Origin of the sequence: Sphingomonas sp. IC-11, from assembly GCF_021043365.1 — a bacterium.
Taxonomy (GTDB): Bacteria; Pseudomonadota; Alphaproteobacteria; order Sphingomonadales; family Sphingomonadaceae; genus Sphingomonas.
The window spans coordinates 567,404-623,254 of the sequence record NZ_JAJNDU010000001.1 but is presented as its reverse complement, the minus strand read 5'-3'; the positions used below and the strand labels follow the sequence as shown (position 1 = coordinate 623,254).

The following is a 55,851-nucleotide window of genomic DNA, read 5'->3' as shown; positions in this document are numbered from 1 at the left end:
TCTCCAGCGCTGGGCGATCGAGCCGCAGCCAGCGCGGGTTGCATCCGCGGGGAAGGCGGCGATCGCTGACAACGATATCCGCTGCACGACAAGCGGCGATCATGTCGGCAATCGGCACCAGATAAGCGCTTCGGGTCGCCAGGACGCGCCATGACCGATCGCCATTGGACAAGGTGGCACGGCACAGATCCCGGGTGCAGCTGGCGTGCGCTTGTTCGGACAGCGGCACCAGCTCTTCCTCCGCGCCTCCCGCTTCGGCGAGCATATCGCGCGCATAGTCACCGGCCCGTTCCCGCAACAGCGCGGTCTGTCCGTCCGTCATGCGTAAAGCCACGTGCCTGCCATCGCCGGTGACGAGCACATCCGGTGGCGGAGTGAGCAAGGTCCACACCGTTCCGACCGCAATCGGAAGGAGACCGAACGGCCGCCAGCTGGTGCGCCACAGGGCGAGCCAGAGGCCGCCCGCAACGATGAGACCAAAAGCGACGCCCGGCATGACCGGTATCGCCGTTGTCGCACCGGGCGCGGCTGCCGTGACATGGGCGATCCAGAGCAGGACGGCGAGCGCCTGCCCCGTCAGCCACCAGATCGGCGCACCGAGTGAAACCGCGTCGACCAGCAGGGCAAGCGCCTCCAGCGGCATGATGACGAACGTCGTCAGCGGGATCGCCACGATGTTAGCCAGCGCGCCGTAAACCCCGGCCTTGTGGAAATGGAATATGGCGATCGGCATCAGCGCCACCTCGACCGCCACACCGGTGAGAAGAAGCGAGCCGCCGCCGCGCAGGAGCCGCCTGGGCCACCCCTCGTCCCGCGGCCCGAACCATTCGCGGACTCGGTGATGCTCCGCCAAGGCAATGATGGCGGTGACCGCGGCAAAGGAGAGCTGAAAGCTGGCCCCTGCCAGCGCCTCCGGCCACATCAGCAGGACGACCAGCGCACCGGTTGCAACCAGACGCAGGGTGAGCGCTTCCCGCCCCAGCGCCATGGCCGCGAGCACCAACAGGGCAGCGATGCAGCTGCGGATTGTGGGCACCTCGCCGCCGGTCAGCCAAGTATAGCCGAGGGCAGCAGCCGCTCCGAGCGCGGCGGCCAGGAGCGGCACCCGGCCAGTGAGCGCCAGCCGCAGGTTGAGGGCCAACAACCGCGTGGCGAGCAGCATGGTCAAACCGACCGCAGCGGTGATGTGGAGCCCACTGACGGACAGAAGGTGCGCCAAACCGGACGCCCGCATCGCCTCCTGATCGGCCTCGTCGATACCGCCGGTGTCGCCCGTCGCCAGCGCAGCCGCGATGCCGCCGGCACTGCCGCTCAGCCGCGCCTGGATGTGCCGGGACAATCGGGTTCGCACGGGTTCATTCGAGCTACCCCCTGACAGGATCCTTACAGGTCCGAGCGCGCGCCCAGTGGCGCCAATGCCGTCAAACCAGGCGACACGCGCGAAATCATAGGCTCCCGGCACGGCAGGTGGCGGAGGAGGCATCAAGCGCGCGCGCAACGCCACCGTTGCGTGCGGTACCAGCCCTGCCGGCACGTCACGGTCCAGAATATTCACGCGGATTCGGATCGGCCGGTTGGCGGGCGCAGGATCGGTCCATTGAAGGTCTGTTAGACGAAGCCGCACCAAGCTGCGGGCGGGCAACTGATCGACCTTCTCCACGCGGGCGGTGAGGTGAGCGACGATGGGGCGCTGCAACACCGGCGCAGCGGCGCGATCAGCCTTGGTCCAGATCAGCCCTACGCCGAGCGAAAAGGCAGCCGCGCTGATGGCAACCACGCGGCCGGTTCGCCCGCCACGCCCCAGGGCAATAGCAAACAGCATGACAGCAAGCCCCGCCAGCAGCACGCCTCGCCAACCGATGCTGTCCGGAAGAACGAACCACGCTGAAATCCCCGCCCCCAGCATGACCGGCAGCCACAGGGGTAACTGATCCCGTTCCGCATCCAGCCGGCTTTCCAGCCATGCCCGTGCGGTTTGAAGCGCCGAGAGGTGCGTGCTAGGGGGCTGCGCGGCAGTTGTCGCCATGATCGTTTTCCAGCCTGGGAGCTAGCGCGCTTGAGCGCAACCACAGATACCGGCACGCCTGCTGTCGTAACCCGCTTTGCCCCGTCGCCGACGGGCTTCCTTCATCTGGGCGGCGCCCGTACCGCCCTGTTCAACCTGCTGTACGCCCGCCACTACGGCGGCCGCTTTCTCCTGCGCATCGAAGATACCGATCGCGCCCGCTCCACCCAGCCGGCGATCGAGGCGATCCTGTCCGGGATGCGCTGGCTCGGCCTCGATTGGGACGGCGAGGAAGTCTATCAATCTAGCCGCGCGGCACGCCACGTGGAAGTGGCCGAGGCCATGATTGCCGCTGGTGCCGCCTATCGCTGCTACATGACGTCCGAGCAAATCGAGACGATGCGAGCAGAGGCTCAAGCGAAAAAGCAGCCGCTGCGCATTCGCTCACCCTGGCGCGACCGAACCAATGACGATGCGAACGCTCCGTTCGTCGTTCGCCTGAAGGCGCCGACGGAGGGCGCAACTACGATCGAAGATCGGGTTCAGGGCGCCGTCACCGTGCAGAACGCCGAACTGGACGATCTGGTGCTGCTGCGCTCGGACGGCACGCCGACCTATATGCTGGCGGTTGTGGTCGACGACCACGACATGGGCGTGACCCATATCATCCGCGGCGACGATCACCTCAACAACGCGTTTCGCCAGTTGCCCATCATCAAGGCGATGGGATGGCCCGAGCCCGTTTATGCCCACATCCCCCTCATCCATGGCAGCGACGGTGCCAAGCTGTCGAAGCGGCATGGCGCGGTTGGCATTGAGGCGTATCGCGATGAGCTCGGCATCCTGCCCGAAGCGCTCGACAATTATCTTCTCCGGCTGGGCTGGGGCCACGGCGACAACGAGATAATCAGCCGCGAACAGGCGATCGAGTGGTTCGACCTGAGCAGCGTCGGCAAGTCGCCGTCGCGCTTTGATCTGAAAAAGCTCGAGAACCTGAACGGCCACTATATCCGAAGCGCCGATGACACCCGGCTGGGCGAACTCGTGTCGGACCGGCTTGGTCTCGCACAAGGTGATGCTCGGCGGCCGCTGATGGTTGCGGCCATGCCTGCGCTGAAGCCACGTGCCGCCAATTTGAACGAACTGGCCGATGGCGCACGCTTCCTTCTGGTTACTCGCCCGCTCGACATCGCTGCCGATGCGGAGCCGCTTCTTGCCGGGGACGCGCGGGTCACGCTTGCAAAGGTTCATGCCGCGCTTGACGCTGTAGCCAAGTGGGATACGGAGGCGCTCGAAGAAGCGGTGCGGCAGGTTGCCGAAGCGCAGGGCTTGAAGCTCGGCCAGGTGGCCCAGCCGCTCCGTGCCGCACTCACCGGCCGCCGGACCTCGCCCGGAATCTTCGACGTGCTCGCACTGTTAGGCCGGGACGAAAGTCTCGCCCGCATCGCCGATCATGCCGCGGATCAAACGGCCGCCCAGGGGAAGGACGAAAAGAATGACTGACGCCAAGCTGTCCCTCGCGGATAAGAACTTCGGCTATCCCGTGCTGTCCGGCACGGTCGGCCCCGACGTGGTCGACATCCGCAAGCTGTACGGCCAGACGGGCGCCTTCACCTATGACCCCGGCTTCACCTCCACGGCATCGTGCCAGTCGAAGCTGACGTACATCGACGGTGACGAGGGCGTTCTGCTCCATCGCGGCTATCCGATCGGTGAGCTGGCCGAAAAGTCGAGCTTCATGGAGGTCGCCTACCTCCTGCTGAACGGCGAGTTGCCCAAGGGCGACGAGCTGAACAAGTTCGAGAACACCATCACCCGCCACACCATGCTGCACGAGCAGCTGGCGACCTTCTATCGCGGGTTCCGCCGCGACGCGCATCCGATGGCGATCATGTGCGGCGTCGTCGGCGCGCTTTCCGCTTTTTACCACGATTCGACCGACATCCACGATCCGCAGCAGCGCATGATCGCGTCGCATCGCCTGATCGCCAAGATGCCGACAATCGCGGCGATGGCGTACAAGTACAGCGTCGGGCAGCCGTTCCAGTATCCGGACAATTCGCTGAGCTACACCGGCAACTTCCTGAAGATGACCTTCGGCGTGCCGGCCGAGCCCTATGAGGTGAACCCGGCGGTCGAAAAGGCGATGGACCGGATCTTCATCCTCCACGCCGATCACGAGCAGAATGCGTCGACCTCGACCGTGCGTCTCGCCGGTTCGTCGGGCGCCAATCCGTTCGCGTGCATCGCGGCCGGCATCGCCTGCCTGTGGGGCCCGGCGCATGGCGGCGCCAACGAGGCAGCGCTCAACATGCTGCAGGAAATCGGCACGCCGGATCGCATCCCAGAGTTCATCAACCGGGCGAAGGACAAGAACGATCCGTTCCGCCTGATGGGCTTCGGTCACCGCGTGTACAAGAACTACGATCCGCGCGCGACGGTGATGCAGAAGACCGTGCGTGAGGTGTTCGAGGCACTCAACGTCAACGACCCGCTGTTCGAGACCGCGCTGCGGCTGGAAGAGCTGGCGCTCAGCGACGATTACTTCATCGAGAAGAAGCTGTTCCCGAACGTCGACTTCTATTCGGGCGTGATCCTGTCCGCGATCGGCTTCCCGACGTCGATGTTCACCGTGCTGTTCGCCCTTGCCCGCACCGTCGGCTGGGTCGCGCAGTGGAACGAGATGATCACTGATCCGGATCAGAAGATCGGTCGTCCGCGTCAGCTCTACACCGGGCCGACTGCACGTTCGTACGTGCCGCTGAACGAGCGCTGAGATGCGGCGCTGGCGCCCGGTGCTGTTCGCGCTGGGCGCCGTGCTTGCCCTGGTCGGCCTGCTGTGGGTCGGTCAGGGCCTTGGCTATGTGAATTGGCCATCGTCCAGCTTCATGCTGGACCAGCGGGTTTGGGCGGATCGCGGCGCCGGAGTCGCCGTAGTGGGGCTCCTCCTTATATTGGTCGCTCGCCGCCTGCGCTGACCAGCGAGCCACGCACCAACCTGTCAGCGCTTGAACATATAGCTGACGCTTAGCGTCGCTTGGGCGCCCTCATAGTCGAACAGATCGTTGTTGCTGGCGCGCCGCTGATAAGATCCGCGCACGCTCATGCGCACCTGTCGACGCGCATAGTCGAGGCGCAGGGTGGCGGCATCGACCCGGTCCCTGGTGATCGATAATCCGGTCGGTGCCGCGACCAGCCGAAAGTTGCGTTCCGCACGCGAGAGCGCCGCACCAACCTGCACCAACGGGGTCAACGCATAGGTAAACGAGCCAACATAGTTGGTCTGCCGAACGAAATCGGAGGAGAAGCCGGGTGAGACGGCAAGTGCTCGATCGGTCTCAGCGGCCAGGAGGACCCTGCCCCCAAGCCGAAGCGTGGCCGAGAGATCCCAGTTCAGGCCGTCATAGCGCTCGGCACCCCTGAGGCTTACTGGCGAGCCCAGATCGGAATAGCTGATCGAGCCCACCAGCTGAAGGGGCGCGCCCAGGCGGCGATCGAAACGCACACCGGCACTGGTGATCCGGAAGGTCGGCACCTGCGTCGCGGCAAGTCTTCGCCGCTGGTCATAGGAGAAATCACGCCGTTGCACGAAGATCGTGACGATGCCGATCGATGGCTGGGCATAGTTCAGCTCGCTGCCGTAACGGACTTCCTCGACGTCCTGCCCTCGCCGCAGTCGCGCGCTGTTTGCGGTCTCCGCGTAGCGAACGTGTGCGCTAGGGCGAATGCCGATGTCGGGGCCGCATATGAGTGTCGCCCCGACTTCCTTGAGCGTTTGCACATTTTCTGCCGACCCGGCGGACACGTCCGGGATGACCGACAGGTCGATAAGGTCGCTTTGGCGGCGCGCATAAGCAACATTCGGGGCGACAGTGCAGAAAGCCACCGGCAGTTTCGCCTGAGCGCCCAAGGTTATGCGTTCGCGATTCAGGCGGCTGTTTCGCGCATAGGAATCATAACCGATGCTGCCGCGCGTGGTGATTGACGCTCGCCCTCTCGGCAGGGTCATGTCCAGCGATGCGGTGGGAAGGACACGCAGGTCCTCGTTCTCGAGTCCGCGCAGCCGGGCTGCAGCATCGCCGCCCCGCGCGATATTGGTATCGTAGAGAAGGTCGTTTGAGACTGTCAGGGTGACCGATCGCGCAGGTACGGAGAATGTTCGGCCGAGCGGTTGCGCCACCTGCCCCCAAGCCGCGCTCGGAAGCAGGGCTGCGCTGCCCGACAGCAACAAGACGATCGGAGCCCTCATGCCGGCTGTCCCCGTCCGCCGGCAGTGATGCGCCACTTTCGCCAGCGCCGGAGCAGCACGCGGCGCATGGTTCCCAGAAAGTTGTGCGTGATGTCGTATGGATCGCCCTGCCGCGCAGCGGCGCCGACCTCCAGGTCTCGCATGATCGGTACTGGCTGGAGCGAAGCACGAACGGCGGCGGTGCGCGCCGCGATCATCCGTTTGCGCTGCGCTTGAGCTGGCTGCATCCGCTCGATCTCTTCGATTGGCAGCGGCGCTGTTTCGATTGCGGCGGCCGCTTGGGCAGAATGCAGGAATGCCTCGCCTGCCGCCGTACGACTCATGATCAGACTGCGCCCGTCCTTTTCCTCAAAGCTTGGGTAACCCGCGGCGTCGCCGTACCAGGCGTCCGCGCAGGCGATATCCGCCACCCCACCCACTGCGTCTGGACAGATCTTGCAGCGGAATTGCACCTGCCGGCTGAGGTGCCTGCCCCAGCTTTCGGCGTAGGACATCTCGCCAGACCTGCCATCAGCCGTGCGAGCGACTGTCAGGCCGGGCCAACCCTGCCCGCGATAACGAAACTCGACGACGTCGCCCTGCTCGAGCCCCATGGCGCGCAAAATATCGGCTGCCCCGGCACTGCTCGGAAGCCCGCCGCAGAAGAAGGAAAGCACCAACGGCACGTGCTTTGCCACGCGGGTGTCATATCGGCCGAGTTGCCGAAGCGCAGAGACATCGCAGGGCTTACCGACAAAGGCGAAGCGCCCGCCTTGTGCGAGAGCCTCTTCGATCGCCGCCAGCGGAGACGACGAGGCGTAGCGGGATCCGGCTCCGGCAAGCACCTCTTCGCGAGTGGAGGACCATCGAACTCGGTTACCCGTTGGGTGCTTCGGGTCCGGCTCAATGTGCAGCACTCGGTCAACCGTTCCTTGCTCAAGAGCATGGATTAGCAGCGCCGATAGAGCTCCGCCTGAAGCGCCATGGAAGCGGACCTCGGGATCGGACGCGGCGCCGGTAAGCGTCTGTCGCCAGGGTCCCCATAAAGGGTGTTGGTGCCGCTCCTCCTTTGACCAGGGCGCAATGACACTGCCGGGGCAGGAGCCGGCGATCCGTGCCTCGGCGGCCTCCGTGACGGGGCAGAACTGCCTGGGTCGTGCAAAGCCCGCCGCGTCCGTCGCCATCCCGATCGTGCCAGAGGATACTCCGGCGCATAGTCCGCACCCAGTACACAGATCGGCAGCGAGGACACGCGTAACGGTTGGTGATGCCGCAATCATGCCGATGCGCTCACGGCAAGAAAGGTCGAACGAAGGGTGTCGCGATAACCGGCAAGCAGGCTCTGCACCCGCCTCATTCCTGCTGCCTCCTGATCTGCCAATGCAGCTCGGTTAGCCAGCGCTTGCAGGATCAGATTGGTCGCTTGCTCCTCATTCATGCCGGTGACGGGCACCATTGTTTCGTAATCCAGCAAACCGAAGAGCCCGCCGAACTTGCGACTATACGCAACCGGAACGACAGGAACCCCTGCGGAGAAGGCAGCAATACAAGCATGCATCCGAGCGCCGACGAGCAGGTCGAGCCCCGAAATGTAGCTCTTCGCATCGGAGGGCGTGGCGAAGTTTGGCACCCGGACCACACCGGGGAACTCGGCGGCTAAGCGATCACACAAGGCGCCATCATCGTCCCGCGGATCCCGATTGCTGGTCGCATGCGGCACCAGATGGACCTCTATGTCCTCCCTCAAGCACAGCCTTGTCAGCAGTCCGCGAGTAAAGCGGGCATAGTCATAAGAGAGGCCGAAGCGGTTGCTTCCCCGTTCTGCCTCATCAAACAGCAGTCCGGAGGGGTTCACCCCGATCCGCAGGAGAGGTCCCCCGCGTAGATGCGAGCGATCCTCGAACGGAAGCTCAAACGCGACATCTACCGCGAGCGTCACCGCTGCCGAGGGTGCCATCCGTCGTGCTACATCGCGAGAGAGCTCGTCGCGTACGAACAAGGCCCGGCTGCGTCCCATGACGAACGCGGCGACGGCCATATAGGGGCGCCTGGTGAATGGCCCGATCGTCTGGGGTGAAAAGATCAGCGGCTTGTGCCGGGCGAGCGCAAGCAGCTTGCTGATAACGAGGAAGGAGAAGCGGCGCGGACCATAGATGTCGGCAAAACTGTCGCCGGCTCCGATGTCGAGCACGCAGTCCACCTCCGCCATCGCCCGCCAGATCGTGCCCCCCGGACGCAGCGCTCGCCAATCGATCGGCACCGGGCGAGTGCCTGGTAATGGGATGACCGGCTGTTGCCTGTCTCGTGCCCCCATGACCACGAAACGAGGCTCAAGGCCGATCTCCTCGGCGACCTGACGAGCGATCGTCAGATTGGCCACAGTGAGCGCCCCGACGCCGAGATTGCCGGAGTTCAGCGAGTGCCACAAAAGACCGATGGTGATCGGCTGGCCCTTGCGCGCCGACTCCTGCCGGTTCTCGCCAACTGCCGCTCGGCCATGCATGCTGTGCGCCCCCGTCACCTGACGCGGGCAGCGGCCGATGCCGCGGCTAGGTCGCGCCGTGCCGACGTATTTGCCGCAACTTTGGCGCGGATGTGCGGATTAGCACCGTTTTCGATTAATCTCGGGGGAGCGCCCGCCGGGCGCGCACTCCCTGTTGGTGCCAGCTGGTCGTACTCAGTCGGGGTCGCTCAATCGACCTTGGATGTCAGACACATCACTCCCACTCGATCGTGCCCGGTGGCTTTGACGTATAGTCATAGGTGACGCGGTTGATGCCCTTCACCTCATTCACGATGCGAGTGGCTACTCGGGGCAGGAAGCCCCCAGGGAACTCAAATGCCTGGGCAGTCATCCCGTCGGTGGAAGTAACGGCGCGCAATGCCAGCACGCTGTCGTACGTGCGTCCATCCCCCATCACCCCAACGGATCGCACTGGGAGAAGCACGGCAAACGCCTGCCAAATCGCATCGTACAGGCCAGCGTTGCGGATCTCCTCCAGGTAGATGGCGTCAGCCTTGCGCAGGATATCGCAACGCTCCCGCGTCACCTCGCCTGGTATGCGGATCGCCAGACCCGGTCCCGGGAAAGGATGGCGCCCGACGAACATGTCCGGCAGTCCCAGCTCGCGGCCGAGTTCGCGAACCTCATCCTTGAACAGCTCGCGGAGTGGCTCGACGAGCTTCATGTTCATTCGCTCGGGCAGGCCCCCGACATTGTGGTGGCTCTTGATCGTCACCGACGGGCCCCCAGTGAAGCTCACGCTCTCGATCACGTCCGGGTACAGCGTTCCTTGAGCGAGGAACTCGGCACCGCCAATCTTCCGTGCTTCGTCCTCGAACACCTCGATGAACGTCTTGCCGATGAACTTCCGCTTCGCTTCCGGATCCGTCACGCCGGCCAGACCGCTCAGGAACAACGTCTCCGCATTCACGTGGACCAGCGGGATATTGTAATGTCCGCGGAACAGGCTGACGACCTGCTCGGCCTCGCCGCTCCGCATCAGGCCGTGGTCGACGAAGACGCAGGTGAGCTGATCGCCGATGGCTTCATGGATAAGCACCGCGGCAACGGCAGAGTCTACGCCGCCGGACAGACCGCAGATGACGCGTTTGTCGCCAACCTGGGCCCTGATCTCTGCGATTTTGGTCTCGCGGAACTCGGCCATGGTCCAATCGCCGGTGAGGCCGCACACGTGCCGGGCGAAGTTCTTGATCAGTTTGCCACCGTCCGGCGTATGAACGACCTCCGGGTGAAACTGCATGCCATAGTAGCGGCGGGTCTCGTCCGCAGTGATGGCGAACGGCGCGCCCGAAGATGACGCCACTGGTGCAAACCCAGGTGCAAGCTCCGCCACATGGTCTCCGTGGCTCATCCACACCTGATGGCGATCACCCTCCTGCCAGAGGCCATCGAACAGCCCACAAGCGGAGTCGACCTGAACGAACGCCTCCCCGAACTCGCCGGAATATCCCTTTTCGACACGCCCGCCGAGCTGCGTGTTCATCACCTGCTGCCCGTAGCAGATGCCAAGCAGCGGCACCCCGCTGTCGAACACTGCCTGCGGCGCCCGTGGACTGCCCTCGTCAACCACCGAGGCCGGACCACCGGACAGAATGACCCCTTTTGGCTTCATCCGCTGAAATGCATCTTCGGCTGACTGAAACGGCGCAATCTCGCTGTACACACCGGCCTCCCGGACGCGGCGCGCAATGAGCTGCGTGACCTGGCTGCCGAAATCGATGATGAGGATGCTGTCGGGGTGTTCCATGGCGGGCCTGTAGCCGCGCGGGACGAATGACGGAAGAGGCCGTGTGCGCCGCCTCGCCTACGCTGGGCGGGCCGACCGCCGGACAAAGAAAAAGGGCCGTTCCGATTCCGGAACGGCCCTTCATTATCCGCTTATGCGAAGCTCAGGCCGCTTCGTCGAACTCCTCGTCGTTCAGCACCGGGCCAGAGTCCTGACCCTTGGCCGACACGTCACGATCGACGAACTCGATGATCGCCATCGGCGACGCGTCAGAGGCCCGGATGCCGGCCTTGATCACTCGGGTGTAACCACCGTTGCGATCGGCGTAGCGCGGAGCCAACACGTCGAACAGCTTCACCAGCTGCGCATCGTCAAGAAGACGAGCGTGCGCGAGACGGCGGTTCGACAGGCCGCCCTTCTTGCCCAGCGTGATCAACTTCTCGATGTACGGGCGCAGTTCCTTCGCCTTGGCGAGGGTCGTGGTGATCTGCTCGTGCTTGATCAGCGCGGCCGACATGTTGCGGAACAGCGCGGCGCGATGTGCCGAGGTACGCTGCAGCTTACGACCACCTACACGATGACGCATGGTATTTCCTTCTCTCGTTCGTCAGGGGGCCGTTTCACGGAACCCCGGGACAGGTGGGACGGGGGCCACCCGGTGTACGTCGCCCCGGCGTTCTGCCGGGGCCCCGGTAACTTTCTGGCCGGAGCGGCGTGACCCTGCCACACCGTCGGTCAGGATCGGCTTTGCCGACCCGCCGACCGGGTCGGTCCTGTCTCCGGCGCAACCACGCTGCGCCGGTGCAGGATCAGCCCATGATCTCCTGCTCGAGCTTCTTGGCCATCTCTTCGATGTTCTCAGGCGGCCAGCCCGGGATTTCCATGCCCAGACGCAGGCCCATCGACGACAGCACTTCCTTGATCTCGTTCAAGGACTTGCGACCGAAGTTCGGGGTGCGAAGCATTTCTGCCTCGGTCTTGCCGACGAGATCACCGATGTAGATGATATTGTCATTCTTGAGGCAGTTGGCCGAACGAACCGACAGTTCGAGCTCGTCGACCTTCTTGAGCAGATAACGGTTGATCTGCTGCGTGTCGCTGGCGGGCTCCGCCCCGGCGGCAGGAGCAGCAACGCCCACAGGCGCCGCACGGGTGACCGCAGAATCGTCGAAGTGAACGAAGAGCGAAAGCTGGTCCTGAAGAATCCGACCGGCATAGCCAAGCGCGTCTTCCGGCGTGACCGTGCCGTCCGTCTCAACCGTCAGCGTGAGCTTGTCATAGTCAAGATCCTGACCAACGCGGGTCGGATCGACCTTGTAGCTAACCTGGCGGACCGGCGAGTACAGCGCATCGACCGGAATAAGGCCGATCGGCGCATCCGCCGGACGGTTCACCGTTGCCGGAACATAGCCCTTACCGGTGTCGGCGGTCAGCTCCATGTTGAACGTGGCGCCGTCGTCGAGGTGGCAGATGACCAGATCCGGGTTCATCACCTCGATATCGCCAGACACGGCGATATCGCCGGCCTTCACCTCTGCCGGACCAGTCGCCGACAGCTGCAGACGCTTCGGACCCTCGCCTTGCATCTTCAGCGCGATCTGCTTCACGTTGAGGACGATATCGGTAACGTCCTCGCGAACCCCGGCCAAGCTAGAGAATTCGTGGAGCACGTTCTCGATCTTGATCGAGGTGACCGCCGCGCCCTGGAGGCTCGACAGCAGCACGCGCCGCAGCGCGTTGCCAAGCGTCAGGCCGAAGCCACGCTCCAGCGGCTCGGCAACGAAGGTCGCCTTGCGCTTGCCATCGCCGCCCTTCTTTTCGAGCGCGTTGGGCTTCTTGAGTTCCTGCCAGTTCTTTGCGTTGACGGACAAGGCTTGTGTCCCCTGATGTTGGGCCGGACAGGGGCGCGTCCGGCCGAGTGTAAAAGGGCACCCCGACTCGTCAGCCGGGGGCCAGAAGTCATCAGACGCGGCGGCGCTTCGACGGACGCACACCATTGTGCGGGATCGAGGTCACGTCTCGAATGGACGTGATCTGAAAGCCAACCGCCTGCAGCGCGCGAAGCGCCGACTCACGGCCGGAACCCGGACCCTTCACCTCAACCTCAAGGGTACGCACGCCATGCTCAGCGGCCTTCTTGCCAGCGTCTTCTGCAGCAACCTGAGCAGCATAAGGAGTCGACTTACGCGAACCCTTGAAGCCCATCATGCCAGCGGACGACCAGCTGATGGCGTTGCCCTGCGCGTCGGTGATGGTGATCATGGTGTTGTTGAAGCTGGCGTTGACGTGCGCCACGCCGGCGGTGATGTTCTTGCGCTCGCGACGGCGAATACGCTGCGGTGCCTGTGCCATTTGGTAATCCTGACCCTATCTTGCAATACGGCGGTCGGGAGGCGCTCTGCCTCAAACCTGCCGCCCGCGGAGAAGAAGACGAAACAGTCCCCTGGACTGCTTCCTTACTTCTTCTTGCCCGCGATCGGCTTCGCCTTGCCCTTGCGGGTGCGAGCGTTGGTATGCGTGCGCTGGCCGCGAACAGGCAGGCCCTTGCGGTGACGCAGACCACGATAGCAAGCGAGGTCCATCAGGCGCTTGATGTTCATCGCGGTTTCGCGACGCAGGTCGCCTTCCACGGTGTAGCCAGCGTCGATAGCTTCACGGATCTGCAGAACCTCCTGGTCCGTCAGATCCTGCACGCGGCGCTCCGGTGCGATCTCAAGCTTTTCGGTCAGTTCCTTGGCCTTGGCCGGACCGATGCCGTGAATGTACTGCAGCGCGATCAGGACGCGCTTGTTGGTCGGGATGTTGACACCCGCGATACGTGCCATGAAACTTTTCTCCTCGTGCTCCACGGAGTGCGGCATGGTTCACGCACCCCATCTCCTCGCATGACTTCCACCACGCAGGAAAGCGGCAAGCGCGGCGCGCGCTGCCGGTAACCGGATTGGTCGAAGGGGATGCCCTTACCCCTCGCCCTTGATCATGTCAACACGACCGACATCGCGCTACCTAGCACGGGCAGCGACCATCCTTGTTGATGACCTTAACTCGTGTTCGTCGGACGTCGATAACGACAGCCCTAAGCGGCGCCCGAGGAACGTAACGCTCCTCGGCCCGCCCCCTTCAACGCCCGTCTAGGATCGCCTCGATCGAGCGGGTCACTTCGGCGATATCCGCCATGCCATCGACACGATGGACCAGGCCCCGCGCCTCATAGATCGGCAGGATCGGAGCCGTCTTCGCGCGATATTCCGCCATCCGAGTCCGAACCGTTTCTTCATTGTCATCGGGCCGGCGCTTGAACTCATGCGCACCGCAAACGTCGCAAGTGTCCGCGATCTTGGGCTGCTTGAAGCGGTCGTGATAGCCCGCCCCGCAGTTCGCGCAGGTAAACCGTCCGACGATCCGCTCAACCAGCGCGTCTTCGTCGACAGCCAACTCGATCACATGATCCAGCGCACGAGACCGCTCCTCCAAGAGCAGATCAAGCGCCTCCGCCTGCGCGGCGGTTCGAGGATAGCCGTCAAAGATGGCGCCCTGGCCATCCACGAGTCGATCAAGGTTCTCCCCGATCAAAGCCGACACGATCGCGTCAGAAACGAGTTCCCCCGCATCCATCACTGCCTTCGCCTGAAGCCCGACCGGCGATTCGGCCTTCACAGCGGCCCGCAGCATGTCACCGGTGGACAACTGAACCATGCCACGTTCGGCGACCAGCCGTTCGGACTGCGTGCCCTTGCCGGCACCCGGCGGCCCCAGAAGAATGATGTTCACGCGAAAACGCCTCCCCTGTGTGTATCGCTAGCCGCCTCAGCGCAGCCGGCCACCCTTCAGCTTCGCCTTCTTGATCAGATCGCCGTATTGGTGCGCCAACAGATGCGACTGGATCTGCGTCACCGTATCCATGGTGACGTTGACGACGATCAGCAGGCTCGTACCGCCCAGATAGAACGGGATCGAAAGCGCCGACACCAGATATTCCGGCAGCAGACAGATCACCGCGAGATAGGCTGCGCCGATCACCGTGATCCTGGTCAGAACGTAGTCGAAATACTGCTCGGTATTCTTGCCCGGACGAATCCCCGGGATGAAGCCACCATAACGCTTCAGATTCTCGGCGGTCTCCTCCGGGTTGAAGACAACCGCCGTGTAGAAGAACGAGAAGAAGATGATGCCGGCGCCATAAAGCAGCATGTAGATCGGGCTGCCGTGCTGCAGGTACTGATTCAGCGAAATGATCAAATCGCCCCACCAGCTTTCACCCGACACACGATTGCCAGCGAACTGCGTGATCGTCAGCGGCAGCAGCAGAAGCGACGATGCGAAGATCGGCGGAATAACACCCGCGGTGTTGATCTTCAGCGGCAGGTGGCTGCGGTCCGCCTGCACGCCACGCGCCGTTTGACGCTTCGGATACTGGATCAGGATGCGGCGCTGAGCGCGCTCCATGAAGCAGATGAACAGCACGAGACCGACCACCGCCAGGATGATCGCGATCACGACCGCCGGGCTCATCGAGCCGGTACGGCCACCTTCAAGAAGGTTGACGAGTGTGGTCGGCAGGTGCGCGACGATGCCAGCCATGATGATCAGCGAGATACCGTTGCCAATCCCGCGGCTGGTGATCTGCTCACCGATCCACATCAGGAACATCGTACCGCCGATCAGCGAGATCACGGCCGCGACGCGGAACAGCATGCCCGGCTCGACCACCGCGCCGCCAGCTTCAAGGCCGGTCGCGATCACATAGCCCTGGATCGCTGTGAGCAGCACCGTGCCATAGCGCGTATACTGATTAAGCTTCTTGCGCCCGCTCTCGCCTTCCTTCTTGATCGCGGCAAGCTGCGGCGACAGCGAAGTGGCGAGCTGCACGACGATCGAAGCCGTGATGTACGGCATCACGCCCAGCGCGATCAGCGACGCACGCTCCAGCGCACCGCCGGAGAAGGTGTTGAAGAAATCGAGCACACCGCCCTTGGTCTGCTGCGCGAGCGCAGCAAGACCAGTCGGGTCAATGCCCGGCAGCGGAACATAGCTGAGCAGACGGAATACGATCAGCGCACCGATCGTGAACCAAAGCCTCTTTTTGAGATCGGTGGCCTGCGCGAACTTCGCGAGGCTGATGTTTTGCGCCATCTGGTCGGCTGCGGATGCCATAATAGCCTTTGGCCTTGGTCTAAATCAGAAACGGCGGAGAAGGTGCTGATGCCCCCGCCCCGCCGCTCATATAGTCGCGCTCGGAGGCTTGTCTAACCCACCGAACATTTTCCGCTCCGGCGAGGGCCGAAGCCGGACCGCGAGCGGCTGGCGAGTGCCCCCGGATCACCGGAGGCACCGGCCCTTACTTGCTGGCTGCGGCCTTCTTGGCGAGCCGCGCCTCGCGCGTCTTGCCCTTCTTAGCAGCGGCCTTCTCGGCAGCAGGAACGACCTCGATCACCGAAACCGAGCCACCAGCCTTCTCGATCGCCTCACGTGCGCTGGCCGACACGCCAGCCACGGTGAAGTTCAGCTTGGCGGTCAGCTCGCCCTTACCGAGCACGCGCACGCCGTCCTTACCGCCACGTGCCAGGCCAGCAGCCTTGAGAGCGACGTGATCGACATCCGTCGCGGTCAGCTTGCCTGCATCAACTGCCTTCTGGATCGCGACGAGGTTCACCTCGGCATAGTCCTTAGCGAAGATGTTGTTGAAGCCACGCTTCGGCAGACGCATGTGGAGCGGCATCTGACCGCCCTCAAAACCCGCGATGGACACGCCCTCACGGCTCTTCTGGCCCTTCTGGCCGCGACCGCCGGTCTTGCCCTTGCCCGAGCCGATACCGCGACCAACGCGGATCTTACGATGGCGGGCGCCTTCGTTGTCCCGCAGTTCGTTCAGTTTCATGTATGCACTCGCTTTCGCTGTTTTCGCGCTGAATAAAGGAAGGGGGGCCGATAGCCCCCCTTCCGCAATTTGTCACTAGTCAGGTGAGGACAATCAGTCCTGGACCTCGACCATGTGCTGCACCTTGCGGATCATGCCGCGGACCTCGGGGGAATCCTCGAGCTCCGAGACACGGTGCATCTTGTTGAGGCCCAAGCCGACCAGCGTCGCGCGCTGGTCCTTAGTGCGGCGGATCGGCGAGCCGATCTGCTTGACCTTGATGGTTGCCATGTCCGCTTACTCCGTGACGGCCGCAGCTTCGGCAGCGGCGGTCTGCGCATCAGCGCCATGTCCGCGGCCGAGCAGGTCGGCGATCTTCTTCCCGCGCCGCTGCGCAACCGACTTCGGCGAAGTCTGGCTGTTCAGCGCCTCAAAGGTGGCGCGGATCATGTTGTACGGGTTCGATGTGCCCACCGACTTCGTCACCACGTCAGCGACGCCGAGCGACTCGAAGATCGCGCGCATCGGACCACCAGCGATGATGCCGGTGCCCTGCGGCGCCGAACGAACGGTGACGCGGCCTGCGCCGAAGTGACCGTTTCCGTCGTGGTGCAGCGTGCGGCCTTCCTTGAGCGGCACACGAACCATCGCCTTCTTGGCAGCCGCGGTGGCCTTGGAAATCGCTTCCGGCACTTCGCGAGCCTTACCGTGGCCGAAGCCGACGCGGCCCTTGCCGTCACCAACGACGACCAGTGCAGCGAAGCCGAAGCGCTTACCGCCCTTCACCGTCTTCGACACGCGGTTGATGTGAACGAGCTTCTCGATCAGCTCCTCACCACCTTCGTCGCGATTGCGATCGTCACGACGGCCGCGGCCGCCATCACGCCCGCCGCGACCACCACGATCGCCGCCACGGCCACGACCGCCGCGACCGCGGGGAGCCTCACCGGCTCCGGCATTCGCCTCAGGCGCTGCGGCCTGCACCTCGGTGTTGTTCTCGTCAGCCATGTCTTAGAACTCCAGTCCGGCTTCGCGCGCGGCTTCCGCCAGCGCCTTCACTCGGCCGTGAAAGAGGAAGCCGCCGCGATCGAACACGACCTGCGTGACGCCGGCAGCCTTCGCCGCCTCGGCAATGCGCTTGCCAACGGCGCTCGCAGCATCGACGTTCGACGTTGCACCCTCGTGGCCCTGGAGCGTCGAGGCAGCAGCGACCGTGCGGCCCTGCGCGTCGTCGATTACCTGGGCATAGATGTGCTTGCCCGAACGATGCACGGACAGGCGCGGACGGCCACCGCTGCGCGCACGAAGCGCCGTACGGTTGCGGCGACGCCGCTTCTCGAAAAGCGAAAGGCCCTTGGTCACTTCTTCTTTCCTTCCTTACGGAAGATGAACTCGCCGTCGTACTTGATGCCCTTGCCCTTGTACGGCTCAGGCTTGCGCCAGCGGCGGATCTCGGCGGCCAGCTGGCCAACCTTCTGCTTGTCGGCGCCCGAAATCTCGACCGTGGTCTGATCCGGGGTCTTCACCTCAATGCCTTCCGGCACGTCGATGTCGACATCATGGCTGTAGCCGAGCTGCAGCTTCAGCTTCTTGCCCTGCGCCGCAGCGCGGTAGCCGACGCCAGTGATCAGGAGCTTCTTGGTGAAGCCCTCGGTCACGCCCGTGACGAGGTTCTGCACCATGGTCCGCTGCATGCCCCAGAAGGCGCGAGCCTGCTTGGAGTCATTCGCCGGCTGCACCGAAATGCCGTCCGACTGGATGTCGTACGTGATCAGGTCCGACATTGTCAGCGAGAGGGTGCCCTTGGGCCCCTTCACCGACAGCTGGTTACCCGTGACGGTGGCAGTGACGCCAGCCGGAACGGGGACCGCCTTCTTACCGATGCGGCTCATCAGAACACCTCCGCCAGCACTTCGCCACCGACGTTCTGCTCACGCGCCTCGGCATCCGAGAGCACGCCACGCGGCGTCGAGACGATCGTGATGCCAAGGCCGTTCATCACGCGCGGCAGGCTCTGCGAGCCGCTGTAGATACGACGACCAGGCTTCGAGACGCGGGCGACATGCTTGATCGCCGGCTGGCCCTCGAAATACTTGAGCTCGATGCGGACGCCCTTCACGGGGCCCAGATCTTCCTCGCTATAGCCACGGATGTAGCCTTCGCGCTGAAGCACGTCGAGCACGCGGGTCCGCAGCTTCGACGCCGGCGACACGACGCTGTCCTTGCGTGCGCGCTGGCCGTTGCGGATGCGGGTGAGCAGGTCACCCAGGGGATCGGTCACTGCCATCTTGGTGTCCTTACCAGCTCGACTTCGTCAGACCGGGGATCAGGCCCTTATTGGCCAGATCGCGCAGCATCACGCGGGCAAGACGGAACTTGCGATAGTAAGCGCGCGGCCGGCCGGTGATCTCGCAGCGATTGCGGACGCGGGTCGGGTTCGAATTGCGCGGAAGTTCGGCCATCTTGAGACGCGCGATGAGACGCTCGGTCTCGTCGAGCGACTTGTCGTTCGCCGTTGCCTTCAGCTTCGCCCACTTCGGGGCGTATTGCTTCACGAGCTTCTTGCGACGCTCGTTCTTGTTCACGGAACTCAGTTTCGCCATGGACTTAAGCTCTCTCGTTCAGTTCGTTGCCAAGGGGCTCACGCCGCCTTCTTCTCTTCAGCCGCCTCATCCCGCGGGAACGGGAAGCCGAACAGGCGAAGCAGCTCGCGCGCCTCGTCGTCGGTCTTGGCGGTCGTGGTGACGATCACGTCCATGCCGCGCACCTTGTCGATGCGGTCATAGTTGATTTCCGGGAACACGATCTGCTCCTTCAGGCCGCAGGCATAGTTGCCGCGTCCATCGAAGCTCTTCGGGTTCAGGCCGCGGAAGTCGCGAACACGCGGAAGCGCGATGGTGATGAAGCGATCGAGGAATTCGTACATGCGCTCGCGACGCAGCGTGACCTTCACGCCGATCGGCATGCCTTCACGCAGCTTGAACTGCGCGATCGACTTCTTCGCCTTGGTGATCACCGGCTTCTGGCCCGCGATCAGCTCCATCTCGGAAGCGGCCTGCTCGACACGCTTCTTGTCCTGGGTCGCCTCACCGACGCCCATGTTGAGCACGATCTTCTCGATCCGCGGGATTTCGAGCGCGTTCTTGTAGCCGAACTTCTCGATCATCGCCTTTACGATGGTCTCGTCATACAGCTTGCGCAGGCGGGGCGTGTAGCCATCAGCCATCGATCTTCTCCCCGGTCTTGACCGCAACACGGACCTTCTTGCCGTCCTGCATTTCGAAACGGACGCGCGTCGGCTTGCCATCGGCGGTCACGTGCGCGACCTTCGAAACGTGCAGCGGCGCTTCAAAGCGGTTCAGGCCGCCCTGCGGGTTCATCTGCGACGGCTTCGTGTGGCGGGTCGCCACGTTCACGCCGGCCACAACGACCTTGCCGTCCTTCGGCATGGCAGCAGTCACGGTACCCGTCTTGCCCTTGTCCTTGCCGGACAGAACGATGACCTGGTCACCCTTCTTGATCTTTGCGGCAGCCATTACAGCACCTCCGGAGCCAGCGAGATGATCTTCATGTGCTTCTTGCCACGAAGTTCACGCACCACCGGGCCAAAGATACGGGTGCCGATCGGCTCCTCGTTCTTGTTGACCAGCACGGCGGCGTTGCCGTCGAAACGGATGGTCGAGCCGTCCGCACGGTGAATGTCCTTGGCGGTGCGCACGATGACGGCGCGATGCACGTCACCCTTCTTCACCTTGCCCCGCGGCTGCGCTTCCTTGATCGACACGACAATGATGTCGCCGACGCTGGCCGTGCGGCGCTTGGAACCACCAAGCACCTTGATGCACTGCACCCGCTTCGCGCCGCTGTTGTCAGCGACGTCGAGATTGGACTGCATCTGGATCATCGATCCGCTTCCTTCTCGCTATGGGGTGGATACCGACCCAACCCCGCCTTAAAAAAATGACCCTGGGCGCGACAATCGCGTCCAGGGGGAGCGGCCCGTTAGCCGCTCCACAGACAAAAGGCAATGCCCCGTGGGGCCCCATCCTTGCCTGCTCTCGATCGCCCCCGCCCCTCGACTGGTCTCCGGACAATCCGGACCCTGGCCGATACTGACAAGAGCGCCCTGGTCTTCGACCCGGACCTGCGGCTTACGCCGAGGCCGGCTCGTCGATCTCGACCCGCTCAGGCGTCGCGTGGGTGTTCACCCGATCGACAACCTTCCAGGTCTTCAGCTTGGAGATCGGCGCGGTTTCTTCGATCCGCACGGTCTCGCCCTGCTTGTACTCGTTCGCCTCGTCATGGGCGTGATACTTCTTCGAACGGCGGATGATCTTGCCGTAGAGCGGGTGCTTCACCTTGCGCTCAACGTTCACGACCACCGTCTTGTCGCCCTTGTCGGAGACGATCAGCCCGGTCAGCACGCGCTTCGGCATGGCTGTGGTCCTCTTACTTGCCGGCGGCAGCGGTGCGCTGCGCCTGCAGGGTCTTGATGCGGGCGATGTCCTTGCGGACCTCGCGCACGCGGCTCGGCTTCTCGAGCTGGTTGGTCGCGGCCTGGAAGCGCAGGTTGAACTGCTCCCGCTTCAGGTTGCCCAACGCCTCGACGAGCTGGTCGTCGCTCTGGCCGTTGTAGTCAGTCTTCGCCATCTTACTCGCCTCCGAGGTGCGACGTGTCGCCGAGGCGCGCCACGACCTTGGTCTTGATCGGCAGCTTCATTGCCGCGCGCTCGAACGCCTCGGCAGCGAGCGGCCCGGGAACGCCGTCCAGCTCGAACAGGATACGGCCCGGCTTGACGCGAGCCGCCCAGAACTCCGGCGAGCCCTTACCCGAGCCCATGCGGACTTCGGCCGGCTTGCCCGACACGGGCACGTCCGGGAACACGCGGATCCAGAGACGGCCCTGGCGCTTGATGTGACGCGTGATCGCACGGCGAGCCGCCTCGATCTGACGCGCGGTGATGCGCTCCGGCTCCATCGCCTTCAGGCCGTAGGACCCGAAGTTGAGCGCGGTACCGCCCTTGGCGTCGCCGCTGATGCGGCCCTTGAACGCCTTGCGGAACTTGGTGCGCCTTGGTTGCAGCACTTCTTCTACTCCTTAGCGGCGGTCATCGCGCGCAGGGCGCACGCCGGAGGTCTGGGCCTCCATCATCAGGCGATCGGTCGCCGTCGGATCATGGCCCAGGATCTCACCCTTGAAGATCCAGACCTTGACGCCGCACACACCATAAGCGGTGTGGGCCTGCGCCTCGGCATAGTCCATGTTCGCACGCAGCGTGTGGAGCGGAACGCGGCCTTCGCGATAGCTCTCCGAACGCGCGATCTCGGCGCCGCCAAGGCGACCGCCGCACGCAACGCGGATGCCGTCGGCACCCAGGCGCATTGCCGACTGCACCGCGCGCTTCATGGCGCGGCGGAAGGCGATACGGCGCTCGAGCTGATCAGCAATGCCCTGGGCGACGAGCTTCGCGTCGACTTCCGGCTTGCGGATCTCGACAATGTTCAGCGAAACGTCGGAGCTGGTCATCGCGCCGAGCGTCTTGCGCAGCTTCTCGATGTCCGAGCCCTTCTTGCCAATGATCACGCCGGGGCGCGCAGCGAAGATGGAGATGCGGCACAGCTTGGCCGGACGCTCAATCACCACCTTGGAGATCGCCGCCTGCGGCAGCGTCTTCAGGATGTACTGACGGATCTTCAGATCCTCCAGCAGCAAGCGACCATAGTCAGCGCCGTCGGCGTACCAGCGGCTGTCCCAGGTGCGGTTGATCTGCAGGCGCAGACCGATCGGGTTGCTCTTATGACCCATTAGGCTTCTTCCTGCTCGCGCACGACGATCCGCAGCCGCGAGAACGGCTTCAGGATGCGGGTGGACTTGCCGCGGCCGCGCGTCGCGAACCGCTTCATGGTGATCGACTTGCCGACCGACGCCTCGGCGACGACGAGCGCGTCGACGTCGAGGTTGTGGTTGTTCTCGGCGTTGGCGATCGCGGAGGCGAGCACCTTGCGCGCGTCGACCGCCATGCCCTTCTTCGAGAAGGCCAGGATGTTCATCGCGTCGCCGGCCTTCTTGCCGCGGATCAGACCCGCGACGAGGTTCAGCTTCTGCGCCGAACCACGGATCTGCGTGCCGACCGAGAGGGCTTCCTTCTCGCCGACCTTGCGGGGGGACTGAGGCTTGCTCATCAGCGCTTGCCCTTCTTGTCAGCGGCGTGACCCGGGAAGTAGCGCGTCGGCGCAAACTCACCCAGCTTCATGCCGACCATCTCTTCGTTCACCGACACCGGCACGAACTTGCGGCCATTGTAGACGTTGAACGTCAGACCGACGAACTGCGGGAGGATCGTCGAACGACGCGACCAGGTCTTGATCGGACCTGCACGGGTGCCCTGATCCTGCGCCACCTCTGCCTTCTTCAGCAGATGAAGGTCCACGAACGGACCCTTCCAGACGGAGCGAGCCATTACTTCTTCCTCGCGTGGCGGCTACGGATGATCATCTTGTCCGTCGCCTTGTTGTGGCGGGTGCGCGCACCCTTCGTCGGCTTGCCCCACGGCGTGACCGGGTGACGGCCGCCCGAGGTGCGGCCTTCACCGCCGCCGTGCGGGTGATCGACCGGGTTCTTCGCAACGCCACGGGTAAGCGGACGCTTGCCCATCCAGCGGCTGCGACCAGCCTTGCCGAAGTTCTGGTTCTGGTTGTCGGGGTTCGACACCGCACCAACCGTCGCCATGCAATCGCTGCGCAGGTAACGCTGCTCGCCCGAGTTCAGGCGAACGATCACCAGGCCGCGGTCACGACCAACGACCTGCACATAGGTGCCGGCCGAACGGGCGATCTGGCCACCCTTCATCGGCTTCATCTCCACATTGTGGACGATGGTGCCGACCGGGACCTGGCCCAACTCCATGGCGTTGCCCGGCTTCACGTCAGTCTTCTTGCCGGCGATGATCTTATCGCCAACATTCAGGCGCTGCGGCGCGATGATGTAGGCCTGCTCGCCGTCGGCGTAGCTGATCAGCGCGATGAACGCCGTACGGTTCGGGTCATACTCGAGCCGCTCGACCGTACCCTCGGCGTCCCACTTGCGACGCTTGAAGTCGATATAGCGATACTTCTGCTTGTGGCCGCCCGCGATGCCGCGGCTGGTCACGTGACCCTTGTTGTTGCGACCGCCGGTCTTGCGCTTGCCTTCGGTCAGCGCCTTGACAGGCGCGCCCTTGTGCAGGCCCGACCGGTCGATCAGCACCAGCCCGCGCATCGCGGGGCTGGTCGGGTTATAATGCTTGAGTGCCATCTTACTTGGCCCCCTCGGTGACGTCGATCGTCTGCCCGTCCTTGAGCGTGACGATCGCCTTCTTCATGTCCGACCGGAAATAGGGCTTGCCCTTCCAGCGCTTCGTCTTGCCCTTCTGGACGATGGTGTTCACGCCAACGACGCTGACGTCGAAGATCGCTTCAACCGCCGCCTTGATCTCCGGCTTGGACGCGTTCTGCGCGACCTTGAACACCACGGCGTTCTGCTCGGAGAGAAGGGTCGACTTCTCGGTGATGTGCGGCGCGACGATCACGTCATAGTGACGGTTGTCGATCGCCTTCTGCTGCTGCTTAGCCATTGAAGCGAGCCTCCAGCTTCTCGACCGCAGCGCGGGTCAGCACCAGCGTATCGGCCTTGATGATGTCATAGACATTGGCGCCAACCGCAGGGAGCAGATCCACACCCGGCAGGTTGTAGCCGGCGCGGAAGCCCTCAGCCGTCTCGGCGTCGATGACCAGCGTGCGCTTGCCAACGTTGAGCGCCTCGAAGTGACCCTTCAGTTCCTTGGTCTTGGCGACCTGGAAACCGTCGAGCACGATCAGCGAGCCGGCCTTCGCATGGCTCGAAAGCGCCATCTTCAGGCCCAGCGCACGAACCTTCTTGTTCAGCGACGGATTGAAGTCGCGAACGCGGGCACCGTGAGCCTTACCACCGCCGATGAAGACGGGAGCGCGGCGATCGCCGTGACGAGCCACACCGCCGCCCTTCTGGCGACCGAGCTTCTTGCCCGAACGCGCGACGTCCGAACGCTCGCGGGTGCCGCGGGCAGTGCCGCGACGCTTCTCGAGCTGCCAGGTCACAACGCGGTGCAGGATGTCGGCGCGCGGCTCGAGGCCGAAGACCTCGTCCGACAGCTCGACGTCCGCCGCTTCGTTCCCGGCGAAGGAGGAAACCTTGACCTTCACGTTCAGCCCTCCTGGCCGTCGGTCGCTTCGGTTGCCGGAGCAGCCGCTGCGTTGTTGCTATTGGCAGCCTTCAAGCCGGCCGGACGCGGCGCGTCGGCATGCGGCTTCAGCTTCACGGCGTCCTTGACGAACAGCCAGCCGCCCTTCGAGCCAGGGACCGAACCCTTGACGAAGATGAGGCCACGCTCGACGTCGGTGCCGACGATCTCGAGGTTCTGCTGGGTGCGGTTCTTGTCACCCATGTGACCAGCCATCTTCTTGTTCTTGAAGACGCGGCCCGGATCCTGACGGTTACCGGTCGAACCGTGCGAACGGTGCGAAACCGAAACGCCGTGCGTCGCACGCAGACCGCCGAAGTTCCAGCGCTTCATGGCGCCAGCGAAACCCTTACCCTGGGTACGACCCTGGATATCGACGAACTGGCCAGCAACGAAGTGATCAGCCGAAATCTCGGCGCCGACGTCGAGGAGGTTGTCCTCGCTGACGCGGAATTCGTGGACGATCGCCTTCGGCTCGACTTCGGCCTTGCCGAAGTGGCCGCGCTGCGGCTTGGCGACATTCTTTGCCTTGGCGACGCCTGCACCAAGCTGGACGGCCGTATAGCCGTCACGTTCTGTTTCGCGGCGAGAGATGACCTGAAGCCCTTCCAGCTGCAGGACAGTGACAGGCACGTGGCGGCCGTCGTCCTGGAACAGGCGGGTCATGCCCATCTTCTTCGCGATCACGCCGGTACGCATGATCCGTAGCTCCTCAACAGAGGCACCCTGAGGCCCATCCCCAAGGTGCTTGTGACGCCTCCTGAAAGGAGACATCCCAATCGGGACCCCGCCAAAGCACAACTTTGACAAAATCCCTCAGCCCGGAAAATGCGAAACGTGCCCCCGTCCCGGGCTGTTTGCTTCCTCGCGGAAGCAGACGGGAGACGCTGTCCCAGCCGCGAACGACTGGCGGTATCTCTTGCTTGTCAGGGGCCCTTGGGGCTTCCCAACCATTCCCTCACCACGGGAACGACAAACCCGCGGGACTCACGTCAACCGCGGGATGCGGGCCATTACGCCAGCTTGATCTCAACGTCAACGCCCGCGGCCAGGTCGAGCTTCATCAGCGCGTCGACGGTCTGCGGGGTTGGCTGCACGATGTCGAGCATACGCTTGTAGGTACGCACTTCGAACTGCTCGCGGCTCTTCTTGTCGACGTGCGGGCCACGGTTGACCGTGAACTTTTCGATACGCGTCGGAAGCGGGATCGGACCGCGGATAAGGGCACCCGTGCGTCGGGCGGTGTCGGCGATGTCGCCGGTAGCCTGATCGAGCACGCGATGATCGAACGCCTTCAGGCGAATGCGGATGTTGCTGTCCATAATCCCTACCGATGCGAAAGAGCGGGCCACGTGAACGCGGCTCTTGCTGTTCGTGAAACTGTTGAAGGCGCGGCCAATAGCCATGCCCTCATAAAAAGGCAACCGCCCGACACGCCAAATGGCGTGCCGGGCGGCAGCTTTGCGGCGAACCGCTAGATCTTAGAGGAAGATCTTACTTGCTGATGCCGCTGACGACACCGGCGCCGACGGTACGACCACCCTCACGGATCGTGAAGCGCTGGCCGACGTCCATAGCGATCGGAGCGATCAGCTTGATGCCCAGAGCGACGTTGTCGCCCGGCATCACCATCTCGGTGCCCTCAGGCAGCTCGACGGTGCCGGTCACGTCCGTGGTACGGAAGTAGAACTGCGGACGATAGTTGGCGAAGAACGGCGTGTGACGGCCACCCTCTTCCTTCGACAGCACGTACACTTCCGACGAGAAGTCGGTGTGCGGCTTGATCGAGCCCGGCTTGCAGAGCACCTGGCCACGCTCGACTTCGTCGCGAGCAACACCGCGGATGAGCGCGCCGACGTTGTCGCCAGCCTGGCCCTGGTCGAGCAGCTTGCGGAACATCTCAACGCCGGTGACGGTCGTCTTGCGGACTTCCGGATGGATGCCGACGATCTCGACTTCCTCACCAACCTTGATCACGCCGGTCTCGACACGGCCGGTCACCACGGTGCCGCGGCCCGAGATCGAGAACACGTCTTCGATCGGCATCATGAACGGCTTGTCCAGCGGACGCTCCGGCTGCGGGATGTAGTCGTCAACCGCCTGCATCAGCTCGAGAACGGCGTTCTTGCCGAGCTTCTCGTCCGAACCCGAGAGAGCGGCCGTGGCCGAACCCTTGATGATCGGAATATCGTCGCCCGGGAACTCGTACGAGGACAGCAGCTCGCGAACCTCGAGCTCGACGAGCTCCAGGATCTCTTCGTCGTCGACGAGGTCGACCTTGTTCATGAACACGACCATCGCCGGCACGCCAACCTGGCGGGCGAGCAGGATGTGCTCACGGGTCTGCGGCATCGGGCCGTCGGTGGCCGACACGACCAGGATCGCGCCGTCCATCTGCGCCGCGCCGGTGATCATGTTCTTCACATAGTCAGCGTGACCCGGGCAGTCGACGTGCGCGTAGTGGCGGTTTGCGGTCTCATACTCGACGTGCGCGGTCGAGATGGTGATGCCGCGAGCGCGCTCTTCCGGCGCCTTGTCGATGTTTTCGAAGTCGACCTTTTCCGACAGACCCTGGTCAGCCAGAACCTTGGTGATCGCTGCGGTCAGCGAGGTCTTGCCGTGGTCGACGTGACCGATGGTGCCGATGTTCAGGTGCGGCTTGGTCCGCTCAAACTTAGCCTTAGCCATTGTTGTCCTACCTTCTGGATTTCCACTTGAGCCGCACGAGGACTCGCCGTGAAGGCGGCCCCATAGCGGCTGAATTGCGGTTTCGCAAACCCTCTCCGCCACCCGGCAGTGCCGGATGACGGAGAAACGGGTCAGGCCATCTTGGCCTTCACTTCGTCGGCAACGTTCTGCGGCACTTCGTCATAGTGCGAGAACTGCATCGAGTAGCTCGCGCGGCCCTGGGTGAAGGAACGCAGCGAGTTCACGTAGCCGAACATGTTCGCCAGCGGGACCATCGCCGTCACCGCCTGCGCGTTGCCGCGCGTGTCAGTGCCCTGGATCTGGCCACGACGCGAGTTCATGTCACCGATCACGTCGCCCAGGTAATCCTCCGGCGTCACGACCTCGACCTTCATCACCGGCTCGAGCAACGTGATGCCGGCCTTCTGCGCCGCTTCGCGCATGGCGCCACGGGCGGTGATTTCGAACGCAAGGGCCGACGAGTCGACGTCGTGGTACGCGCCGTCGTACAGCGTGATCTCGAAGTCGATGATCGGGAAGCCGACCAGCGAACCGGTCGCCGCGGTCTCACGGAAGCCCTTCTCGATCGCGGGGATATATTCCTTCGGAATGTTACCGCCCTTGATCTCGTCCTTGAAGATGATGCCAGCGCCGCGCTCGCCCGGCGTCAGCTTCACCTTCACGCGACCGAACTGACCCGTACCACCCGACTGCTTCTTGTGGGTGAAGTCGATGTCGACCGGCTTCTTCAGGTATTCGCGATACGCCACCTGCGGCGCACCGACGTTCGCCTCGACCTTGAACTCACGCTTCATGCGGTCGACGAGAATCTCGAGGTGGAGTTCGCCCATCCCCTTGATGATCGTCTGGCCGGATTCGTGATCGGTCGACACGCGGAACGAGGGATCCTCGGCAGCCAGACGATTGAGCGCGATGCCCATCTTTTCCTGGTCAGCCTTGGTCTTCGGCTCCACGCTGAGCTCGATCACCGGCTCAGGGAATTCCATCCGCTCGAGGATGATCGGGTTCGCCGGATCGCACAGCGTGTCGCCGGTCGTCGTCTCCTTGAGACCCGCGATCGCGACGATGTCGCCAGCGCGCGCTTCCTCGATGTCCTCACGCGAGTTCGCGTGCATCAGGAGCATACGGCCGATCTTTTCCTTCTTGTCCTTCACCGAGTTCAGGTAGCTGCCCTTGGTCAGCTTGCCCGAATAGATGCGCGCGAAGGTGAGCGAGCCGACGAACGGATCGTTCATGATCTTGAACGCGAGCAGCGACATCGGCGCGTCATCCGACGGCGGACGGGTGTCGACGGTTTCACCGTCGAGCTTCACGCCCTGAACGTCAGGAATGTCGAGCGGGCTCGGCAGATAATCGACCACCGCGTCGAGCAGCGGCTGAACGCCCTTGTTCTTGAACGACGAACCGCACAGCACCGGCACGAAGTCGAACGCCAGCGTGCCCTTGCGGATCAGACGCTTCAGCGTTGCCGTGTCGGGCTCGTTGCCCTCCAGGTACGCTTCCAGAACTTCCTCGTCCTGTTCGACTGCGATCTCGACCAGCTCGGCACGCGCAGCCGCAGCCACGTCCTTCATATCGTCCGGGATCTCGCGATATTCGAACTTCGCGCCCAGCGATTCGTCCAGCCACACGATTGCACGGTTCTCGACGAGGTCGACGAGACCAACGAACTGGCTCTCGATGCCGATCGGCAAGTACAGAACGGCCGTGCGCGCACCCAGACGATCCTTGATCATCTGAACGCAACGGTCGAAGTTAGCACCGGTGCGGTCCAGCTTGTTGACGTAGCAGAGACGCGGAACGCGATACTTGTCCGCCTGGCGCCACACGGTCTCGGACTGCGGCTCAACGCCGGCAACGCCGTCGAAGCAGGTGACCGCGCCGTCGAGCACGCGCAGCGAACGCTCCACCTCGATGGTGAAGTCGACGTGGCCGGGGGTGTCGATGATGTTGATGAGGTGCTCGTCACCCTTGCCCTCGTTCGCGCGCCACTTGCACGTGGTCGCTGCGGAGGTGATGGTGATGCCGCGCTCCTGCTCCTGCTCCATCCAGTCCATCGTCGCAGTGCCTTCGTGCACTTCGCCGATCTTGTAGGACTTGCCGGTGTAGTAAAGGATGCGCTCGGTCGTCGTCGTCTTGCCGGCGTCGATGTGCGCCATGATGCCGATGTTACGGTACTTCTCGAGCGGATGGCTGCGGGCCATGGTCGGGCTTTCCTTAGCGATGTGGGGAGCAGGCCCTTGGCCGGCTCCCCACGATATAGTTTACGTTCGAGACGCTTCCAAGACTACCAGCGGTAGTGGCTGAAGGCGCGGTTCGCTTCCGCCATGCGGTGGGTGTCTTCGCGCTTCTTCACCGCGTTGCCGCGGTTGTTGGAAGCGTCGAGCAGCTCACCCGACAGACGAGCCGACATGGTGTTCTCGCTGCGGCCGCGGGCCGCGGAGATCAGCCAGCGGATCGCCAGTGCCTGCGCGCGCTCCGGACGAACCTCGACGGGAACCTGATAGGTCGCACCGCCGACACGGCGGCTGCGGACCTCGATCCCCGGCTTGATGTTGTTCAGCGCATCATGGAACACGCCGAGCGGATCGCGCTTGGCGCGCGTCTCGACGGTGTCGAGCGCGGAATAGACGATGCCTTCGGCGACGGACTTCTTGCCGTCCAGCATCACCGAATTCATGAACTTGGACAGAACCTCATCCCCGAACTTGGGATCAGGCAGGATTTCCCGCTTCTCGGGACGACGACGACGCGCCATTTGGAATTCCTTCTCAGATCAACCGCTCCTGTCCGCCCTGCCCCCGCGTTTGCCGGAGCCGCCTGACGATGGTGCGGGACACAAACCTCGAAACCCCGGACCAGCCGGGATGCCGGCTTACTTCGGACGCTTCGCGCCGTACTTCGAGCGGGACTGCTTGCGGTCCTTCACGCCCTGCGTGTCGAGAACGCCGCGCAGCACGTGATAGCGCACGCCCGGAAGGTCGCGCACACGGCCGCCGCGGATCAGCACCACCGAGTGCTCCTGCAGGTTGTGGCCTTCACCCGGGATGTAGCTGATGACTTCGCGCTGGTTGGTCAGGCGAACCTTTGCAACCTTGCGCAACGCCGAGTTCGGCTTCTTCGGGGTCGTGGTGTACACACGGGTGCAGACGCCGCGCTTCTGCGGGTTCTGCTCCATCGCAGGGACCTTGCTCTTGGCCTTCTGCGGTTCGCGGCCCTTGCGGACCAGCTGGTTGATCGTCGGCATTGAAGCCTTCACCTTTCGTATAGGTTACTTTGCTGGAGCCCTGACAGCACTTGGAATACGAAAAGGACCTTGGGCGGCCATGCAGCCTCCCGGGTCCTCTAAGCATCCAGCAATGTTCAAGCTTGCCCGCGGCAGGTTACACCCGCCACGAACGGGCGCGGCTATACGCATCGGACGCTTAGCCGTCAACGCCGGCCGGGCGCCCTCACCCGCCGGCGGTGATACGCGTCACGCCACTGTTTCGAGCAGCAGCGTTTCGAACCTGACGGGGTCTTCGATCTGAGGCGAATGACCGAGCCCCTCCATGCGGACCAGCTTGCCTTTCGGGATCTTGCGAACCGCATCGGGCGCCACCTGCGGAATCGCCTTCAAGAATTGCTGGAGCGACGCGGGCGCCTGGCCGCGGCCGAACGCGGTCCGATCCAACGTGCCGATGATCACCGTGGTGGACGGTTTCAGCCGATACAGCTCGTGGGCGACCGGCTGGGTGCGAATCATCTCGCTGGTCTTCGCCTGCGCGAGCGCGACGATGTTGCGGCCCTGCCCCGCATACATTCCCGCCTGCATCCAGACCCACCGGTCATACGACGGCTTCCAGGTGCCATGGTAGTAATTGGCCTGCTGGTACGCCTTGATCGAAGCGTAGCTGGTCTTCCTCTCGGTCGCCCAAAGCGTGTCGATATCGACATAGGGCACGCCCTCCTCCGATCGGTCGACCAGACCAAGCGGATTGACCAGCACCAACCGCTCAACCGCATCCGGGAACATGATGGCGTATCGCATCGCCAGCATGCCGCCCATGGAGTGCCCGACGATCGTTGCCCGGCTCACCCCGCGCGACGCCAGCAGGCGGCGCGTGTTATTAGCCAACATCGCGAGGCTATATTGCGCGGCCTGCGGCTTCGAGGATTTGCAGAACCCGATCTGATCGGGGATGATCACGCGGTAGCCGGCCTTTGCAAGCGCGCGGGCGCTTGAAGCCCAAGTCACGCCGCAGAAATTCTTGCCATGCAGCAGAACGACGACGCGCCCGTTTGGCCGCTCTGCCGCGATATCCATGAACGCCATGCTGGCCGGCTGCCCGACGACATCAACCGTCATGGTCTGGACGGGCCATGGGTAGGTGAAGCGCTCGAGGTTCGCGCCAAGGTCAGGGCCGTCAGGCGCCGCCCCTATCAGCATGGCGGCGCCAGCCAGCACTCCGATCACCGTTCCGCTCCGCATCACCCATCCCCCGGTCGAAAGATGGACGCCGTTAACTTTGTTTCGTTCACGATACCATGCCAACGCGTGAGCGCCGGCACGTCAGTCGACTCGCGCACCACCCTTGATGACGGCGACCGGTCGCTCCAGCACCGTGACATCGGAGAGCGGATTACCCGCCACTGCCACCATGTCGCCAAAGCGGCCGACCGCAATCGTGCCAACATCCTTGCTGCGCCCTAGCGCTTCGGCAGCGGTAACCGTGGCGGCGCGAATGGCCTGCAGCGGCGTCATCCCATATTGAACCATGACGCGGAACTGCTTCGCCGCATCCTTGTGCGGCATGACGCCGGCGTCGGTGCCGAACACCATCTTCACGCCAGCCGCATTGGCCTTGCGGAAATTGTCTCGCTGGATCTGCGCGACCTCGCGGTCCTTGCGCAGGTTATCTTCGAGCACGCCGTTCTTCTTGCCTTCGGCCTGGGTGTATTCCGTATTGTAGATATCCATCGACAGATAGGCGCCGCGTTCCTTTGCCAGGCGGATGCCTTCGTCGTCGATCAGGCTGGCGTGCTCGATGGTATCGATCCCTGCACGAATCGCCGCCTTGATCCCGGCCGCGCCATGCGCGTGGGCGGCCGTCTTCAGGCCCCATTGATGCGCCTCGTCGGCGATGCCCTTCAGCTCTGCTTCCGAGAGCTGCTGCTGACCCGGCTCGGTATTGCGGCTGAAGACGCCGCCTGTTGCGCAAACCTTGATGACCTCGGCGCCGTACTTCCGCTGTTCACGCACACGGAAGCGAAGTTGATCGGGCGTGTCGCCGACTGCCTTGCCGTGTTGATCGAAGGACGGCGGGAAGAATGTGCTGTCGCAATGCCCGCCGGTCGCGCCAAGCGCGTGTGCGGCAGGGACGATCCGCGGGCCGATCATCAGCCCCTCCTCAATCGCCTGCTTGTAGGCGACGTCGTTGTAGTTTTCCGACCCGACATTGCGCACGGTGGTGAAGCCCGCGCGCAGCATCGAGGCCGCATTGCCGACGCCTTGCACCGCCCAGAAATTATCGGTGAACTGCAGACCGGTGTAGCCGCCGTATAGCGGCGTGCTGTCGAGATGGACGTGCATGTCGATCAGGCCGGGAACGAGCGTCACATCACCCAAATCAAGCTGCTTGGCATCCGCTGGCGCCGCAGCGCCAATGGCGGTGATGCGGCCGTCGGTGACCGTGATCACCGGGCGCTCCACGATACTGCCCCTCTCCACATCGAGCATCCGCGCCGCCGTTACGACCACCATCTCGGCAGCCACCGGCGTAGCGGCGACAACGGCCGCGGCTGCAATCAGCATGGACTTCAAAGAACACCCCCCAAAGCGCCGATCGCGCGGCTGTATTCACGCGCGACGCGAAGCATATCGACGAAAAACCCGATCCACATCGCCATCAGCACGATCACCGAGGCAAGATAGGCGAAAAAGCGCCATTGCACCTTCTTCGGACCTATGTGGATAAAGCTGTGGATAGATCGTGCAAGAACGAACATCCAGGCGAGCGCGACCTGCACATGATTTGCCTGTCCGGTCAGGATCAGCAGCGGCACAAGCGCAAAATAAAGCACCGGCATTTCAAACAGATTGGCGAGATTGTTCGCCGGCATTTCCACCGGGCGGAAGTAACGCAGCGCGGCCTCACCGTCGGCGAAATCCCGCGGGCCGGGCGGGTGGCGACGCATATGGGTGAAGCGCTGGATGAACAGCGTGAACCAGACCACGAATATCAAGGCCACCAACGCGAACGTCGGCCACAGAAGCTCAATAACTGCCATGCCCTTCCCCTTTGAAGGGTTCAGCATGACCTGATTCGCAAGCGGGGAAAAGAGCCGCGGTAGCGGGGCGAAGGTCGGCCGGAATGTCGATGCGGGAGCTTCTGAAATTTCAGTTCGCCGGCACACACACGCGGCGGATGCGATTACTTCAGCGGGACGATCACTTCATCGGGATGAGCGACGTTCAATTCACGCCGAACCAGTTCATCGACCATGTCAGGGTTCGCATGACGCGGGTCGAGCAGAGCGACCCGGTTGCGCAGCATCTCGCGCTTCTGATCGAGTGCGGCGTAATAGCGCTCTCGTTTCGCGACCTGGCGCTTGTAATCGCCAAAGGCCAGCAGTCCATTGGCGCCAAGCACCGCATAGCCGCCGAAGAACGCCATCACCAGCAGCGCCGCAGCCGGCCAGGCAGCGCGCTTCAGGATAGCAGCAAAGGACGAGGGCTTACGGCGGCTCACCGGCCAATTTTCGCCGAAAGCCCTCGCTGTTTCAAGCGGTTTTACCGCGAACGCAGCACATCCCGGCCAGCATAGGCCGCGATTGTTCCAAGTTCTTCCTCGATGCGGATGAGTTGGTTGTACTTGGCGAGCCGGTCGGAGCGCGCGAGGCTACCCGTCTTGATCTGCCCACAGTTCGTGGCAACCGCCAGATCGGCGATCGTCGAGTCCTCAGTCTCGCCGGAGCGGTGGCTCATCACCGCGGTGTAGCCGGCCCGCTCGGCCACCCGGATCGCCTCAAGCGTTTCGCTAAGCGTGCCGATCTGGTTGACCTTCACCAGCAAAGAATTGGCAAGGCCGCGCGAAATGCCGTCGCGCAGACGTGCCGGGTTGGTGACGAACAGATCGTCCCCGACCAGTTGAACCTTGCCGCCGACAGCGTCGGTCAGCGCCTTCCAGCCCTCGAAATCATCCTCGGCCATGCCGTCCTCGATCGAAAGGATCGGGTACCGGGCAACGAGGTCAGCGAGATAGTCGGCCATGGCGCCAGGCTCGAGCGTCAGCCCCTCGCCCGAGATCACATATTTGCCGTCTTTGTAGAACTCGGTCGCTGCGCAATCGAGCGCCAGCATCACGTCGTCGCCCGGCGTGTAGCCGGCCTTTTCGATCGACTGCATGATGAAATCGAGCGCGTCCGTCGTGCTGGCAAGATTGGGCGCAAAGCCACCCTCGTCGCCAACCGCCGTTGCCAAGCCCTTCTCATGCAGGCCCTTCTTCAGTGTGTGGAAGATCTCCGAGCCACAGCGCACTGCCTCCAGGATGCTGTCGGCACCCACCGGCATGATCATGAATTCCTGGAAGTCGATCGGATTGTCGGCATGTTCGCCGCCGTTGATGATGTTCATCATCGGCACCGGCAGGACATGCGCACCAACGCCGCCGACATAGCGATAGAGCGGGAGGCCACGGGCATCAGCGGCGGCCTTCGCCACCGCAAGGCTGACGCCCAGGATCGCGTTGGCGCCAAGCCGGCCTTTGTTCTCCGTACCGTCCAACTCGATGAGCGCGGCGTCGATCTCGATCTGATCCTCAGCCTCAAGCCCGCGAATGGCGTCGGCGATCTCGCCGTTCACGGCTTCCACCGCCGCATCAACGCCCTTGCCAAGCCAGCGGCTCTTGTCACCGTCACGCTTCTCAACCGCCTCATGCGCGCCGGTCGACGCGCCCGACGGTACCGCTGCGCGACCGAAGCTGCCGTCCTCCAGAAACACGTCAACTTCCACCGTGGGGTTACCCCGGCTGTCGATGATCTGACGGCCTTGCAGGTCGATGATTGCGGTCACGTAACGATCCTTCTACGATGGCGAGGACAGGTTAGCCCCGCCCGATAACGAGCCCGGAGCGCTGCCGCAATTCGGGATGGAACCTCGATACGTGCCGCGGGGTTCTCCCGATCGATCAAGGAAGGATTCCCGATGGCCGACGACACCCTCAAGCCGATGACCGACAAAGACGTCGCGCCCGTGGTCGCCGATCCGTTCGCGGCGACGGACGCGCTCCAGCCCAGCGATCCGCTAAAGGGCATGGACAGCGATGCTGGCGATCCGCTGTCGACGCCCTCACCGACGGGTAGCGAGCGCGGCGCAAAAGACGAAGAGACCAGCAGTGGCGCCAAGGAAGGCGGCCCCACCTCCGCCCGCCAGGCGATCAGCGATGGCATCGTCAAGCTCAAGAGCGAAGCAGGCGATCGTGCCCGCACCTACGCCGACCAGGGCAAGACCAAGGCGACCGGCGCGCTCGATCAGCTGGTGGCAATGCTGAACGATGCTGCCGGCCAGGTCGATGAAAAGCTGGGCGAGCAATACGGTCAGTATGCCCGCACGGCTGCCGAGCAGGTGCAGGGCTTTTCCTCCTCGCTGAATGATCGCAGCGTCGAGGAACTGCTTGATGATGCACGCGAACTGGTTCGCAAGAGCCCGACTGCTGCCCTCGGCGTTGCCGCAGCGGTCGGTTTCGTGGCAGCCCGCCTGGTCTCTGCCGGACTCGACCACCGCGACAAGGCGTAACTCTGATGCTGCTGGAACGATCCGGCCCTGAAGAGGCCGGCATCAGCCAGCTTGTCTCGCAGCTCGCCGGCGATGCGCGAGAGGCGGCGCAAGCTGAAGTCGCGCTCGTCAAAGCGCGGGCTGCCTTTGCCGTTACGCGCTACAAATGGGCCGCCATCTACTTCGGAACAGCGGGCGTGCTTGCACTGGCGGCATTGATCGCCCTGCTTGTCGGGTTGATCATGTCGCTTGCGACGCTGATCGGGCCTGGCCTCGCCACCCTAGCCGTCGTGCTCGGCGTGCTGGTGATTGCCGGCGTCCTCGGATTTATGGGCAAGGCGCAGCTGGCCAGGAAGGTGACATCTTGAGCACCGATCCACAGGCGGCAACCGTCGCTCTCGCGGAGGAGCGCGCCGCTGCGGCCCGGCAGAGGCTCGGCGATAGCTTCGCCACGCTCCAGGCGCGCCTGAATCCGCGGGTTGTAGCGCGAGACGCGGTAGAGAACCTGCAGGAAAGCGGCGAGAAAGCCTTACGGACAGGCGTGCAGAGCGCCCGCGCCCATCCCGATCGCGTTATTTGGGCGGTGGCGCTCGCGATTGCCTGGCTTACCCGCCGGCAGATCGCGGCCGCTCTTACCCGCAAGCGCCCGCATGACGCCGAAACCGCGGCCCAGCTGGCGCGTTCAATTCCAGGTGACTGGCCTCAATCGGCCGAGAGGAAAAACAGATGACCGACGCCCGTAAAGAGACCGCCAATACGTCTGCCAGCAACGATCAGCACGAGTCGCTGCGCGACCGCGCGGCCCACGCGTATGAGAACGCGGTGGCGCGCGCCGGCGACACTGCCGGCAGTTCCCGCGAGGCGGTGCGCGATGCAGCGCATCAAGCCGGTGATTTCGTCGACACCAATCCGCTTGGCGTTCTCGCCGGCGGGCTGGCGCTGGGTGCCCTGGTAGGCGCGCTGGTGCCCCGTAGCGAGCGGGAGAAGCAGATCCTCGCCCCGATGGGCAAGAAGATCGGCATGGCAGCGGTCGCGGCCCTCGCGGCGGCCAAGGAAGCTGGGCGCGGCGAGCTCGAGGAACTTGGACTCACCAAGGACGGCGCGAAGGAGCAGGCCAAATCCCTGCTGCAGGGCGTCGCCACTGCCGCTTCAAACGCGGGTAATGCGGCGGCCGAAGCGGGTCGCGAGCAGATCAAAACGGCGCATTGAAGGGTTCAAACCCGAGCGCCTAGACGGTAAGGGAGCCGCCATGAGCAAGCTTCACCTCGTCTTCGGCGGTCGGGTTTCCGATCCGCGCACCCTTGATTTTGCCGATCTGAAATCGATCGATATCGTCGGGGTGTTTCCTGATTTCGCTTCTGCCGAAAAGGCCTGGCGCGCAGCCGCACAGCGCACAGTAGACGACGCTGAAATGAAGTACGTCGTGGTGCATCTGCACCGGCTGCTCGAACCGGATCTTCTGAAGCCTGCGGGCCAATAAACGCGGCTTCAGGCCCGGCCATTCGCCGCCTCTGCAGGCGGCTTAGACAACACGCTCACAACTAACATCCCGGCCTATGGCCGGGATGAACATTTCAGCGGGGCTGCGACCGCTTCGCTTCGCAAGCCCGCTCCGGGTCAGATGAACTCGATCTTCGAGACGACGTAGTACCGCTCTCCGGCGGGCACCGACACTTCAACTTCGTCGTCTACGCTGCGCCCGATCAGCGCCCGGCCCATCGGCGAATTGTAGCTGATCCGGCCAAGCTTGGCGTCGGCTTCGGTCTGACCGACAATCTGATACTTGATCGGCTTGTCGTCCTCGTCGATCAAGGTCACGGTCGCGCCGAATACTATCTTGTCGCCCGACAGGTCGCGTGGATCGATGATCTGCGCGCGCGACAATTTGTCCTCGATATCAGCGATAGTCGCCTCGATCTGGCCCTGACGCTCCTTAGCGGCGTGGTACTCGGCGTTTTCCGACAGATCGCCATGCGCACGGGCTTCCTCGATCGCATCCACGATCTGAGGCCGTTCGATTTTCAGCCGTTTCAGTTCTGCGGTCAGCTTCTCATAGCCTTCCTGCAGCATCGGCATCTTCTCGACGGTCGCCATGTGCGCCTTATCCTTCGTCAAAGCCTTGAACCCCGAGCGGCCTAATTTCGGCCGCATCGCACGTCATCGTAAGTTGTCAGGGGTCAATTGTGCGGCTGCGAATAATAGGATTGAAGCGGACGTACTTCAAGGTTCCGCGTGGCGGACCCGATCGCCTTAGCCGCCTGCAAGCTGGCCTGCGCCGTCGTGAAATACGGGATCTTTTGGTTTACCGCCGATGCTCGGATCGGCTGCGAGTCCTTCAGGCTCTGCCAGCCTTCCGTGGTGTTGAAGATCAGCGCAATGTCGCCGTCCTTGATCCGGTCGACAATGTGCGGCCGCCCCTGCGCCACCTTGTTCACCACTTCGACCGGCAGCCCCGCGCGCTGCAGGTGATCGGCGGTGCCGCCGGTGGCGACGATGGTGAAGCCAGCGTCCACGAGCTCGCGGATTGCGGGCGTAATGGCCGCCTTGTCATTGTCCTTCACGCTGACGAACACCTTGCCACTGCTCGGCAGCACGTTACCCGCGGCCAGCTGTGACTTCGCGAAAGCAGTGGTGAAGTCCCGATCAATTCCCATCACTTCGCCGGTAGACTTCATTTCCGGCGACAGGACCGGATCGATCCCCGGGAAGCGGTTGAAGGGGAACACGGCTTCCTTCACCGCAACATAATCGATGTTGCGATTGATCGGCGGCAGGTCCTTCAGCTTCTCACCCGCCATCACGCGCGCCGCGATCTTGGCGATCGGGGCACCGATCGCCTTGGCGACGAACGGCACCGTGCGGCTGGCACGGGGATTCACCTCGATCAGATAGACCTTACCGTCCTTCACCGCGAACTGGATGTTCATCAGGCCGCGCACGCCAAGGCCATGCGCCAGCGCTTCCGCCTGTCGCTCGATCTCGGCGATGATTTCCACCGGCAGCGAATAAGGCGGGATCGAGCAGGCGCTATCGCCCGAATGGACGCCGGCTTCCTCGATATGCTGCAGCACGCCGGCAACTACGACATCGTCGCCGTCGCAGATCGCATCCACGTCAACCTCGATCGCGTCGCGCAGATACTGGTCGATCAGCACCGGGGCATCGCCCGACACCTGGACCGCGGTCTGGATGTAATCCTCCAGCTGCTGCGGCCCGTCGACGATCTCCATTGCACGGCCGCCGAGGACGAAGCTCGGACGCATCAGCACCGGATAGCCGACCCGCTCGGCGACGTTCAGCGCCTCTTCGCGGCTGCGCGCGATGCCGTTGTTGGGCTGGAGCAGCCGCAGCTTGTCCACCAGCGCGGCGAACTGCTCGCGATCCTCCGCCAGATCGATGGCCGACGGCGAGGTACCGAGGATCGGGATGCCTGCCGCCTCGATCGCCCGCGCGAGATTCAGCGGGGTCTGTCCGCCGAACTGGACGATGACGCCGACGAGCTCGCCCTTCGACTGCTCGACATGCAGGATCTCGAGCACGTCCTCCGCGGTCAGCGGCTCGAAATACAGGCGATCCGAGGTGTCATAGTCGGTGGAAACCGTCTCCGGGTTGCAGTTGACCATGATCGTTTCGAACCCGGCATCCGCCAGCGCGAAACAGGCGTGACAGCAGCAGTAATCGAACTCGATCCCCTGCCCGATCCGGTTCGGTCCACCGCCCAGGATCACGATCTTGCGGCGATCGGACGGCATTGCCTCATTCTCGGGCTCGCCGAAGCTGGGCGCCTCATAGGTCGAATACATGTAGGGCGTCTTGGCGTCGAACTCGGCCGCGCAAGTGTCGATCCGCTTGAACACCGGGCGCACGCCAAGCTTGTGGCGATGTTCGCGCACCTCCTGCTCGGTGACGCCGCCGGTCATCGCCTTCACCGCCTCATGGATCAGGCCCGACCCTTGCGCGATGCCACGACGCATGCCGCGAAGGTTCGCCGACTGGAGCGCGAGCCAGGCAAGCCGCTTGTCGCTGAATCCCATCGCCTTCAGGCGGCGCATGCCGGCCGCGTCGATCGGCAGGCCGTTGCGGCACACTTCTTCCTCAGCGCGAACGATCTCCTCGATCCGCTCCAGGAACCAGGGATCGTATTTGGCGATCGCGTGCACTTCGGCGACGGTAAAACCCTCGCGCAGCGCCTGGGCGGCGACCAGCAGGCGATCGGGCGAGGCTACGGCAAGCGCCGCCTCGATCTCGGCGCGCGGCGCGCCGACGAGTCGCTCGACGCGATCGAAGCCGCTGAGCCCGGTCTCCAGGCCACGCAGCGCCTTCTGCATCGATTCGTGGATATTGCGCCCGATCGCCATGACTTCGCCGACGCTCTTCATCGCGGTCGACAGCACGGCTTCGGCGCCCTTGAACTTCTCGAAGGCGAAGCGCGGGATCTTGGTGACGACATAGTCGATCGTCGGCTCGAACGAAGCCGGGGTAGCGCCGGTGATGTCGTTCTCGATCTCGTCCAGCGTGTAGCCGACCGCCAGCTTCGCCGCGACCTTGGCGATCGGGAAGCCGGTGGCCTTGGAGGCGAGCGCCGAGGAGCGCGACACGCGCGGGTTCATCTCGATCACGATCAGGCGGCCGTCCTTCGGATTAACCGCGAACTGAACGTTCGAACCGCCTGTTTCCACACCGATTTCGCGCAGCACCGCGATGCTGGCGTTGCGCATGATCTGATATTCCTTGTCGGTCAGCGTCAGCGCCGGCGCGACGGTGATGGAATCGCCGGTGTGGACGCCCATCGGATCGATATTCTCGATCGAGCAGATGATGATGCAATTGTCCGCACGGTCGCGGACCACCTCCATCTCATATTCCTTCCAGCCGAGCAGCGATTCCTCGATCAGCACCTCGGTGGTCGGCGAGGCATCGAGCCCCTTGCGGACGATCTCGAGGAACTCCTCGCGATTGTACGCGACGCCGCCGCCGGTGCCGCCCAAAGTGAAACTCGGCCGGATGATCGCGGGAAGCCCGGTCTTCTCCAGGGCCTCCAGCGCCTCCGCCTCGGTATGCGCGACGGCCGAGCGAGCGCTTTCCAGCCCGATCTTGTCCATCGCGTCGCGGAATTTCTGGCGGTCCTCGGCCTTGTCGATCGCTTCCGCGTCGGCGCCGATCATCGTCACGCCGTACTTCTCCAGCGTGCCGTCGCGGAACAGCGCCAGCGCAGTATTTAGCGCGGTCTGCCCGCCCATCGTCGGCAGGACGGCGTCGGGCCGCTCCTTCTCGATGATCTTCGCGACGATCTCCGGCGTGATCGGCTCGACATAGGTGGCGTCCGCCAGCTCGGGATCGGTCATGATCGTCGCCGGGTTCGAATTGACCAGGACGATGCGATAGCCCTCTTCCTTGAGCGCCTTGATCGCCTGCGTGCCCGAATAATCGAACTCGCACGCCTGACCGATCACGATCGGTCCGGCGCCAATGACGAGGATGGAGGAGATGTCGGTGCGCTTGGGCATTATGTCTCTCTTGGTCCTACTCGGCGGCGCCAGCCGTCGCGCCGATCGGCGTGAGGCTGGCTCCCGAAATCTTCTTCACTTCGGCGGCGATGCAGGCGGCGGCCTGTTCGGCCTCCGCGCTCGGCATGTCACCCGGCAATTCCATCGTCACATCCGCGGCCGACGTCGCCTTAAGCCGCGCTTTCTCCACCCGGCACTTGGTCGGGATCGAGGAAAGCCGCGCCTGCAACTGGTGCTGGTTCGCCGGAGCAGCCTGCGAACAGGCAGCCACGGAGAAGATCAGCACCGGAGCAGCAAGCCGGCCAGTGGTGATCAACGCAGCGATCCCACGAACCGCTCGAACAGGTAGAAGCTGTCCTGCGGCCCCGGGCTGGCCTCGGGGTGATATTGCACACTGAACGCGGGCTTGTCGGTCAGCTCCAGACCCGCATTGCTGCCATCGAACAGCGACACGTGCGTCTCGCGCGCGTTCGCCGGCAGGCTTTCGCGTTCGACCGCGAACCCGTGGTTCATGCTGGTGATCTCGACGGCGCCATCGGCAAGGCGCTTCACCGGATGGTTCGCCCCGCGGTGCCCCTGGAACATCTTGGTCGTGCGCGCGCCCACCGCCAGGCCGAGCAGCTGGTGGCCGAGGCAGATGCCGAACAGCGGCTTACCGGTGTCGAGCAGCTGGCGGATCACCGGGACGGCATATTCGCCGGTCGCGGCGGGGTCACCGGGGCCGTTCGACAGGAAGATGCCGTCGGGGTTCAGCGCCATGATCGTGTCGTAATCGGTCTCTGCCGGCACGACGGATACCTTCGCCCCGGCCTGCACCAAGTTGCGGAAGATGTTGTGTTTGCTGCCGTAATCGATCGCCACAACGTGCGGGCGCCCCTCGCCCTCGACGCCATTATAGCCGAAGCCGATGCGCCAGATGCCACCGTTGCGATCCTCGCCCCAAGTGCCGTGCGTCTCGCGCGTCACTTCCTTTGCAAGGTCCATGCCCTCAAGGCCCGGCCATTCGCGCGCCATCTTCAGCAACAGATCGAGGTCAAATCGGCCGTCAGCGGCATGGGCGACGACACCATTCGGCGCACCTCCGGCCCGAATGCGCCGGGTGAGTGCGCGGGTGTCGATCCCCGCCAGGCCAATACGCGCATGGCGTTTCATCCAGCCTTCGAGATTCTCGGCCGCGCGGAAGTTCGACGGCCCAGTGGGATCCTCGCGCACGATCATCCCGAGGGCGTGCGGTTCGTCGGCCTCCACGTCATCGGGGTTCGCGCCGACGTTGCCGATGTGCGGGAAGGTGAAGGTGATGATCTGGCCGGCAAAGGACGGATCCGTCATGATCTCCTGATAGCCAGTCATCGCGGTGTGGAAGCACACCTCGCCGACCGCCTGCCCTTCCGCGCCGAAGCCACGCCCCCATAGCACGTCGCCCGTTGCGAGAACGAGGACACCCGTTGCCCCATCGGGCTGGGGCGCGTGCGAGGGTATTGCGTCTGCCATGGTGGCGGGCACTCCTGGGTAAGCGGCGATGTACGTTAAGTGGGGCGCGCTAAACTCGCCCCTCCGCCGCGTCAATCTGATATGGGCTCGCGGCATCATGATTCGAGACGATATCAAGCAAGCCCAGATCGCCGCCATGAAGGCAGGCGACAAGGAAACCCGCGCCGCGATCGGCCTGATCCAGGCTGCGATCAAGAATCGCGACATCGAAGCACGCACCCAGTCAAACGCGCCCGACGATGACGCGCTGGTTGTTGAGGTGCTGCAGAAGATGAAGAAGCAGCGGACCGAATCGATCCAGATGTTCCGTAGCGGCGGCCGCGAGGAGTTGGCCAAGGCCGAGGAGGCCGAGGTTGCTGTCATCGACCGCTTTCTGCCGAAGCAGATGGACGAGGCGGAGACCACCGCTGCGATCGAGGCGATCAAGGCCGATATCGGCGCCGCCGGCATGAAGGACATGGGCCGCGTGATGGCGGAGCTAAAGGCGCGCCATGGCAGCGTGCTCGACATGTCCAAGGCGAGCGGGCTGGTTAAGGCGGCCCTCGCGTAATCAGAACGTCCCTCCCGCTTGCGGGAGGGACATGGGAAGCGCATGTCCACATCTGCAGATCCATGTCGCTGACCCCTGCCTTCCTCGACGAATTGCGCGCGCGCACGTCGTTGTCGGCCCTGATCGGCAAAACCACCAAGCTTACCAAGGCAGGTCGCGAGTATAAGGGCTGCTGCCCCTTCCACAACGAGAAGACGCCGAGCTTCTACGTCAACGACGACAAGGGCTTTTACCACTGCTTCGGCTGCTCGGCGCATGGCGATGCGATTCGCTGGATGACCGATCAGCGTGGGCTACCCTTCATCGATGCGGTAAAGGAGCTCGCGCAGGCCGCCGGCATGGAGATGCCGGCTCCGGACAAGCGCGCTGCCGAGCGCGCGGAAAAGGCGCAATCGCTTCACGACGTGATGGCTGCCGCCGCGGAATGGTTCCGCCAGCAGCTCGACGGCATCGAAGGGGCACCGGCGCGCGCGCTGCTGGACAAGCGCGGGATTTCCGACTCGATCAGACGCGCGTTCGGGTTCGGCTTTGCTCCCGACGCCCGTGGCAAGCTGCGTGCTGCGTTGAAGCAATTTGGCGACGCGATGCTGATCGAGGCTGGGTTGCTAATCAGCGTAGAGGGCAAGGAGCCCTATGATCGCTTTCGCGGTCGACTGATGATCCCAATCCGGGACGCTCGTGGCCGCGTGATCGCTTTTGGCGGGCGGATCATCGGCGAGGGCGAGCCGAAGTATCTGAACTCGCCGGACACACCGCTCTTCGACAAGGGCCGCACGCTCTACAATCTCGATCGTGCCTTGCCCGCTGCGCGCAAGGCGGACCGCGTGTTCGTCGTCGAAGGCTATATGGACGCGATCGCATTGGCACAGGCCGGGATCGGAGAAGTTGTTGCGCCACTCGGCACCGCACTCACCGAGCACCAGCTGGAACGGCTCTGGCGAATCAGCGACGTACCGACGCTCTGCCTCGATGGCGACAGCGCGGGGCAGAAGGCCGCGATCCGTGCCGCGCATCGCGCCATGCCTCTGCTTGCGCCCGGCCGCAGCCTCCAGTTCGTGACTCTGCCGGACGGACAGGATCCGGACGACCTGATCCGTGCCAAGGGCGTCGGGGCGTTCGAAGCGCTGGTCCGCGACGCGACGCCGCTGGTCGATCGGCTCTGGACGCACGAGATTGCGGCCGAACCACTAAGCACGCCGGAGCAGCGAGCGGGTTTTCGCGCACGCATGGGGGAGCTTGCCAAGACGATCGGCGATCCGGTGGTGCGATCGGAATATCAGGCGGAGTTTCGCCGCCGCTATGACGATCAGTTCGGCTCCCAGCGCCGTCCGTTCGATCGAAACCGCGCCTTTGAGCCGCGGCAGCCGTTCACCCCGCGGCGTCCGGGACAGAAATGGACGCCCCCTCCCGCCCCGGTGACGGAAGATGCGAAGGCGTTCAGCGCGGCCGGTATCGATCGCGTTCTTGCAAAGGCAGTGCTCGCCGGATTGATCCGCCACCCCGCCGAAATCGCCCGCCATATGGAGGTGCTGGGATCGCTGCGGATGGCCGATGGCGCGCTCGGCCGATTGTTCGAGGCCGTTGTCGATGTCGCGTTGGAAGATCGGGAGCTTGATAGCGCGCGCCTTGTCACCATATTGGCGCATAGTGGTTTCGAGGCGGTCGCTCGCGACCTGCTGAGAGCAGATACGATGCCCTATTCCTTCACTCAACCGACGGGGGACGAAGCGCGCGCCAGGGAAGACCTTGACGAAGCGATCGCCATCCTTGTCGCGCGGCCCGAAGTGGATGCGGCACTGGCTGATGCAACGTCCGCCATGCAGGCGCGCTTCACCGATGAAGCGTTTGAACGGCAGGTGGCGTTGGTGAGAGAGAAACAGGCGCTGGAGCTTCGGCTTGCAAATCTCGTTCAGTCGAACGAAGACGCCCGCGCTTTTGATTCCGAGGACGATTGATGGCGAAGGTGAACGGTAGCGGTGCAGATGAAGGCGCAGAAGTGGCCGATGCCCCGCTGATCGACCTCAACGATGCGGACGTCAAGAAGCTGATCGCCCGCGCGAAGAAGCGCGGGTACATCACGTACGACCAGCTTAATGCCGCCCTGCCCCAGGATCAGATGTCGAGCGATCAGCTCGAGGACATCATGTCCGCGCTCAACGAAATGGGCGTCAACATCGTCGAGAACGAGGAACAGGGCGAGGACGGCGAAGAGCAGGAGCAGGCCGAGGACGAAGTCGAATCGGTCGACGGCGAACAGGACAACGCGCCCGTCCTCGAGAAGAAGAAGGAAACGGTCGACCGCACCGATGATCCGGTGCGCATGTACCTTCGCGAGATGGGCGCCGTGGAGTTGCTCAGCCGCGAGGGCGAAATCGCGATCGCCAAGCGCATCGAAGCCGGCCGTGACACGATGATCATGGGCCTGTGCGAATCACCGATCACCTTCAACGCGATCATTGACTGGTCCACCCAGCTCAACGACGGCACGATGCAGCTGCGCGAGATCCTCGATCTCGATGCGATGCTCTCGAAGGGTCCGTCGGCTGAGCAGGTCGAGGGTGCCGAGGACGACAACGGCGAGATCAGCGAGAAGACCGCGGGCGCGAGCTTCAAGGAAGAGGACGAGCCGGAGGAAGCATCGTCGGACGACGACGATGACATGACCGAGCGCCGCGCCCCGCGCCCGTCAGATGACGAGGAGGAGGATAACACCCTCAGCCTCGCGCAGATGGAGGAGACGCTCAAGCCGATGGCGCTTGAGAAGTTCGCCAACATCACGTCGATCTACAAGAAATTCTCGAAGATGCAGCAGGGCCGGCTCGACGCCATGGGCGGCGGGACCGAGCTGACCGCGGCGGACGAGCGCAAGTACCAGAAGCTACGCGAGGAGCTGACCGCCGAGGTCGAGAGCGTCCAGTTCCACAACGCCAAGATCGAATATCTCGTCGACCAGCTGTACAGCTACAACCGGCGCCTTACCGCGCTGGGCGGTCAGATGCTGCGGCTGGCGGAGCGGCACAAGGTAAGCCGCAAGGACTTCCTCGATCGCTACATGGGCCATGAACTCGACGATACGTTCCTGGCGACGGTGAACGGCCTCGACAAGAAGTGGACCGCCTTCGCGACCAACGAGGCGGCTGCCGTTGAGCGCATCCGCAGCGAAATCGCCGAGATTTCGCAGCAGACCGGCATGGCCCTGGGCGAATTCCGCCGCATCGTGAACATGGTGCAGAAGGGCGAGCGCGAGGCGCGTATCGCCAAGAAGGAGATGGTCGAGGCGAACCTGCGCCTCGTGATCTCGATCGCCAAGAAGTACACGAACCGCGGCCTGCAGTTCCTGGATCTCATCCAGGAGGGCAACATCGGCCTGATGAAGGCGGTGGACAAGTTCGAGTATCGCCGCGGTTACAAGTTCTCCACCTACGCCACGTGGTGGATCCGGCAGGCGATCACCCGCTCGATCGCGGACCAGGCGCGCACGATCCGTATCCCGGTCCACATGATCGAGACGATCAACAAGCTGGTCCGCACCAGCCGCCAGTTCCTGCACGAGCAGGGCCGCGAGCCGACCCCGGAGGAGATGGCCGAGCGCCTCTCCATGCCGCTGGAGAAGGTTCGCAAGGTGATGAAGATCGCCAAGGAGCCGATCAGCCTCGAAACGCCGATCGGCGACGAGGAAGACAGCCACCTCGGCGATTTCATCGAGGACAAGAACGCCGTCATCCCGGTCGATGCGGCAATCCAGGCGAACCTCAAGGAAACGGTTACCCGCGTCCTCGCCAGCCTGACACCGCGTGAGGAGCGCGTGCTTCGCATGCGCTTCGGCATCGGCATGAACACCGATCACACGCTGGAGGAAGTCGGTCAGCAGTTCTCGGTTACGCGTGAACGCATCCGTCAGATCGAGGCGAAGGCGCTCCGCAAGCTGAAGCACCCGAGCCGCAGCCGGAAGATGCGCAGCTTCCTCGACCAGTAAGGCGACGGCTGAAATGATATAAAGGGGGGCGGAAAGAGTGATCTTCCCGCCCCTTTCTTTGCTGTGACGGGCGTTTACGCCAGATCAGCGATCGCGGCCGTGATCCACCGGCAATAAGGCCACCTGTGGCGCGGCGACATGGGTGGGAGATCGTCGCCGCGCCACTTGCCGAAACGTTCCAGCCGAAGGGACCATCGACCACCGGAACGAAGCAGAACCGCTACAAGGGCGCTTCTGTTGGCGATGAACACGGCGGACCGGCGGGGGACTTGGGTGGGCCGACGTGTTCACTGGCAAGGAGAGCGGGTAAGGATCCGCTCCCCGTACCAATGTGGCGACAACGGCTTACGATTTTTCTGCACGTCCGTTCCGACGCATCATCGTGAAACATGCAGAACCTTCACGACTGGATTCGTCCGAACCAAGGCATTTTCTGAGCCAGATTGGCTGATATTCGCGAAATACGTGCCCAGCTCTTGCCAATTCGGCATGATCTACTTGCCGCCGATGCGGCATGGCCACAGTTTGCGCGAATGGCCAAGCACGCTTCCAACCCCGCCGGGGTCGAACAGCAGGTAACTGCCTCCGATCTCGTCCGGCACTTCGGTATCTGGCAGGATCGGGCGACCCGCGCGCCGGTATATATCCTGCATCGCGGTCGCCCTCGCTTGGTGCTGACCTCGCTGGACGTCATGGATGCTTTGTGCGCCCCCCACACGGCGCGTCCGGTGAATGGCAGCCATCTCAAGACGCTGCTCGAGGCGGTCGGCGACATGATCATCCTGCTCGGCCAGGACAATAATGTGGTTGGCGCCAGTCGAGGGGCCCGGGGCTATTTCGGCGAGATGGTGGACAATGGCGCGCCGCTTGCCGGGTTGTGCGCGGTTGGTGACGAAGCGCTGCACGCTGCCGTGCTGCGCGTCACTGGCTCCGGCCTTCCGGAAACCATTGAGTGTCGCTCACCCCGCTTTCCCGATCGGCTGCTCGCCTTTTCCATTAACAGCGGGCCGAGCGGCTGCGTTCTGCAGGTTCAGGACGCAACGGCGCTGGAGGAACTTCAGCATTGGCGGGACAGGCACGAGTCGATCTTCCGTGCGGTGGAGGCGGCCGGCGGCGCGGCGGCGATCGTCAATCTACGCGGGCGTATCGATTATGCCTCGCACCGTGTAACAGTGCTGACGGGAGCGACGGTAGAAGCCCTGACCGCGGCCCGCATCGTGTCGCTGGTGGCTGTTGGTGATCGCAGCAAGCTGGGAGATGCTTTTGAAGCGGCAATCGACCAGCGGAGCCCGCAATCGCTGGAGGCTTCCCTGCTCGTCGGCGGCGCCGCACTGCGCCGGGTAGCGATCGGCCTTGCCCCGCTACTCAGCGCTGGTCACGTCGTGGGTGTCACCGTCATTATCAACGCGGCCGAATCTTAACGAGCTGTTTACCTTAATGCGGCAGAAACTCTCCCCGGCGTGGCGGGGAAGGGTGACAAGACTTGGTTTCGAGTGCGGGAATCGCGAGCAGACGCTGTTCCATCAGTGACATGGTTGATCAGGAGGGAACGCTCTCCTGCCCGAGCGTTGCTGCGCTATGCGCGCCTGGTGCCGCCGCGCTGGACTTGGCCGATGCTGTCCATGCCTTGTGTCAGCTCCACGGTCCGGCGCCCAGCATCATCGAGCTGGCGTCACACTCTGAAGGTGCTGGTTCCGCCGGACCTTGGCTGAGGAAGGTCGCGGCGGCATTTGATCAAGAGCGCGCTATGCTTGTCACGCTGACGGCCGCCGTAGGGCCCCTCCCTTCCACGCCGCGGCACGCGCAATCGGAAGCGGCTATCAATGCGCAGCGCCATGCCCTCTGCACGTTGGCGCAATCGAGCCGCACCGGCTGTTCGTTCGGCGCCGCCCTGGCCTTGCTCCTCGAATGGCATGCCATCCGCCGCGTGCTGGCCGCTGCGGCCGGACGCTCAGGTGTCGCCCTGCTCCCGCACACCCTGCCCAGTCGCGCCGCTATCATCGCCGAAGCAGACTCGGTTGCGGCCGTTGCGTCGCACGGCCGCGCGCTGGCGTTTGGTGCGCAGCAGCTTGCATTTCAACACCACGGCCTGTGGCAATTGCTCGTCGCGCGGGCGGAGGCGCGCGCCGCGCTTTGATTGCGGTCCGGCGGCAAGCCGCTTGCACCTGCCGGCGTTTTCGCTCATCCCAAACCCGATATTCGAACGAGACGGGATGAGGGCATGAAGCGTTTCGAAGGCACGCAGAGCTATGTCGCGACTGATGATCTTAAGGTCGCCGTAAATGCCGCTGTCATGCTGCGGCGGCCGCTGCTCGTGAAGGGTGAGCCCGGAACGGGCAAAACCGTACTCGCTTACGAAATCGCCAAGGCGACGGGCGCCCCGCTCATCGAATGGAACGTCAAGTCCACGACCAAGGCACAGCAGGGCCTCTACGAATATGACGCGGTCGCGCGTCTTCGCGACGGTCAGCTTGGCGACGAGCGCGTTCACGACATCTCCAACTACATCCGCAAGGGCAAGCTGTGGGAGGCGTTCACGGCGCCGCAGCTCCCGGTTCTGCTGATCGACGAGATCGACAAGGCAGATATCGAGTTCCCGAATGACTTGTTGCAGGAACTCGATCGCATGGAGTTCCACGTCTATGAGACGAGAGAAACCGTCCGCGCGACCGAGCGGCCAATCGTGGTGATCACGTCCAACAACGAAAAAGAACTGCCTGACGCGTTCCTCCGTCGTTGCTTCTTCCACTACATCAAGTTCCCCGATCGCGAGACGATGCAGGCAATCGTCGATGTCCATTTCCCCGGCATTCAGCGCATGCTGGTGAGCAAGGCCATGGATATCTTCTATGAAGTCCGCGACGTACCAGGGCTGAAGAAGAAGCCGTCGACCAGCGAGTTGCTGGATTGGTTGAAGCTGCTGCTACACGAGGACATGCCGCTGGAAGTGTTGCAGAACCGCGATCCAACGAAGGCTATCCCGCCGCTCCACGGCGCATTGCTGAAGAACGAGCAGGACGTCATGCTGTTCGAACGGCTAGCGTTCATGGCTAAGCGTCAGGCCAACAAGGGCTAATCGCCCGCGTCGATGACGCGCGGCGTTCGCTCGCGCGATCATCGGCCGCACCGTTGGGCGGGCCACAGCGCAGACGTTTGTGGCCTGCCCTGAATTCCCTATGGTGGCGGCCGGTTGCGCCGCTAAGCAAGCCTGTGTCCCTGTTTCTGATCATCGCAGCCGCAATCGTCGCGGCACCACCGGCCGCTGCTTCGCCCGCGCTGCAGCCGCGGGGTACATCGGTGTTGGCGTCCGATGCCGAGAACCGCTGGGTTCCGTTCGAGTTGACGCCTGGCAATCAGCTGCGGTTCTCGCTGGAAATTGACGGGCGCCCCGCCACTGCCATTCTCGACACGGGTGTCAGCTATTCGGTGCTTTCCCGACGGTTTGCCGAGCAAGCGGCGCTCAAGGTGTCATCAGGGGGCAGCGCCACCGCAATCGGCGGCATGGTGCCGATCGGCTGGACGGCCACTCGCAAGGTAAGCTTCGGCAGCCTCATACGACATGGCGGCGGATTGGCCGTCGCCACCCTCCCCGCTCTTGCCACGGGCAGCGCAGAGCCGGTGGATCTGCTCGTAGGCCGCGATCTTACCGAACGCTTTGCTCTCGACATCGACTTCGCCGCCAGCCGCTTCCGCCTGCTGCCGAGCGGCCGGATGCCGTTTCGCGGCTTCACCTCGCCGCTTTCCGTCTCGCGGGATCGCTTAGTATATGTGAGCGAGGTTAACCTCGGTGCAGCGCGTCTGCGGCCGATGATCGTGGATACCGGGGACGGCTCCTCCATCACTGTCACCGCCGACGGCTGGGCTGCGGCGAAGATCAATGGGGTTCGGACAACCACCACCGTCTCGTTCGGCCTGGCGGGCACCGTGACGAGCACGATCGGTATCGTGCCAGCACTGCGAATGGGCGAGCTGACCGCGCGCAACGTGGAGGTACGAGTAGAACCAGCCGGCGGTTTTTCGGAGACGATCCAGTCCGCGGGCAGGATCGGTTCGGGCTTCCTCCAGAACTACCGGGTGCTGCTGGACCCCACCGCGCGACGCATGATCCTCGCGCCGGGCGCCACCGCTGATCAGCCGCCACTACGTTCTACCAGCGGCTTACTGGTCGGCATCGATCGTGATCGTCTTCGGGTCCTCCACGTCATGCGCGGAGGGCCGGCCGAGCGCGCAGGCTGGGTCGCCGGTGAGACGATCTGCGCAGTCGACGGGCAGCCGATTTCGAGGGACTATGCGGCCAGCCCTCTCGCAACCTGGTCCGCTGACAAACCGGGGCGCCTTGTACGCCTGCGTTTGTGCAATGGGGTGGAGCGCCAGCTCGTGCTTCAGCACTTCTATTGACCTTCATCGGGCGCAACTCTTCATTGCCGGAAGGCGCGATTGAACTGATCCGTCAGCGGCTTCACGATATAGCTTAACAGCGAGCGGCGTTGCGTCTGCATATAAGCCTCTACCGGCATGCCGACCTTGAGCTTAAGGCCGCCCAGCTTGCGAGCCTCGGCTTCCGAGACTTTGAGACGCAAATCGTAGAACGGCGCTCCGGAGCGTTCGTCACTTTTACGATCGGCGCCAATGTAGAAGACCCTGCCCTCAAGCTCGGGCGTCGTTTGCGCGCTGAAGGCAGAGAAGCGGATTGTCGCTCTTTGCCCTTGATGAAGCTGGTCGATGTCTGCGGGGCTCACCGCGACGTTGACGATTAAGGGCTCGGAATCGGGCACGATTTCCATGATCGTCTGTGCCGCTGGTACGACGCCGCCGATGGTCTGGTAGGCCAGATTGTCGATTATTCCATCGTAGGGCGCGCGCACTAACGAGCGCTCGGATGCATCGCTTGCGGCAATGGATCGCACGCGCTGATCGCCGAGTTGCGCAGTCACCGCGGCCAGTTCCTGCCCGGCTTGCACCCGCGCGTTGCGCTCTGCCTCAAGGCTCGATTGGCGGAGTTCCGCGATGCGCGCCCGCTTCTCGGCGATGCGTGCGTGGAGAGAAGCGATCGTCCCGTTCAGCTCGGCTGCCGTTCGCTCCAGTTGATTTACACGCGCGGCGGTGACGAGCTGGCGCGCGTATAACCCCCGCAATGCCTCAAGTTCAGGGGTCAGGAACGAGCGTTGGTTCTCGGCGCCCTGAAGTTGCGCACCGGTTGCGGCCACGTCCTGCTGAGCCTGGAAGATGCGCTCGCGTATGGCGTCCTGCTCGGTCGCCCGGAGCGACCGCCGCTCGGCAAACAAGCGATCCGCCTCAGCCATCGCTAGGCGCGCTGAGGCAGCGGTGCTCGACGTAAGAGCCTGCGGGTAGCGGATCACCGCGTCCCCATCCCGCTCTGCCGCCAGCCGCGCCTGCGCCGCAAGGAGTTGCTCAAGTGACTGGCCCAAGGTGGCAGCACTGTCGCCGCTCACCCGATTGTCGAAGCGCATGATCGGCTGCCCCTTTCGCACCCGATCGCCTTCACGCACGAAGAGCTCCGCGATTACCCCGCCGGTTGGATGCGCCACCCGCTTCACGCTGGACTCAACCGACAGCCGCCCGCTGCCGATCACCGCGCCCGTGACCTTGATCACGGATGCCATGAGCACGATCACCACGGCCAGCGTCGACACCAGCATCACGGCGTGGCGCAGGGTGCGATCCAGCGCTTGTTGCGGATCATGTCCCTGGCGAGCCTCGAACAGCGGCGCTTGGCCGAGATCCAGCACGAGTTCCTGCGACACGATCGTCACTCCACCGTTGGCGCGTCGGCCGGCGCGTTCCGCGGCTCGGCATATACCGACATCTCTGCGAGGCGCTCGGCCTCACGACGCTGCCGTTCGGAAAGCCGGGCTCTCACCTCTTCCTTCTGCCCGAAGTCGAGCATTCCGCCCTTGCGCATGACGAGGACCAAGTTCGCGCTTTCGATAATGGAGGGGGCATCTCCCACCACAACGGTTACGGCGCCGCGCGCTTGGAGGCTGGAGAGACAACGGCGCAGCGCCAGATGCCCGTCATTGTCCTGAAAGGTTCCGGGATTGTCGAGCAGTACGAGGAACGGATCACCATATAGGGCGCGTGCGCATGCGATCCGTTGTTGCACGGACAGAGCGAGCGATGGGTGCCCCGAAACGCACACCATCGTGTCGTAACCCGCCGGCAACCGGACGATTGCGTCGTGAGCGCCAGCCGCCTCCGCCGCGCGCGTAATCGCCGCAGCGTCTGGCGCCGAAATGAAGCCGGCGATGTTCTGTGCTACCGTTCCACGCATCAGCTCCGGTACCTGCGGAAGGTAACCGATGTGCCGGTCGAGGGCTTCCCGCCCCCAGTGGCTTAGCGCAGCTCCGTCGAGCCGAACCGTGCCGACTGACTCCGGCACGTGCCCTGCCAGCACCTTCAGCAGCGTAGATTTTCCGGCATCTGCTGGCCCGATCACTGCCAGCACATCCCCCGCTTTGGCCTTGAACGTGAGATCCTGAAACAGCGGCTGTCGCGTCCCGGCCAGCGGCACCCCGACGCCAGTCACGTCTAGGTCGCGTTGCGGTGGCGGAAGAGCGACCAGCATGTTGATAGCACGCCTTTGGTCCAGCGCCCGCAGCAGCGCCTGCCACTCGCCGGCAGCGAGTTCGAACGCGCGGATGTCGCCACCAATTCGACAGAGTGGATGGAAAATGAACGCCGTCAGGAGCAAGGCCGCGCCAACAGCACCGATACTCGCGTCATCGGTAGCGGCCGACCACGTCGCCGCCCCCGCGACGCCGGCCAAACATAGGGCAGACAGCACAAAGAGGGCGAGTCTCGTTTTCGCCGCTCGGCTGGCAGACGCTGCATCGGAGACCGCGGCCCCATGACGTTGAGCGGTGATCAACGCTTCGGCGCGACCGGCCAGGCGAAGCAGTCCGAGCCGTTCACGCCAGGCGGTAATGACTGCCGTCGAGACATCGCGCGCGCGACGGTCCTCGTACGGCGTCGGCTGACGCTTCATGGCGCGCGCCTCGGCAGTCAGGATCACCAGCGCTATGGCGACGCCGAAGAGCGGGATGACCGCTAACCAACCTGTGATCAGCGCGAGCGTGCAGATCAGAAGCGGCACTGAAGCCGCATCACTCAGGGCAGCCACTCCGCCGTCCAGCAGGACGGCTCGCAACGAGTCCTGCTCCAGATTGTGCAGCTCCTCTCCGGCGGCGTCGCAGGCGTCGGCGAAAGCCGTCAGCACCTGCTGCCTTTTGCTCAGCAGCAGCGCGTAAAAGGCCACAAGCGCAGCCGACATCGCGAAGAGCCCCGCTACCGTCTCACCGCTTCGCCCGGGCAGCGCAACATCGAGAAGCAGCATCAGATACAAGCAAGCGGCGACAGGGATGACCCAAAGGGCCGGGCCCAGGATCGCCAAGGCGAACACAGCGGAGCGGAACGCGACGCGCACGCCGGGGATTTCCGACGATCCACTTTCAAGTCCGGGCCTATCCAGCCGCGACATCAGCAATCTTTAACTCCCGCGCCTCGGAGAAGCCGCGTCGTCTACGCAGCGAAGAGGGACGCTGCCCGAGACAGCGACCCTCCCCGGGGGACCAATCGTGGCTTAGATGGGCGACAGCTCGTTCACGAAGGCGTTATAACCTTGGCTGATGCGGATGGTCTGGGTAGCGCCGCTCCCATTTTCGAAGCTGATCACCAGCAGATCCGCGTTCGCGTTACCGGTGAAGCTGATGCGGCCGCCCGATGCTTCATAGGCAGCAGCGAGGCCCGCGAAGCTCGAGATGATCGCTGAATCCCCAGCAGCGAAGCCGTCAAGACCGGGCGCGTCCGAGCTAAACAAGCCGTTATACTTGCCGAAGACCAGCGTGTCGCCATCACTGAAATTCAGATCGTAGATCGCGTCAACATCTGACGATCCGTCGATCTGGTCGCCGAAAAAGCGAAACTGATCGGCACCGGCACCGCCGTACAGCTTATCATCTCCCTTGCCGCCGATGAGAATGTCGTCGCTTTTCCCACCGCGAAGGATGTCGTTGCCCCCGCCACCGACGAGCATAGCGCCCGTGGAGGTCGCGCTAAGATCATCGTCCGTCTGGTTGCTTCCTGCAATATAATCCATAATTCCGCCCTCCTGAACCATGCAAATGAACGGTTCTCCGTTCGAGGCCCGGCCTGCCCCGAGTCTCTAGAAGCACTATGGAGAGGAAGCGGTTACGGAGCATCACGAGACTAAACGGAAATGGATCAACTCTCTGCGACTTACATTAA

Annotated in this window: 63 protein-coding genes (1 of these 63 running past the window's edge); 15 read left to right on the top strand and 48 right to left on the bottom strand. The window is 63.7% G+C overall.

Going from position 1 to position 55,851, the window contains the following annotated elements:
- Positions 1-2,026: the 5' portion of a ComEC/Rec2 family competence protein gene (locus tag LQ954_RS02950; RefSeq protein ID WP_231021877.1), read on the bottom strand. It extends 116 nt beyond the left edge of the window; 2,026 of the gene's 2,142 nt are visible here — the first part of the coding sequence; the start codon lies at positions 2,024-2,026; its stop codon lies off the left edge, out of view.
- A 30-nt stretch (positions 2,027-2,056) separates the two neighbouring features.
- On the opposite strand from LQ954_RS02950, the gene gltX reads away from it, so the two are divergent.
- The 3 genes from gltX to LQ954_RS02935 are packed head-to-tail and all read left to right on the top strand — an operon-like array spanning position 2,057 to position 4,983.
- Complete coding sequence (gene gltX, locus LQ954_RS02945; protein WP_231021876.1) at positions 2,057-3,508, top strand: glutamate--tRNA ligase; 1,452 nt, start codon at positions 2,057-2,059, stop codon at positions 3,506-3,508.
- A complete protein-coding gene (locus LQ954_RS02940) occupies positions 3,501-4,781 on the top strand; it encodes a citrate synthase (protein ID WP_227770929.1) in 1,281 nt (426 codons plus the stop codon). Before gltX ends, LQ954_RS02940 begins: the two co-directional genes overlap by 8 nt.
- Position 4,782: 1 nt before the next feature.
- Positions 4,783-4,983, top strand: coding sequence for a hypothetical protein (locus LQ954_RS02935; RefSeq protein ID WP_227770930.1), 201 nt, complete (start codon positions 4,783-4,785; stop codon positions 4,981-4,983).
- A 23-nt stretch (positions 4,984-5,006) separates the two neighbouring features.
- On the opposite strand, the gene LQ954_RS02930 is transcribed toward LQ954_RS02935, so the two are convergent.
- The 40 genes from LQ954_RS02930 to eno form a co-directional block, all read right to left on the bottom strand.
- A complete protein-coding gene (locus LQ954_RS02930; RefSeq protein WP_231021875.1) occupies positions 5,007-6,254 on the bottom strand; it encodes a hypothetical protein in 1,248 nt (415 codons plus the stop codon).
- A complete protein-coding gene (locus LQ954_RS02925) occupies positions 6,251-7,417 on the bottom strand; it encodes a Coenzyme F420 hydrogenase/dehydrogenase, beta subunit C-terminal domain (RefSeq protein ID WP_231021874.1) in 1,167 nt (388 codons plus the stop codon). Before LQ954_RS02925 ends, LQ954_RS02930 begins: the two co-directional genes overlap by 4 nt.
- Positions 7,418-7,509: 92 nt before the next feature.
- Positions 7,510-8,736: a polysaccharide pyruvyl transferase family protein gene (locus LQ954_RS02920; RefSeq protein ID WP_231021873.1), complete on the bottom strand. Its 1,227-nt coding sequence runs from the start codon at positions 8,734-8,736 to the stop codon at positions 7,510-7,512.
- A 214-nt stretch (positions 8,737-8,950) separates the two neighbouring features.
- Positions 8,951-10,504, bottom strand: a complete 1,554-nt coding sequence (gene guaA / locus LQ954_RS02915) for a glutamine-hydrolyzing GMP synthase (RefSeq protein WP_227770934.1) — start codon at positions 10,502-10,504, stop codon at positions 8,951-8,953.
- Between the two features lie 142 nt (positions 10,505-10,646).
- Positions 10,647-11,069 carry a 50S ribosomal protein L17 gene (rplQ, locus tag LQ954_RS02910; protein WP_231021872.1) on the bottom strand — a complete coding sequence of 141 codons (423 nt, stop codon included), beginning with the start codon at positions 11,067-11,069 and terminating at the stop codon, positions 10,647-10,649.
- Positions 11,070-11,292: 223 nt separating this feature from the next.
- Complete coding sequence (locus LQ954_RS02905; protein WP_231021870.1) at positions 11,293-12,354, bottom strand: DNA-directed RNA polymerase subunit alpha; 1,062 nt, start codon at positions 12,352-12,354, stop codon at positions 11,293-11,295.
- A gap of 91 nt (positions 12,355-12,445) precedes the next feature.
- Complete coding sequence (rpsK, locus tag LQ954_RS02900) at positions 12,446-12,835, bottom strand: 30S ribosomal protein S11 (protein WP_019516037.1); 390 nt, start codon at positions 12,833-12,835, stop codon at positions 12,446-12,448.
- A gap of 104 nt (positions 12,836-12,939) precedes the next feature.
- A complete protein-coding gene (rpsM, locus tag LQ954_RS02895) occupies positions 12,940-13,308 on the bottom strand; it encodes a 30S ribosomal protein S13 (protein ID WP_227770937.1) in 369 nt (122 codons plus the stop codon).
- 295 nt (positions 13,309-13,603) lie between these two features.
- A complete protein-coding gene (locus LQ954_RS02890) occupies positions 13,604-14,254 on the bottom strand; it encodes an adenylate kinase (RefSeq protein WP_227770938.1) in 651 nt (216 codons plus the stop codon).
- A 36-nt stretch (positions 14,255-14,290) separates the two neighbouring features.
- Positions 14,291-15,637: a preprotein translocase subunit SecY gene (gene secY, locus LQ954_RS02885; protein WP_227770939.1), complete on the bottom strand. Its 1,347-nt coding sequence runs from the start codon at positions 15,635-15,637 to the stop codon at positions 14,291-14,293.
- A gap of 184 nt (positions 15,638-15,821) precedes the next feature.
- The gene (gene rplO, locus LQ954_RS02880; RefSeq protein WP_231021867.1) at positions 15,822-16,361 is read right to left on the bottom strand and encodes a 50S ribosomal protein L15; all 540 of its coding nucleotides are present in this window, start codon (positions 16,359-16,361) and stop codon (positions 15,822-15,824) included.
- Between the two features lie 93 nt (positions 16,362-16,454).
- On the bottom strand, positions 16,455-16,631 hold the full coding sequence (rpmD, locus tag LQ954_RS02875; RefSeq protein WP_227770941.1) for a 50S ribosomal protein L30: 177 nt from the start codon (positions 16,629-16,631) through the stop codon (positions 16,455-16,457).
- A 6-nt stretch (positions 16,632-16,637) separates the two neighbouring features.
- Positions 16,638-17,348: a 30S ribosomal protein S5 gene (rpsE, locus tag LQ954_RS02870; RefSeq protein WP_227770942.1), complete on the bottom strand. Its 711-nt coding sequence runs from the start codon at positions 17,346-17,348 to the stop codon at positions 16,638-16,640.
- A gap of 3 nt (positions 17,349-17,351) precedes the next feature.
- Positions 17,352-17,702 (bottom strand): 50S ribosomal protein L18, encoded by a 351-nt coding sequence (gene rplR / locus LQ954_RS02865; protein WP_227770943.1) that lies wholly within the window; start codon positions 17,700-17,702, stop codon positions 17,352-17,354.
- On the bottom strand, positions 17,699-18,232 hold the full coding sequence (gene rplF, locus LQ954_RS02860) for a 50S ribosomal protein L6 (protein ID WP_227770944.1): 534 nt from the start codon (positions 18,230-18,232) through the stop codon (positions 17,699-17,701). The genes rplR and rplF overlap by 4 nt, the downstream gene beginning before the upstream one ends.
- Positions 18,232-18,627: a 30S ribosomal protein S8 gene (gene rpsH / locus LQ954_RS02855; RefSeq protein WP_231021866.1), complete on the bottom strand. Its 396-nt coding sequence runs from the start codon at positions 18,625-18,627 to the stop codon at positions 18,232-18,234. The genes rplF and rpsH overlap by 1 nt, the downstream gene beginning before the upstream one ends.
- A 10-nt stretch (positions 18,628-18,637) precedes the next feature.
- The gene (gene rpsN, locus LQ954_RS02850; RefSeq protein ID WP_231021864.1) at positions 18,638-18,943 is read right to left on the bottom strand and encodes a 30S ribosomal protein S14; all 306 of its coding nucleotides are present in this window, start codon (positions 18,941-18,943) and stop codon (positions 18,638-18,640) included.
- 38 nt (positions 18,944-18,981) lie between these two features.
- Positions 18,982-19,566, bottom strand: coding sequence for a 50S ribosomal protein L5 (gene rplE / locus LQ954_RS02845; RefSeq protein ID WP_227770946.1), 585 nt, complete (start codon positions 19,564-19,566; stop codon positions 18,982-18,984).
- Positions 19,559-19,876, bottom strand: a complete 318-nt coding sequence (gene rplX, locus LQ954_RS02840; protein WP_227770947.1) for a 50S ribosomal protein L24 — start codon at positions 19,874-19,876, stop codon at positions 19,559-19,561. Before rplX ends, rplE begins: the two co-directional genes overlap by 8 nt.
- Positions 19,876-20,244 (bottom strand): 50S ribosomal protein L14, encoded by a 369-nt coding sequence (gene rplN / locus LQ954_RS02835; RefSeq protein ID WP_017979484.1) that lies wholly within the window; start codon positions 20,242-20,244, stop codon positions 19,876-19,878. The genes rplX and rplN overlap by 1 nt, the downstream gene beginning before the upstream one ends.
- A gap of 247 nt (positions 20,245-20,491) precedes the next feature.
- Positions 20,492-20,776 (bottom strand): 30S ribosomal protein S17, encoded by a 285-nt coding sequence (rpsQ, locus tag LQ954_RS02830; RefSeq protein WP_046408562.1) that lies wholly within the window; start codon positions 20,774-20,776, stop codon positions 20,492-20,494.
- A 13-nt stretch (positions 20,777-20,789) separates the two neighbouring features.
- Positions 20,790-20,990 carry a 50S ribosomal protein L29 gene (rpmC, locus tag LQ954_RS02825; protein WP_227770948.1) on the bottom strand — a complete coding sequence of 67 codons (201 nt, stop codon included), beginning with the start codon at positions 20,988-20,990 and terminating at the stop codon, positions 20,790-20,792.
- 1 nt (position 20,991) lies between these two features.
- Complete coding sequence (gene rplP, locus LQ954_RS02820; RefSeq protein WP_227770949.1) at positions 20,992-21,426, bottom strand: 50S ribosomal protein L16; 435 nt, start codon at positions 21,424-21,426, stop codon at positions 20,992-20,994.
- Between the two features lie 12 nt (positions 21,427-21,438).
- Positions 21,439-22,146: a 30S ribosomal protein S3 gene (rpsC, locus tag LQ954_RS02815; protein WP_066776782.1), complete on the bottom strand. Its 708-nt coding sequence runs from the start codon at positions 22,144-22,146 to the stop codon at positions 21,439-21,441.
- A complete protein-coding gene (rplV, locus tag LQ954_RS02810; protein ID WP_227770950.1) occupies positions 22,146-22,523 on the bottom strand; it encodes a 50S ribosomal protein L22 in 378 nt (125 codons plus the stop codon). The genes rpsC and rplV overlap by 1 nt, the downstream gene beginning before the upstream one ends.
- Positions 22,523-22,801, bottom strand: a complete 279-nt coding sequence (gene rpsS, locus LQ954_RS02805) for a 30S ribosomal protein S19 (RefSeq protein WP_066776785.1) — start codon at positions 22,799-22,801, stop codon at positions 22,523-22,525. The genes rplV and rpsS overlap by 1 nt, the downstream gene beginning before the upstream one ends.
- Entirely contained in the window at positions 22,801-23,634 is an 834-nt protein-coding gene (gene rplB / locus LQ954_RS02800; protein ID WP_227770951.1) for a 50S ribosomal protein L2, read from the bottom strand. The genes rpsS and rplB overlap by 1 nt, the downstream gene beginning before the upstream one ends.
- Position 23,635: 1 nt before the next feature.
- Positions 23,636-23,953 carry a 50S ribosomal protein L23 gene (locus LQ954_RS02795; protein WP_227770952.1) on the bottom strand — a complete coding sequence of 106 codons (318 nt, stop codon included), beginning with the start codon at positions 23,951-23,953 and terminating at the stop codon, positions 23,636-23,638.
- Positions 23,946-24,560: a 50S ribosomal protein L4 gene (gene rplD / locus LQ954_RS02790; protein WP_231021862.1), complete on the bottom strand. Its 615-nt coding sequence runs from the start codon at positions 24,558-24,560 to the stop codon at positions 23,946-23,948. Before rplD ends, LQ954_RS02795 begins: the two co-directional genes overlap by 8 nt.
- A 2-nt stretch (positions 24,561-24,562) precedes the next feature.
- The gene (gene rplC, locus LQ954_RS02785) at positions 24,563-25,297 is read right to left on the bottom strand and encodes a 50S ribosomal protein L3 (protein WP_227770954.1); all 735 of its coding nucleotides are present in this window, start codon (positions 25,295-25,297) and stop codon (positions 24,563-24,565) included.
- Between the two features lie 314 nt (positions 25,298-25,611).
- On the bottom strand, positions 25,612-25,920 hold the full coding sequence (rpsJ, locus tag LQ954_RS02780) for a 30S ribosomal protein S10 (protein WP_066776796.1): 309 nt from the start codon (positions 25,918-25,920) through the stop codon (positions 25,612-25,614).
- Positions 25,921-26,092: 172 nt separating this feature from the next.
- The gene (tuf, locus tag LQ954_RS02775) at positions 26,093-27,286 is read right to left on the bottom strand and encodes an elongation factor Tu (protein WP_227770955.1); all 1,194 of its coding nucleotides are present in this window, start codon (positions 27,284-27,286) and stop codon (positions 26,093-26,095) included.
- A 131-nt stretch (positions 27,287-27,417) separates the two neighbouring features.
- On the bottom strand, positions 27,418-29,511 hold the full coding sequence (gene fusA / locus LQ954_RS02770) for an elongation factor G (RefSeq protein WP_227770956.1): 2,094 nt from the start codon (positions 29,509-29,511) through the stop codon (positions 27,418-27,420).
- An 83-nt stretch (positions 29,512-29,594) separates the two neighbouring features.
- Positions 29,595-30,065: a 30S ribosomal protein S7 gene (gene rpsG / locus LQ954_RS02765; protein ID WP_227770957.1), complete on the bottom strand. Its 471-nt coding sequence runs from the start codon at positions 30,063-30,065 to the stop codon at positions 29,595-29,597.
- A gap of 117 nt (positions 30,066-30,182) precedes the next feature.
- Positions 30,183-30,554, bottom strand: coding sequence for a 30S ribosomal protein S12 (gene rpsL / locus LQ954_RS02760; RefSeq protein WP_019831557.1), 372 nt, complete (start codon positions 30,552-30,554; stop codon positions 30,183-30,185).
- Between the two features lie 228 nt (positions 30,555-30,782).
- The gene (locus tag LQ954_RS02755; protein WP_231021860.1) at positions 30,783-31,763 is read right to left on the bottom strand and encodes an alpha/beta fold hydrolase; all 981 of its coding nucleotides are present in this window, start codon (positions 31,761-31,763) and stop codon (positions 30,783-30,785) included.
- A 96-nt stretch (positions 31,764-31,859) separates the two neighbouring features.
- The gene (locus LQ954_RS02750) at positions 31,860-33,101 is read right to left on the bottom strand and encodes a Xaa-Pro dipeptidase (protein ID WP_231021857.1); all 1,242 of its coding nucleotides are present in this window, start codon (positions 33,099-33,101) and stop codon (positions 31,860-31,862) included.
- 5 nt (positions 33,102-33,106) lie between these two features.
- Entirely contained in the window at positions 33,107-33,577 is a 471-nt protein-coding gene (locus LQ954_RS02745) for an MAPEG family protein (protein ID WP_231021855.1), read from the bottom strand.
- A 143-nt stretch (positions 33,578-33,720) separates the two neighbouring features.
- The gene (locus LQ954_RS02740) at positions 33,721-34,038 is read right to left on the bottom strand and encodes an FtsB family cell division protein (protein WP_415837088.1); all 318 of its coding nucleotides are present in this window, start codon (positions 34,036-34,038) and stop codon (positions 33,721-33,723) included.
- 41 nt (positions 34,039-34,079) lie between these two features.
- Positions 34,080-35,360, bottom strand: a complete 1,281-nt coding sequence (eno, locus tag LQ954_RS02735) for a phosphopyruvate hydratase (RefSeq protein ID WP_227770960.1) — start codon at positions 35,358-35,360, stop codon at positions 34,080-34,082.
- Positions 35,361-35,492: 132 nt separating this feature from the next.
- Between eno and LQ954_RS02730 the strand changes: the two genes are divergently transcribed.
- From LQ954_RS02730 to LQ954_RS02710, 5 genes are read left to right on the top strand one after another with little or no spacing between them, the layout of a single operon-like run.
- On the top strand, positions 35,493-36,083 hold the full coding sequence (locus tag LQ954_RS02730; RefSeq protein WP_231021853.1) for a hypothetical protein: 591 nt from the start codon (positions 35,493-35,495) through the stop codon (positions 36,081-36,083).
- Between the two features lie 5 nt (positions 36,084-36,088).
- Positions 36,089-36,430, top strand: a complete 342-nt coding sequence (locus LQ954_RS02725; protein WP_227770962.1) for a phage holin family protein — start codon at positions 36,089-36,091, stop codon at positions 36,428-36,430.
- Positions 36,427-36,792 (top strand): hypothetical protein, encoded by a 366-nt coding sequence (locus tag LQ954_RS02720; protein WP_227770963.1) that lies wholly within the window; start codon positions 36,427-36,429, stop codon positions 36,790-36,792. Before LQ954_RS02725 ends, LQ954_RS02720 begins: the two co-directional genes overlap by 4 nt.
- Complete coding sequence (locus tag LQ954_RS02715) at positions 36,789-37,271, top strand: hypothetical protein (protein WP_231021852.1); 483 nt, start codon at positions 36,789-36,791, stop codon at positions 37,269-37,271. The genes LQ954_RS02720 and LQ954_RS02715 overlap by 4 nt, the downstream gene beginning before the upstream one ends.
- Positions 37,272-37,311: 40 nt before the next feature.
- Positions 37,312-37,542 (top strand): DUF4170 domain-containing protein, encoded by a 231-nt coding sequence (locus tag LQ954_RS02710; protein ID WP_227770965.1) that lies wholly within the window; start codon positions 37,312-37,314, stop codon positions 37,540-37,542.
- Positions 37,543-37,679: 137 nt separating this feature from the next.
- Here LQ954_RS02710 and greA read toward each other — a convergent pair whose 3' ends face one another.
- The 4 genes from greA to carA all read right to left on the bottom strand — a co-directional run bounded on the left by greA (position 37,680) and on the right by carA (position 43,060).
- The gene (greA, locus tag LQ954_RS02705) at positions 37,680-38,156 is read right to left on the bottom strand and encodes a transcription elongation factor GreA (RefSeq protein WP_227770966.1); all 477 of its coding nucleotides are present in this window, start codon (positions 38,154-38,156) and stop codon (positions 37,680-37,682) included.
- Positions 38,157-38,239: 83 nt separating this feature from the next.
- Positions 38,240-41,569, bottom strand: coding sequence for a carbamoyl-phosphate synthase large subunit (gene carB, locus LQ954_RS02700; protein ID WP_227770967.1), 3,330 nt, complete (start codon positions 41,567-41,569; stop codon positions 38,240-38,242).
- Between the two features lie 16 nt (positions 41,570-41,585).
- Positions 41,586-41,885: a hypothetical protein gene (locus LQ954_RS02695; protein WP_231021850.1), complete on the bottom strand. Its 300-nt coding sequence runs from the start codon at positions 41,883-41,885 to the stop codon at positions 41,586-41,588.
- The gene (gene carA, locus LQ954_RS02690) at positions 41,882-43,060 is read right to left on the bottom strand and encodes a glutamine-hydrolyzing carbamoyl-phosphate synthase small subunit (protein WP_231021848.1); all 1,179 of its coding nucleotides are present in this window, start codon (positions 43,058-43,060) and stop codon (positions 41,882-41,884) included. The genes LQ954_RS02695 and carA overlap by 4 nt, the downstream gene beginning before the upstream one ends.
- Positions 43,061-43,157: 97 nt before the next feature.
- Here carA and LQ954_RS02685 point away from each other — a divergent pair, with 97 nt between their 5' ends.
- From LQ954_RS02685 to LQ954_RS02655, 7 genes are all read left to right on the top strand, one after another.
- A complete protein-coding gene (locus LQ954_RS02685) occupies positions 43,158-43,610 on the top strand; it encodes a GatB/YqeY domain-containing protein (protein WP_231021846.1) in 453 nt (150 codons plus the stop codon).
- Positions 43,611-43,672: 62 nt separating this feature from the next.
- Entirely contained in the window at positions 43,673-45,565 is a 1,893-nt protein-coding gene (dnaG, locus tag LQ954_RS02680) for a DNA primase (protein ID WP_231021844.1), read from the top strand.
- Positions 45,565-47,586: an RNA polymerase sigma factor RpoD gene (gene rpoD / locus LQ954_RS02675; RefSeq protein ID WP_227770972.1), complete on the top strand. Its 2,022-nt coding sequence runs from the start codon at positions 45,565-45,567 to the stop codon at positions 47,584-47,586. Before dnaG ends, rpoD begins: the two co-directional genes overlap by 1 nt.
- A gap of 533 nt (positions 47,587-48,119) precedes the next feature.
- Entirely contained in the window at positions 48,120-49,007 is an 888-nt protein-coding gene (locus LQ954_RS02670) for a PAS domain-containing protein (protein WP_227770973.1), read from the top strand.
- A 110-nt stretch (positions 49,008-49,117) separates the two neighbouring features.
- The gene (locus LQ954_RS16300) at positions 49,118-49,723 is read left to right on the top strand and encodes a DUF6975 family protein (RefSeq protein WP_443026597.1); all 606 of its coding nucleotides are present in this window, start codon (positions 49,118-49,120) and stop codon (positions 49,721-49,723) included.
- A gap of 84 nt (positions 49,724-49,807) precedes the next feature.
- Positions 49,808-50,662 carry an AAA family ATPase gene (locus LQ954_RS02660; RefSeq protein WP_227770975.1) on the top strand — a complete coding sequence of 285 codons (855 nt, stop codon included), beginning with the start codon at positions 49,808-49,810 and terminating at the stop codon, positions 50,660-50,662.
- A gap of 134 nt (positions 50,663-50,796) precedes the next feature.
- Positions 50,797-51,984, top strand: a complete 1,188-nt coding sequence (locus tag LQ954_RS02655; RefSeq protein WP_231021840.1) for an aspartyl protease family protein — start codon at positions 50,797-50,799, stop codon at positions 51,982-51,984.
- 20 nt (positions 51,985-52,004) lie between these two features.
- Here LQ954_RS02655 and LQ954_RS02650 read toward each other — a convergent pair whose 3' ends face one another.
- The 3 genes from LQ954_RS02650 to LQ954_RS16195 all read right to left on the bottom strand — a co-directional run bounded on the left by LQ954_RS02650 (position 52,005) and on the right by LQ954_RS16195 (position 55,702).
- The gene (locus LQ954_RS02650) at positions 52,005-53,351 is read right to left on the bottom strand and encodes an HlyD family type I secretion periplasmic adaptor subunit (protein WP_231021838.1); all 1,347 of its coding nucleotides are present in this window, start codon (positions 53,349-53,351) and stop codon (positions 52,005-52,007) included.
- Positions 53,352-53,356: 5 nt separating this feature from the next.
- Positions 53,357-55,084, bottom strand: coding sequence for an ATP-binding cassette domain-containing protein (locus tag LQ954_RS02645; protein ID WP_231021835.1), 1,728 nt, complete (start codon positions 55,082-55,084; stop codon positions 53,357-53,359).
- Between the two features lie 102 nt (positions 55,085-55,186).
- A complete protein-coding gene (locus tag LQ954_RS16195; protein WP_321576541.1) occupies positions 55,187-55,702 on the bottom strand; it encodes a calcium-binding protein in 516 nt (171 codons plus the stop codon).
- Positions 55,703-55,851 lie beyond the last annotated feature (149 nt).

Coding starts and splice junctions, on each gene's coding strand:
- rplB (WP_227770951.1), bottom strand. CDS start 23,634: ATGGCACTCAAGCATTATAACCCGACCAGCCCCGCGATGCGCGGGCTG.
- rplQ (WP_231021872.1), bottom strand. CDS start 11,069: ATGCGTCATCGTGTAGGTGGTCGTAAGCTGCAGCGTACCTCGGCACAT.
- LQ954_RS16195 (WP_321576541.1), bottom strand. CDS start 55,702: ATGGATTATATTGCAGGAAGCAACCAGACGGACGATGATCTTAGCGCG.
- rplO (WP_231021867.1), bottom strand. CDS start 16,361: ATGAAACTGAACGAACTGCGGGACAACGAAGGCGCCCGCCATCGTAAG.
- rplX (WP_227770947.1), bottom strand. CDS start 19,876: ATGGCTGCCGCAAAGATCAAGAAGGGTGACCAGGTCATCGTTCTGTCC.
- LQ954_RS02920 (WP_231021873.1), bottom strand. CDS start 8,736: ATGCATGGCCGAGCGGCAGTTGGCGAGAACCGGCAGGAGTCGGCGCGC.
- rpmC (WP_227770948.1), bottom strand. CDS start 20,990: ATGGCGAAGACTGACTACAACGGCCAGAGCGACGACCAGCTCGTCGAG.
- dnaG (WP_231021844.1), top strand. CDS start 43,673: ATGTCGCTGACCCCTGCCTTCCTCGACGAATTGCGCGCGCGCACGTCG.
- fusA (WP_227770956.1), bottom strand. CDS start 29,511: ATGGCCCGCAGCCATCCGCTCGAGAAGTACCGTAACATCGGCATCATG.
- rplF (WP_227770944.1), bottom strand. CDS start 18,232: ATGAGCCGCATCGGTAAGAAGGCGGTCCCCGTTCCGGCTGGCGTCACT.
- tuf (WP_227770955.1), bottom strand. CDS start 27,286: ATGGCTAAGGCTAAGTTTGAGCGGACCAAGCCGCACCTGAACATCGGC.
- LQ954_RS02660 (WP_227770975.1), top strand. CDS start 49,808: ATGAAGCGTTTCGAAGGCACGCAGAGCTATGTCGCGACTGATGATCTT.
- carA (WP_231021848.1), bottom strand. CDS start 43,060: ATGGCAGACGCAATACCCTCGCACGCGCCCCAGCCCGATGGGGCAACG.
- LQ954_RS02935 (WP_227770930.1), top strand. CDS start 4,783: ATGCGGCGCTGGCGCCCGGTGCTGTTCGCGCTGGGCGCCGTGCTTGCC.
- rpsG (WP_227770957.1), bottom strand. CDS start 30,065: ATGGCGCGTCGTCGTCGTCCCGAGAAGCGGGAAATCCTGCCTGATCCC.
- LQ954_RS02725 (WP_227770962.1), top strand. CDS start 36,089: ATGCTGCTGGAACGATCCGGCCCTGAAGAGGCCGGCATCAGCCAGCTT.
- LQ954_RS02710 (WP_227770965.1), top strand. CDS start 37,312: ATGAGCAAGCTTCACCTCGTCTTCGGCGGTCGGGTTTCCGATCCGCGC.
- rpsL (WP_019831557.1), bottom strand. CDS start 30,554: ATGCCGACGATCAACCAGCTGGTCCGCAAGGGCCGCGAACCGCAGAAG.
- LQ954_RS02750 (WP_231021857.1), bottom strand. CDS start 33,101: ATGCTGATTGCAGCCGCGGCCGTTGTCGCCGCTACGCCGGTGGCTGCC.
- LQ954_RS02730 (WP_231021853.1), top strand. CDS start 35,493: ATGGCCGACGACACCCTCAAGCCGATGACCGACAAAGACGTCGCGCCC.
- rplC (WP_227770954.1), bottom strand. CDS start 25,297: ATGCGTACCGGCGTGATCGCGAAGAAGATGGGCATGACCCGCCTGTTC.
- rpsJ (WP_066776796.1), bottom strand. CDS start 25,920: ATGGACAGCAACATCCGCATTCGCCTGAAGGCGTTCGATCATCGCGTG.
- rpsE (WP_227770942.1), bottom strand. CDS start 17,348: ATGGCTGACGAGAACAACACCGAGGTGCAGGCCGCAGCGCCTGAGGCG.
- LQ954_RS02745 (WP_231021855.1), bottom strand. CDS start 33,577: ATGGCAGTTATTGAGCTTCTGTGGCCGACGTTCGCGTTGGTGGCCTTG.
- LQ954_RS02670 (WP_227770973.1), top strand. CDS start 48,120: ATGGCCAAGCACGCTTCCAACCCCGCCGGGGTCGAACAGCAGGTAACT.
- secY (WP_227770939.1), bottom strand. CDS start 15,637: ATGGCATCCGCAGCCGACCAGATGGCGCAAAACATCAGCCTCGCGAAG.
- LQ954_RS02685 (WP_231021846.1), top strand. CDS start 43,158: ATGATTCGAGACGATATCAAGCAAGCCCAGATCGCCGCCATGAAGGCA.
- rpsC (WP_066776782.1), bottom strand. CDS start 22,146: ATGGGTCATAAGAGCAACCCGATCGGTCTGCGCCTGCAGATCAACCGC.
- LQ954_RS02795 (WP_227770952.1), bottom strand. CDS start 23,953: ATGGCTAAGCAGCAGCAGAAGGCGATCGACAACCGTCACTATGACGTG.
- greA (WP_227770966.1), bottom strand. CDS start 38,156: ATGGCGACCGTCGAGAAGATGCCGATGCTGCAGGAAGGCTATGAGAAG.
- guaA (WP_227770934.1), bottom strand. CDS start 10,504: ATGGAACACCCCGACAGCATCCTCATCATCGATTTCGGCAGCCAGGTC.
- rpmD (WP_227770941.1), bottom strand. CDS start 16,631: ATGGCAACCATCAAGGTCAAGCAGATCGGCTCGCCGATCCGCCGCACT.
- rpsN (WP_231021864.1), bottom strand. CDS start 18,943: ATGGCGAAACTGAGTTCCGTGAACAAGAACGAGCGTCGCAAGAAGCTC.
- LQ954_RS02645 (WP_231021835.1), bottom strand. CDS start 55,084: ATGTCGCGGCTGGATAGGCCCGGACTTGAAAGTGGATCGTCGGAAATC.
- rpsH (WP_231021866.1), bottom strand. CDS start 18,627: ATGGCAGTGACCGATCCCCTGGGTGACCTGCTCACCCGCATCCGCAAC.
- rplV (WP_227770950.1), bottom strand. CDS start 22,523: ATGAGCAAGCCTCAGTCCCCCCGCAAGGTCGGCGAGAAGGAAGCCCTC.
- LQ954_RS02940 (WP_227770929.1), top strand. CDS start 3,501: ATGACTGACGCCAAGCTGTCCCTCGCGGATAAGAACTTCGGCTATCCC.
- LQ954_RS02925 (WP_231021874.1), bottom strand. CDS start 7,417: ATGGCGACGGACGCGGCGGGCTTTGCACGACCCAGGCAGTTCTGCCCC.
- rplE (WP_227770946.1), bottom strand. CDS start 19,566: ATGGCTGATGGCTACACGCCCCGCCTGCGCAAGCTGTATGACGAGACC.
- rpsM (WP_227770937.1), bottom strand. CDS start 13,308: ATGGCACGTATCGCGGGTGTCAACATCCCGACCAACAAGCGCGTCCTG.
- LQ954_RS02930 (WP_231021875.1), bottom strand. CDS start 6,254: ATGAGGGCTCCGATCGTCTTGTTGCTGTCGGGCAGCGCAGCCCTGCTT.
- LQ954_RS02715 (WP_231021852.1), top strand. CDS start 36,789: ATGACCGACGCCCGTAAAGAGACCGCCAATACGTCTGCCAGCAACGAT.
- rpsS (WP_066776785.1), bottom strand. CDS start 22,801: ATGGCTCGCTCCGTCTGGAAGGGTCCGTTCGTGGACCTTCATCTGCTG.
- carB (WP_227770967.1), bottom strand. CDS start 41,569: ATGCCCAAGCGCACCGACATCTCCTCCATCCTCGTCATTGGCGCCGGA.
- rpsK (WP_019516037.1), bottom strand. CDS start 12,835: ATGGCACAGGCACCGCAGCGTATTCGCCGTCGCGAGCGCAAGAACATC.
- LQ954_RS16300 (WP_443026597.1), top strand. CDS start 49,118: ATGGTTGATCAGGAGGGAACGCTCTCCTGCCCGAGCGTTGCTGCGCTA.
- rplN (WP_017979484.1), bottom strand. CDS start 20,244: ATGATCCAGATGCAGTCCAATCTCGACGTCGCTGACAACAGCGGCGCG.
- rpoD (WP_227770972.1), top strand. CDS start 45,565: ATGGCGAAGGTGAACGGTAGCGGTGCAGATGAAGGCGCAGAAGTGGCC.
- rpsQ (WP_046408562.1), bottom strand. CDS start 20,776: ATGCCGAAGCGCGTGCTGACCGGGCTGATCGTCTCCGACAAGGGCGAC.